The organism is Pseudomonas sp. AN3A02 (assembly GCF_011765255.1).
Lineage (GTDB): Bacteria > Pseudomonadota > Gammaproteobacteria > Pseudomonadales > Pseudomonadaceae > Aquipseudomonas.
Map to the genome: position 1 here is coordinate 1 of NZ_JAARNI010000013.1, position 55,440 is coordinate 55,440.

56 protein-coding genes and 3 pseudogenes (1 of these 59 only partly in view) are annotated in these 55,440 nt (G+C 60.2%); 32 read left to right on the top strand and 27 right to left on the bottom strand.

What is annotated here, in order from left to right; genetic code table 11:
* Positions 1-117: 117 nt before the first annotated feature.
* Positions 118-531: an alternative ribosome rescue aminoacyl-tRNA hydrolase ArfB gene (arfB, locus tag HBJ59_RS28380; protein WP_088426440.1), complete on the top strand. Its 414-nt coding sequence runs from the start codon at positions 118-120 to the stop codon at positions 529-531.
* Here the strand turns inward: arfB and HBJ59_RS28385 are convergent.
* From HBJ59_RS28385 to HBJ59_RS31750, 3 genes are all read right to left on the bottom strand, one after another.
* A complete protein-coding gene (locus tag HBJ59_RS28385; protein ID WP_167665468.1) occupies positions 528-1,727 on the bottom strand; it encodes an MFS transporter in 1,200 nt (399 codons plus the stop codon). The genes arfB and HBJ59_RS28385 overlap by 4 nt on opposite strands.
* A gap of 85 nt (positions 1,728-1,812) precedes the next feature.
* Positions 1,813-1,986, bottom strand: coding sequence for a hypothetical protein (locus HBJ59_RS28390; protein ID WP_010169883.1), 174 nt, complete (start codon positions 1,984-1,986; stop codon positions 1,813-1,815).
* Positions 1,987-2,060: 74 nt separating this feature from the next.
* Positions 2,061-2,189: a hypothetical protein gene (locus HBJ59_RS31750; RefSeq protein ID WP_256670918.1), complete on the bottom strand. Its 129-nt coding sequence runs from the start codon at positions 2,187-2,189 to the stop codon at positions 2,061-2,063.
* 362 nt (positions 2,190-2,551) lie between these two features.
* On the opposite strand from HBJ59_RS31750, the gene HBJ59_RS28395 reads away from it, so the two are divergent.
* Positions 2,552-3,826 (top strand): MFS transporter, encoded by a 1,275-nt coding sequence (locus HBJ59_RS28395; protein ID WP_167665539.1) that lies wholly within the window; start codon positions 2,552-2,554, stop codon positions 3,824-3,826.
* Here HBJ59_RS28395 and HBJ59_RS28400 read toward each other — a convergent pair.
* Together HBJ59_RS28400 and HBJ59_RS28405 are read right to left on the bottom strand one after the other, a co-directional pair.
* Entirely contained in the window at positions 3,823-4,407 is a 585-nt protein-coding gene (locus tag HBJ59_RS28400) for an HD domain-containing protein (protein ID WP_076015872.1), read from the bottom strand. The two genes, HBJ59_RS28395 and HBJ59_RS28400, sit on opposite strands and share 4 nt — an antisense overlap.
* 32 nt (positions 4,408-4,439) lie before the next feature.
* The gene (locus HBJ59_RS28405; protein WP_167665469.1) at positions 4,440-4,751 is read right to left on the bottom strand and encodes a DUF962 domain-containing protein; all 312 of its coding nucleotides are present in this window, start codon (positions 4,749-4,751) and stop codon (positions 4,440-4,442) included.
* A 161-nt stretch (positions 4,752-4,912) separates the two neighbouring features.
* On the opposite strand from HBJ59_RS28405, the gene HBJ59_RS28410 reads away from it, so the two are divergent.
* Positions 4,913-5,968, top strand: coding sequence for an AraC family transcriptional regulator (locus tag HBJ59_RS28410; RefSeq protein WP_167665471.1), 1,056 nt, complete (start codon positions 4,913-4,915; stop codon positions 5,966-5,968).
* Here the strand turns inward: HBJ59_RS28410 and HBJ59_RS28415 are convergent.
* The 7 genes from HBJ59_RS28415 to HBJ59_RS28445 all read right to left on the bottom strand — a co-directional run bounded on the left by HBJ59_RS28415 (position 5,925) and on the right by HBJ59_RS28445 (position 13,543).
* A complete protein-coding gene (locus HBJ59_RS28415; protein ID WP_076015869.1) occupies positions 5,925-7,379 on the bottom strand; it encodes a TrkH family potassium uptake protein in 1,455 nt (484 codons plus the stop codon). The two genes, HBJ59_RS28410 and HBJ59_RS28415, sit on opposite strands and share 44 nt — an antisense overlap.
* 261 nt (positions 7,380-7,640) lie before the next feature.
* On the bottom strand, positions 7,641-8,978 hold the full coding sequence (locus HBJ59_RS28420; RefSeq protein ID WP_167665473.1) for an imelysin family protein: 1,338 nt from the start codon (positions 8,976-8,978) through the stop codon (positions 7,641-7,643).
* A gap of 164 nt (positions 8,979-9,142) precedes the next feature.
* On the bottom strand, positions 9,143-11,200 hold the full coding sequence (locus HBJ59_RS28425) for a bifunctional diguanylate cyclase/phosphodiesterase (protein WP_076015867.1): 2,058 nt from the start codon (positions 11,198-11,200) through the stop codon (positions 9,143-9,145).
* A gap of 219 nt (positions 11,201-11,419) precedes the next feature.
* The gene (locus HBJ59_RS28430) at positions 11,420-11,596 is read right to left on the bottom strand and encodes a hypothetical protein (RefSeq protein WP_167665475.1); all 177 of its coding nucleotides are present in this window, start codon (positions 11,594-11,596) and stop codon (positions 11,420-11,422) included.
* Between the two features lie 153 nt (positions 11,597-11,749).
* Positions 11,750-12,346 carry a superoxide dismutase gene (locus tag HBJ59_RS28435; protein WP_003212997.1) on the bottom strand — a complete coding sequence of 199 codons (597 nt, stop codon included), beginning with the start codon at positions 12,344-12,346 and terminating at the stop codon, positions 11,750-11,752.
* A gap of 187 nt (positions 12,347-12,533) precedes the next feature.
* The gene (locus HBJ59_RS28440; protein ID WP_076015866.1) at positions 12,534-13,136 is read right to left on the bottom strand and encodes a LysE/ArgO family amino acid transporter; all 603 of its coding nucleotides are present in this window, start codon (positions 13,134-13,136) and stop codon (positions 12,534-12,536) included.
* 5 nt (positions 13,137-13,141) lie between these two features.
* On the bottom strand, positions 13,142-13,543 hold the full coding sequence (locus HBJ59_RS28445; RefSeq protein ID WP_167665476.1) for an ACT domain-containing protein: 402 nt from the start codon (positions 13,541-13,543) through the stop codon (positions 13,142-13,144).
* Between the two features lie 99 nt (positions 13,544-13,642).
* On the opposite strand from HBJ59_RS28445, the gene HBJ59_RS28450 reads away from it, so the two are divergent.
* The 10 genes from HBJ59_RS28450 to HBJ59_RS28495 all read left to right on the top strand — a co-directional run bounded on the left by HBJ59_RS28450 (position 13,643) and on the right by HBJ59_RS28495 (position 24,740).
* Complete coding sequence (locus HBJ59_RS28450; protein ID WP_076015864.1) at positions 13,643-14,536, top strand: LysR family transcriptional regulator ArgP; 894 nt, start codon at positions 13,643-13,645, stop codon at positions 14,534-14,536.
* Between the two features lie 52 nt (positions 14,537-14,588).
* Positions 14,589-15,587 carry an NAD(P)-dependent oxidoreductase gene (locus HBJ59_RS28455; RefSeq protein ID WP_076015863.1) on the top strand — a complete coding sequence of 333 codons (999 nt, stop codon included), beginning with the start codon at positions 14,589-14,591 and terminating at the stop codon, positions 15,585-15,587.
* A 118-nt stretch (positions 15,588-15,705) separates the two neighbouring features.
* Positions 15,706-16,533, top strand: coding sequence for an ATPase (locus HBJ59_RS28460; RefSeq protein ID WP_167665477.1), 828 nt, complete (start codon positions 15,706-15,708; stop codon positions 16,531-16,533).
* Positions 16,534-16,689: 156 nt separating this feature from the next.
* A complete protein-coding gene (locus HBJ59_RS28465) occupies positions 16,690-17,949 on the top strand; it encodes an AGE family epimerase/isomerase (protein WP_167665478.1) in 1,260 nt (419 codons plus the stop codon).
* A 105-nt stretch (positions 17,950-18,054) separates the two neighbouring features.
* Positions 18,055-19,341: an ABC transporter substrate-binding protein gene (locus HBJ59_RS28470; protein WP_076015890.1), complete on the top strand. Its 1,287-nt coding sequence runs from the start codon at positions 18,055-18,057 to the stop codon at positions 19,339-19,341.
* Positions 19,342-19,429: 88 nt separating this feature from the next.
* Entirely contained in the window at positions 19,430-20,338 is a 909-nt protein-coding gene (locus tag HBJ59_RS28475) for a carbohydrate ABC transporter permease (protein WP_010169866.1), read from the top strand.
* The gene (locus tag HBJ59_RS28480; RefSeq protein WP_076015860.1) at positions 20,331-21,176 is read left to right on the top strand and encodes a carbohydrate ABC transporter permease; all 846 of its coding nucleotides are present in this window, start codon (positions 20,331-20,333) and stop codon (positions 21,174-21,176) included. The genes HBJ59_RS28475 and HBJ59_RS28480 overlap by 8 nt, the downstream gene beginning before the upstream one ends.
* A gap of 2 nt (positions 21,177-21,178) precedes the next feature.
* Positions 21,179-22,339, top strand: a complete 1,161-nt coding sequence (locus tag HBJ59_RS28485) for an ABC transporter ATP-binding protein (RefSeq protein ID WP_076015859.1) — start codon at positions 21,179-21,181, stop codon at positions 22,337-22,339.
* A 105-nt stretch (positions 22,340-22,444) separates the two neighbouring features.
* Positions 22,445-23,791 (top strand): carbohydrate porin, encoded by a 1,347-nt coding sequence (locus HBJ59_RS28490; protein WP_063027703.1) that lies wholly within the window; start codon positions 22,445-22,447, stop codon positions 23,789-23,791.
* Between the two features lie 103 nt (positions 23,792-23,894).
* Complete coding sequence (locus HBJ59_RS28495; RefSeq protein ID WP_167665479.1) at positions 23,895-24,740, top strand: D-hexose-6-phosphate mutarotase; 846 nt, start codon at positions 23,895-23,897, stop codon at positions 24,738-24,740.
* 142 nt (positions 24,741-24,882) lie between these two features.
* Here the strand turns inward: HBJ59_RS28495 and HBJ59_RS28500 are convergent, their stop codons facing one another.
* Complete coding sequence (locus HBJ59_RS28500; protein ID WP_173406104.1) at positions 24,883-25,743, bottom strand: MurR/RpiR family transcriptional regulator; 861 nt, start codon at positions 25,741-25,743, stop codon at positions 24,883-24,885.
* A gap of 218 nt (positions 25,744-25,961) precedes the next feature.
* On the opposite strand from HBJ59_RS28500, the gene zwf reads away from it, so the two are divergent.
* The 3 genes from zwf to HBJ59_RS28515 are packed head-to-tail and all read left to right on the top strand — an operon-like array spanning position 25,962 to position 28,811.
* Complete coding sequence (gene zwf / locus HBJ59_RS28505; RefSeq protein ID WP_076015857.1) at positions 25,962-27,428, top strand: glucose-6-phosphate dehydrogenase; 1,467 nt, start codon at positions 25,962-25,964, stop codon at positions 27,426-27,428.
* Positions 27,415-28,128, top strand: a complete 714-nt coding sequence (gene pgl / locus HBJ59_RS28510) for a 6-phosphogluconolactonase (protein WP_167665480.1) — start codon at positions 27,415-27,417, stop codon at positions 28,126-28,128. The genes zwf and pgl overlap by 14 nt, the downstream gene beginning before the upstream one ends.
* Positions 28,129-28,145: 17 nt before the next feature.
* Positions 28,146-28,811: a bifunctional 4-hydroxy-2-oxoglutarate aldolase/2-dehydro-3-deoxy-phosphogluconate aldolase gene (locus HBJ59_RS28515; protein WP_076015855.1), complete on the top strand. Its 666-nt coding sequence runs from the start codon at positions 28,146-28,148 to the stop codon at positions 28,809-28,811.
* A 99-nt stretch (positions 28,812-28,910) separates the two neighbouring features.
* Here HBJ59_RS28515 and HBJ59_RS31755 read toward each other — a convergent pair.
* The 3 genes and pseudogenes from HBJ59_RS31755 to HBJ59_RS28525 form a co-directional block, all read right to left on the bottom strand.
* Positions 28,911-29,000: pseudogene (locus HBJ59_RS31755) on the bottom strand (outer membrane lipoprotein carrier protein LolA); the annotation flags it as partial.
* An 8-nt stretch (positions 29,001-29,008) separates the two neighbouring features.
* Positions 29,009-30,190 (bottom strand): aminotransferase class V-fold PLP-dependent enzyme, encoded by a 1,182-nt coding sequence (locus tag HBJ59_RS28520; protein ID WP_167665482.1) that lies wholly within the window; start codon positions 30,188-30,190, stop codon positions 29,009-29,011.
* Between the two features lie 12 nt (positions 30,191-30,202).
* Entirely contained in the window at positions 30,203-30,439 is a 237-nt protein-coding gene (locus HBJ59_RS28525; protein WP_003213031.1) for a DUF3820 family protein, read from the bottom strand.
* Positions 30,440-30,645: 206 nt separating this feature from the next.
* On the opposite strand from HBJ59_RS28525, the gene HBJ59_RS28530 reads away from it, so the two are divergent.
* Positions 30,646-31,113, top strand: a complete 468-nt coding sequence (locus HBJ59_RS28530; RefSeq protein ID WP_076015853.1) for a PA2169 family four-helix-bundle protein — start codon at positions 30,646-30,648, stop codon at positions 31,111-31,113.
* Between the two features lie 56 nt (positions 31,114-31,169).
* Here HBJ59_RS28530 and HBJ59_RS28535 read toward each other — a convergent pair whose 3' ends face one another.
* Both HBJ59_RS28535 and HBJ59_RS28540 read right to left on the bottom strand, forming a co-directional pair.
* Positions 31,170-31,640, bottom strand: a complete 471-nt coding sequence (locus tag HBJ59_RS28535) for a MaoC family dehydratase (RefSeq protein ID WP_003213034.1) — start codon at positions 31,638-31,640, stop codon at positions 31,170-31,172.
* Positions 31,641-31,698: 58 nt separating this feature from the next.
* Positions 31,699-32,643 carry an alpha/beta hydrolase gene (locus HBJ59_RS28540; protein WP_167665484.1) on the bottom strand — a complete coding sequence of 315 codons (945 nt, stop codon included), beginning with the start codon at positions 32,641-32,643 and terminating at the stop codon, positions 31,699-31,701.
* A gap of 207 nt (positions 32,644-32,850) precedes the next feature.
* On the opposite strand from HBJ59_RS28540, the gene fadD2 reads away from it, so the two are divergent.
* Positions 32,851-34,539: a long-chain-fatty-acid--CoA ligase FadD2 gene (gene fadD2 / locus HBJ59_RS28545; protein WP_167665485.1), complete on the top strand. Its 1,689-nt coding sequence runs from the start codon at positions 32,851-32,853 to the stop codon at positions 34,537-34,539.
* Positions 34,540-34,933: 394 nt separating this feature from the next.
* Positions 34,934-36,625 carry a long-chain-fatty-acid--CoA ligase FadD1 gene (gene fadD1, locus HBJ59_RS28550; protein WP_167665486.1) on the top strand — a complete coding sequence of 564 codons (1,692 nt, stop codon included), beginning with the start codon at positions 34,934-34,936 and terminating at the stop codon, positions 36,623-36,625.
* 183 nt (positions 36,626-36,808) lie between these two features.
* Here the strand turns inward: fadD1 and HBJ59_RS28555 are convergent, their stop codons facing one another.
* Positions 36,809-37,186, bottom strand: coding sequence for a hypothetical protein (locus HBJ59_RS28555; protein WP_076015849.1), 378 nt, complete (start codon positions 37,184-37,186; stop codon positions 36,809-36,811).
* A gap of 199 nt (positions 37,187-37,385) precedes the next feature.
* On the opposite strand from HBJ59_RS28555, the gene HBJ59_RS28560 reads away from it, so the two are divergent.
* From HBJ59_RS28560 to def, 3 genes are all read left to right on the top strand, one after another.
* On the top strand, positions 37,386-37,571 hold the full coding sequence (locus tag HBJ59_RS28560) for a CsbD family protein (protein ID WP_076015848.1): 186 nt from the start codon (positions 37,386-37,388) through the stop codon (positions 37,569-37,571).
* Positions 37,572-37,753: 182 nt separating this feature from the next.
* A complete protein-coding gene (locus HBJ59_RS28565) occupies positions 37,754-38,698 on the top strand; it encodes a YihY/virulence factor BrkB family protein (RefSeq protein WP_076015847.1) in 945 nt (314 codons plus the stop codon).
* A 3-nt stretch (positions 38,699-38,701) separates the two neighbouring features.
* Complete coding sequence (gene def, locus HBJ59_RS28570) at positions 38,702-39,241, top strand: peptide deformylase (protein WP_167665487.1); 540 nt, start codon at positions 38,702-38,704, stop codon at positions 39,239-39,241.
* A gap of 134 nt (positions 39,242-39,375) precedes the next feature.
* Here def and HBJ59_RS28575 read toward each other — a convergent pair whose 3' ends face one another.
* Both HBJ59_RS28575 and HBJ59_RS28580 read right to left on the bottom strand, forming a co-directional pair.
* The gene (locus HBJ59_RS28575; protein WP_167665488.1) at positions 39,376-40,194 is read right to left on the bottom strand and encodes a class I SAM-dependent methyltransferase; all 819 of its coding nucleotides are present in this window, start codon (positions 40,192-40,194) and stop codon (positions 39,376-39,378) included.
* Positions 40,195-40,254: 60 nt separating this feature from the next.
* On the bottom strand, positions 40,255-40,692 hold the full coding sequence (locus HBJ59_RS28580) for a GNAT family N-acetyltransferase (RefSeq protein ID WP_167665489.1): 438 nt from the start codon (positions 40,690-40,692) through the stop codon (positions 40,255-40,257).
* A 335-nt stretch (positions 40,693-41,027) separates the two neighbouring features.
* Between HBJ59_RS28580 and HBJ59_RS28585 the strand changes: the two genes are divergently transcribed.
* From HBJ59_RS28585 to HBJ59_RS28605, 5 genes are all read left to right on the top strand, one after another.
* On the top strand, positions 41,028-41,969 hold the full coding sequence (locus HBJ59_RS28585) for a fatty acid desaturase (protein ID WP_167665491.1): 942 nt from the start codon (positions 41,028-41,030) through the stop codon (positions 41,967-41,969).
* Positions 41,970-41,978: 9 nt separating this feature from the next.
* Complete coding sequence (locus HBJ59_RS28590) at positions 41,979-42,758, top strand: phosphate/phosphite/phosphonate ABC transporter substrate-binding protein (RefSeq protein ID WP_167665492.1); 780 nt, start codon at positions 41,979-41,981, stop codon at positions 42,756-42,758.
* Between the two features lie 217 nt (positions 42,759-42,975).
* Positions 42,976-43,542: a sigma-70 family RNA polymerase sigma factor gene (locus HBJ59_RS28595; RefSeq protein WP_256670920.1), complete on the top strand. Its 567-nt coding sequence runs from the start codon at positions 42,976-42,978 to the stop codon at positions 43,540-43,542.
* Between the two features lie 180 nt (positions 43,543-43,722).
* On the top strand, positions 43,723-44,736 hold the full coding sequence (locus HBJ59_RS28600; protein ID WP_167665494.1) for an ABC transporter substrate-binding protein: 1,014 nt from the start codon (positions 43,723-43,725) through the stop codon (positions 44,734-44,736).
* On the top strand, positions 44,736-45,662 hold the full coding sequence (locus HBJ59_RS28605; protein WP_167665495.1) for an aliphatic sulfonate ABC transporter substrate-binding protein: 927 nt from the start codon (positions 44,736-44,738) through the stop codon (positions 45,660-45,662). The genes HBJ59_RS28600 and HBJ59_RS28605 overlap by 1 nt, the downstream gene beginning before the upstream one ends.
* A 393-nt stretch (positions 45,663-46,055) precedes the next feature.
* Here the strand turns inward: HBJ59_RS28605 and gstA are convergent, their stop codons facing one another.
* Entirely contained in the window at positions 46,056-46,658 is a 603-nt protein-coding gene (gstA, locus tag HBJ59_RS28610) for a glutathione transferase GstA (RefSeq protein WP_076015839.1), read from the bottom strand.
* Between the two features lie 98 nt (positions 46,659-46,756).
* Between gstA and HBJ59_RS28615 the strand changes: the two genes are divergently transcribed.
* The 3 genes and pseudogenes from HBJ59_RS28615 to HBJ59_RS32130 all read left to right on the top strand — a co-directional run.
* Entirely contained in the window at positions 46,757-47,626 is an 870-nt protein-coding gene (locus HBJ59_RS28615; RefSeq protein ID WP_076015838.1) for a LysR family transcriptional regulator, read from the top strand.
* A 272-nt stretch (positions 47,627-47,898) separates the two neighbouring features.
* Positions 47,899-48,522: pseudogene (locus tag HBJ59_RS32125) on the top strand (PAS domain-containing protein); the annotation flags it as partial.
* A 165-nt stretch (positions 48,523-48,687) separates the two neighbouring features.
* Positions 48,688-49,113 (top strand): annotated as a pseudogene (locus HBJ59_RS32130) (methyl-accepting chemotaxis protein); the annotation flags it as partial.
* Between the two features lie 158 nt (positions 49,114-49,271).
* On the opposite strand, the gene HBJ59_RS28625 reads toward HBJ59_RS32130, so the two are convergent.
* From HBJ59_RS28625 to HBJ59_RS28645, 5 genes are all read right to left on the bottom strand, one after another.
* Positions 49,272-49,778 carry a hypothetical protein gene (locus tag HBJ59_RS28625; RefSeq protein WP_076015837.1) on the bottom strand — a complete coding sequence of 169 codons (507 nt, stop codon included), beginning with the start codon at positions 49,776-49,778 and terminating at the stop codon, positions 49,272-49,274.
* 135 nt (positions 49,779-49,913) lie between these two features.
* Positions 49,914-51,323: an MFS transporter gene (locus tag HBJ59_RS28630; RefSeq protein ID WP_167665498.1), complete on the bottom strand. Its 1,410-nt coding sequence runs from the start codon at positions 51,321-51,323 to the stop codon at positions 49,914-49,916.
* Between the two features lie 11 nt (positions 51,324-51,334).
* Positions 51,335-52,072, bottom strand: a complete 738-nt coding sequence (locus tag HBJ59_RS28635; protein WP_167665499.1) for an NAD(P)-dependent oxidoreductase — start codon at positions 52,070-52,072, stop codon at positions 51,335-51,337.
* Positions 52,073-52,088: 16 nt separating this feature from the next.
* On the bottom strand, positions 52,089-52,721 hold the full coding sequence (locus HBJ59_RS28640; RefSeq protein WP_167665501.1) for a glutathione S-transferase family protein: 633 nt from the start codon (positions 52,719-52,721) through the stop codon (positions 52,089-52,091).
* A gap of 590 nt (positions 52,722-53,311) precedes the next feature.
* A complete protein-coding gene (locus HBJ59_RS28645) occupies positions 53,312-54,343 on the bottom strand; it encodes a LacI family DNA-binding transcriptional regulator (protein ID WP_167665540.1) in 1,032 nt (343 codons plus the stop codon).
* Positions 54,344-54,555: 212 nt separating this feature from the next.
* Between HBJ59_RS28645 and HBJ59_RS28650 the strand changes: the two genes are divergently transcribed.
* On the top strand, positions 54,556-55,086 hold the full coding sequence (locus HBJ59_RS28650; protein ID WP_076015832.1) for a gluconokinase: 531 nt from the start codon (positions 54,556-54,558) through the stop codon (positions 55,084-55,086).
* An 87-nt stretch (positions 55,087-55,173) separates the two neighbouring features.
* A protein-coding gene (locus tag HBJ59_RS28655; RefSeq protein ID WP_076015831.1) for a GntP family permease crosses the window boundary here: on the top strand, positions 55,174-55,440 show its start. Its footprint extends 1,089 nt past the window's final position; the window shows 267 of its 1,356 coding nt (coding positions 1-267); its start codon is at positions 55,174-55,176; its stop codon lies off the right edge, out of view.

Here is a 55,440-nt window from a genome sequence, read left to right on the forward strand (position 1 = left end):
CCGCTGTAAGAGCGGAACCCATAGTCGCCATTACAAAAATAACGGATATGCCCCCAGGCCCAGCAGCCCACCACATTGGCGTATCCTTACCCACCACCCCCAAGGCCCGATCAAAAAATGCTGGTGATTTCCAACAACGTGCACCTCCCCGACGCCGAGATCGAGCTGACAGCCATCCGCGCCCAAGGCGCCGGCGGTCAAAACGTCAACAAAGTCTCCAGCGCCGTGCACCTGCGTTTCGACATCCCGGCCTCGTCCCTGCCTGACTTCTACAAGGAACGCCTGCTCGCCCTGCGCGACAGCCGCATCACCAGCGAAGGCGTGCTGATCCTCAAGGCCCAGCAATACCGTACCCAGGAACAAAACCGCGCCGACGCCCTCGAGCGCCTGGTCGAGCTGATCCTCAGCGCCACCAAGGTCGAAAAGAAACGCCGCCCCACCAAACCCACTCTGGGCTCAAAAAAGCGCCGCCTCGAATCCAAAACCAAACGCGGCAGTATCAAGGCCGGCCGCGGCAAGGTTGATTTCTAAGCCGCGTCCCGCTCCTCGCGGTACTTAGGCGCCTGCCGATACAAATACAGACTCAACAGCAACCCGCCAAACGCCGCGATCGCCGCAAACAGGAAAATCGAGGCAAACCCGAACCCCGCCGCAATCGCCCCGGCCAACGGCCCGGTGATCCCCAGCGACAAATCGATAAACAGCGAATACGCCCCCACCGCCGCGCCCCGGCTTGAGGCGGGCACCAGGTTGACCGCCTCCACACCCAAGGCCGGAAACACCAGGGAAAATCCAAACCCGCTCAACGCCGCGCCCGCCAGTGCCAAATGGGGATCCGGCGCCAGCCACAGCAGCAGCAGGCCCAGGGTCTCCACCGACAGGCAGGCAATCGCCACGCGAAACCCGCCAATGCGGTTGATCAAATTCCCGAACAACAACCGCGCCCCGATAAAGCTGGCACCGAACAGGCTCAGGCACAGCACCGCGTTATCCCAGTGCTGGGTCGCGTAATACAGGGTGATGAAGGTCGCAATGGTGCCAAAGCCGATCGAGCCCAGCGCCAGCCCGCAACCGTGGGGCAGCACGCGCCCGAGCACATGCATGAACGGCAGACGCTCGCCCACCACGATCGGCGCGGCGACTTTCGGCCAGGCCAGCAGCAGCCCCAACACCGCCAGCAGGATGATGCTGACGCCCATGCTCCACAGCCCGAAATGACTGACCAGCAACACCCCCAGCGGCGCGCCGATGGCCAGGGCGCCGTAGCTGGCGATGCCGTTCCAGGAGATGACCTTGGCGGTATTCGCCGCGCCCACCCGGCCGATGCCCCAGCCAATGGAGCCCGAGCCCACCAGGCTTTCAGCGCTGCCCAGTACCAGGCGGCCGATCAACAGACTGGTGAGGCTCAATGCCGGAAGGTGCGAAAACCACGCCGAGAGCAACATGAACACGCCGCTCAACCCGCAACCTGCCAGGCCGTACATGACGGCGCGCTTGCTGCCGCGGTTATCGATGATGCGTCCGGCATAGGGCCGGCTCAGCAGGGTGGCCAGGTATTGCACGCTGATCACCAGGCCCGCGATCACGGCGCCAAAGCCCAGGTCGCTGTGCACGTAGCCCGGCAACACGGCCAGGGGAATGCCGATATTCAGGTAGCCAATGAAGGTGAACAGAACGATGGAAACGACTTGCAGCGTGACCGCCATGGGGCGCTGGGTATCTGGCATGGGAGAGGTCCACTGTCGCAGCAGGAAAAGATAGGCTGCTTATGATACCGATGCTGGGCGCGCGCGGGGGCGGGAAACCAAACTTTTAGCGATCGGCGGGGTTGAGCAGTTGCGTGGTCACCAAGGCGGCGAGGGCGTTTTCCTGGGTGCCGAAGCGCTTGAGCAGGAGTGCCTGTTTTTCCGGGGTGAGGCGGTTCCATACGTCGACCATCTGCAGGGCAGTGTCGAGCAGGGCGGTATCGGGGGTGGTGTCGGTCATGGCGGGGCTCACGGTGTTCAGGCGGTGTGGAAAGCGCGCAATGTCACGCTTTCCACACGGTCTGGGTACGGCTCTCAGTCTTCGCGCTTGCGGTCGACCGGTTTTGCCTCTTTGGGCTCGGGCTTGGTGGCGCCGGCCTGTTGCGGGGTTGGCTGCTCAGTTTCGTGCAGGCTTGGGAAGGGGAGATTAGGGATTTCGTGCATCGTCGTCGCTCCTCGCAAGATCTGTTTTATCAATCGCAGGTGATTCCGCGCGTTCAAAAAGCTTGTGCAGGATACAGCACTGTAAATGACAGAAAGATTTTATCTCGAAAAATGAACACCTCTTCATCCCGCCGCGCAAGTGACGTGGCGCCACAGGCGGATCGATTGTCATCGTACAACATCACCCTTAACGGATTGACATCGTGTTGCGGACTGAATATAACGCTAACAGTTGTATGACGACATATGACGTTACAGTTTTATAGCGCCCGTAATATGGGCGCGCTCGGTCGCAGAACGTAAGCCTCAAATCTAAAAATAATTAAGGTGAAGCGATGAAAATCAAAGGCATCCGTTGGTGGATGGTCGGGCTGATGACGGTCGGCCTGATTATTAACTACCTGGCCCGCAACACGCTGTCCGTCGCAGCCCCCACGCTGATGACCGACCTGAGCATCTCCACTGAGCAGTACTCCCATATCGTTGTTGCCTGGCAGGTGTGCTATGCCCTGATGCAGCCGATCGCCGGTTATGTGATTGATGCAATTGGCACCAAGATGGGCTTCGCGATCTTCGCCATTTCCTGGTCGGTAGTGTGCGCGCTGGCGGCGTTCGCCACTGGCTGGCAGAGCCTGGCCGTGGCCCGTGGCGCGCTGGGACTGACGGAATCGGCGGGCTTCCCCGGCGGCGTCAAGGCGATTACCGAGTGGTTCCCGGCCAAGGAGCGCTCCGTCGCCATCGGCTGGTTCAACTTTGGTTCGTCGTTTGGCGCGTTGCTGGCGCCGCCATTGGTGGTCTGGGCGATTCTGCACAGCGGCTGGCAGTTGGCGTTCCTGATCGTCGGTGGCATCGGCCTGGTGTGGAGCGGGCTGTGGCTGCTGCTGTACAAGCACCCGCGTGACCAGCGCCTGCTGGCTCAGGCCGAACGTGAGTACATCGAAGCCGGCCAGGAAACCCACCTCAAGGAAGGCGTGCAGAAGAAAGCCAGCTGGAAGCGCATCCTCAAAAGCCGCAACTTTTTCGCCATCGCCTCGGCGCGCATGCTCTCGGAGCCGGCCTGGCAGACCTTCAACGCCTGGATTCCGTTGTACCTGATGACCGAGCGGCACATGAACATCAAGGAAATGGCGCTGTTTGCCTGGCTGCCATTCCTCGCCGCCGACATCGGCTGCGTGCTGGGTGGCTACCTGAGCCCGCTGTTTCACCGCTACTTCAAGGTCTCGCTGTTCACCTCGCGCAAGCTGGTGATGTTGCTCGGCTGCCTGTGCATGATCGGCCCGGCGTGTATCGGCCTGGTGGACAGTGCCTACACCGCGATTGCCCTGCTGTGCGTGGGCGGTTTCGCGCACCAGACCTTGTCGGGCGCGCTGTTTTCCATCGCCTCGGACTCATTCGGCAAGAACGACGTGGCCACCGCGACCGGTGGCGGGCAGATGTGCGGCTTTATTGGTGCCGCGGCGTTTACCGCGGTGTTCGGTGTGCTGGTGACCAAGGTCGGCTACAGCCCGCTGTTTGTGGTGCTGGCGATTTTCGACATCATCGCGGCCATCGTGATCCTGACGGTCGCCCGGGAGATTGTTAAAGACCCGGAGCCGGCCACTCAAACCGGTCACGGCGGCACCTTGTTGCCGGTTTAACCCTGGCGCTCCATCGCCGCCTTGTAGAGCGAGTTCTTCGGCTGGGCAAACACCCGCGCCAGCATCGGTTCGAAGAAGCTCAACGGTAGGGTGTCGTAGGACGGATCGAACGCTGCCGCGTCGTATTGCGCGCAGAACTCGATGGTTTGCCGGTACTGCGGATGGTCGCCAAATTGCTCACGCAGGTGGCGGTCCATCCCCAGGTGATGGAAGAAGTAGTAGCCCTGGAAAATCCCGTGCTTCTCCACCATCCACAGATTTTCGGGGCTCACAAATGGCTTGAGGATCGCGGCGGCGATGTCCGGGTGGTTGTAGGAACCCAGGGTGTCGCCGATGTCGTGGAGCAGGGCGCACACCACGTACTCTTCATCTCGCCCGTCGTGCCAGGCGCGGCTGGCGGTTTGCAGCGAGTGGGTCAGGCGGTCCACCGGGAAGCCGCCGAAGTCGCCCTCCAGCAGTCGCAGATGCGCCACGATCCGGGTTGGTAGTTGCCGGGCATAGGCGCTGAAATCCTTGGCGATGATCGCCCAGTCTTCCTGGGTGCCGTCCTGCATATGGGTAAAGCGGGCCTGCTGGTTCATCAAAGGCGCTCTTATTGTTTTTGAAGGGCAGGCTAGAACGGCACTTTGCCCAGAATCATGTCGCGGTACATCACAAAATCCCCCAACAGGCTGTAAAGCGGATGCTGGAAGGTTGCCGGGCGATTCTTTTCATAGAAGAAGTGGCCGATCCAGGCAAAGCTGTAGCCTGCCACCGGCACCGCCAGCAGCAGCCACCAGGCGCCTTTGCCGATCGCGAACGCAAGAATGAAGATCACGAGACTGGTGCCGATAAAGTGCAGGCGACGGCAGGTGCTGTTGCTGTGTTCGCTCAGGTAATACGGGTAGAAATCGGCGAAGCTGTTGAATTGTCTGACATTTTCCACAGTGTTCGGCCCTCTGGTTATTGTTCTGCCCGACAGATGTTCGGCGGGGAGCATATTTGAGTCTAGAGTCATCAGTGGTAACAGCCAGTGACAATAGATGCCACTTTAGTATCCTTCAGATTCCTGGCTGTCGTTTCAGCCTTCCTTGTTAAGAAAACGCCATGAGCGAACGAACGACTTCTGCAAGCTGGGCGATGGGGATAGTCAAGGCGCTGGAGATGGACGGCCTGGATTGCCGTGCCTTGTTCAAGCAGCTTGGCCTGGATTACGCCGCGCTGAATGACCCGGATGCACGCTTCCCCCAGGACTCCATGACGCGCCTTTGGCAGCGCGCGGTCGAGCTGTCGGGCAACCCGGCGATCGGCTTGAACATGGGCAAGGTGGTGCGTCCGGCGTCGTTTCATGTGGCCGGCTACGCCTTGATGTCCAGTAATACCCTGGCCGAAGGTTTCATGCGGCTGGTGCGTTATCAGCGAATCATCGCTGAAAGTGCCGACCTGAGTTTTCGACTGTTACCCGAAGGTTATGCGCTGATTCTTACCGTGCACGGCGATCACCTGCCGCCCACCCGGCAAAGCGCCGAAGCGTCCTTGGCGAGTGCCCTGGCGTTATGCGGCTGGCTCACCGGACGTACCCTGCAACCGCGCAAAGTGCTGGTGCAGGGCGATCAACCGGCGGACCTGGCGCCCTACAAGCAGGCCTTCCATGCACCGCTGGTGTTCAACGCGCCGTATGACGCGCTGATCTTCGAGCGGGCGGATATGGAGGCGCCGTTGCCCACGGCGAACGAGGCGATGGCGTTGTTGCATGATCGTTTTGCCGGGGAGTATCTGGCGCGGTTTTCCGAGAGCCGGGTGACCCACAAGGCGCGGCAGGTATTGTGCCGATTGCTGCCGCAAGGCGAGCCCAAGCGCGAGGTGGTTGCGCAGACCTTGCACCTGTCCCAGCGCACCTTGCAGCGCCGCTTGCAGGAGGAGGGCACCAGTTTCCAGACCTTGCTCGACGACACCCGCCGCGAACTGGCCGAGCAATACCTGGCACAGCCGAGCATGACCCTGCTGGAAATTGCCTACCTGTTGGGGTTTGCCGACCCGAGCAACTTCTTTCGCGCGTTCCGCCGCTGGTTCGATGCCACGCCCGGCGAGTACCGGGCGCGGTTGCAGGAAACTCCGGTCAGTGACGCCAAAACGCCGGAATGCACAGCACAAACACCGTAATGATCTCCAGCCGGCCCAGCAGCATGCCGAGGGACAGGATCCACTTGGCGGCGTCCGGCAGGGTGGAGAAATTCCCGGCCGGGCCGATGGTTTCCCCCAGGCCCGGGCCCACGCCGGACACCGTGCTGGCGGCGCCGGTCAACGCGGTCATCCAGTCCAGGCCCAGCAGTGACAGGGCCAGGGCGATGGCGCAGATGGTGATGGCGAAGAAAAACGAGAAGGTCAGGATCGAGCGCACGATTTCTTCATCGAGGCGATGGCCGTTGTACTTCTGCTTGATCACCGCCCGTGGGTGAATCAGCTGGTTCAAGTTGGCCTTGAGCAGGATATAGGCGACCTGGAAACGGAAAATCTTGATCCCGCCAGCCGTGGAACCGGAGCAACCGCCCACAAAGCCCAGGTAAAAGAACAGCATCAGCGAGAAATTGCCCCAGATGCTGTAGTCCCCCAGCGCAAAACCGGTGGTGGTCACGACCGACGTGACGTTCACCGCTACGTGGCGCAGCGCCTCCAGCCAATGCAGATTGGTGGTCCACCAATACCAGGTGCCGAGCACCAGCCAGGTCACCACCAGCAAACCGAGCATGCCCTGCACCTGCTGGTCCTTGATCAGCGCCCGGCGGTTGCCGCGCATCGTGGCCACATACAGGGTGAACGGCAGGCTGCCGAGAATCATCACTACTACCGCCACCCAGTGCACGGCTGGTTGTTTCCAGTGAGCCAGGGATTCATCGGAGGTGGAGAAACCGCCGGTGGAAATCGCCGACATCGCATGGTTGATCGCATCGAACAGGCCCATGCCCGCCCACCAGAACGCCAGGCTGCCGAGGATGGTGATGCCCACGTACGCCGCCACGATCAGGCGCGCCACCATGTGCGAGCGGGGCATGACCTTTTCCGAGCGGTCGGAGGACTCGGTCTGGAACAGGCGCATGCCACCGATGCGCAGCAGCGGCAGGATCGCCACCGCCATGCCGATAAAGCCGATGCCGCCGAGCCAGTGCAGCAGCGAGCGCCAGATGAGGATGCCCGGGGACATGGTGTCCAGGCCGCTGAGCACCGTGGAGCCGGTGGCGGTGATGCCGGACATGCTTTCGAAGAACGAGTCGGTGTAGCTGATGTGCTGGGTCAGCAGGAACGGCAGTGCGGCGAAGATGCACACTACTAGCCAGCTGGAGACGGTCAGCAGGTACATGTCCCGCGGGCGCAGGTGCACGTGTTCCGGGCGGCCGGGGATGACCAGCGCCAGGCCGGCAATGAAGGTGATCATGCTGGCCCAGAGGAACGATGGCAGGTCGCTGGTGCGTTCGAAAAACACCAGGGTCGCCATGGGGATGACCATGGCGATCGCCAGGGTGATCAGGAAGATGCCGATAATGAAACCGATTATCCGTAAGGTCGGCAACGCCATGAGGTCCGCTCGGTGTGACAGGAAAGGCGCCATTCTACCTGCGGTGCAGGGCAAGTAAACCGGGGGCTGGAAGGCGACGCCGGGCAAATGTGGGAGCGGGCTTGCTCGCGAAGGCGGTGTTCCAGTCAACGGATGCATTGGCCGACCCACCGCTTTCGCGAGCAAGCCCGCTCCCACAGGGGTTTTTCGGTGGTTAATGGACCTTGAAGGGCAGGCACAAAAAAGGCGACCCGAAGGTCGCCTCATTCAACGCGGCACTGATCAGAAATCGTGATCAGCGTTATCCGGGTTCAAGTCACTGATGCCCAGCTTGCCAGCGGCCTGTTCGATCGAACCGGTCTGCTTGACCAAGGCTGCGATCGCATCACGCACGATCTGGTTGCCTTTATCGTTACCGGCAGCGATCAACTGGTCGTAATGCTCGCCGTTGTTGGCGTGGTCGACCATCACCTGGATCTTCGCTTCGGTCGACGCCAGGTCGGCTTTCAGCGTTGCGTCGGCAGTTGGGTCAGCCTTGGCCACCAAGGACGACAGGCTGGCGCCGGTCATCTTGGTACCGTCGGTGCGGGTGTACTCACCCAGGTAAACGTTACGAATACCCTTGGCGTCATAGAAGTGCGAGTTGTGGGTGTTGTCGCTGAAGCAATCCTGTTCGTCTTCCGGCGAGTTGGCTTCCAGGGAAACCTTCATGCGCTCACCGGCCAGTTCGCCCAGGGACAGGCTACCCATGCCGAACAGCATTTTGCGCAGGCCATCGGTCGGCGCCTCGGCCTCCAGGGTGGCGCGGTAGTTGTCTTCGACGTTGGGTTTCCAGTTGCCGACCATTTCTTCCAGGTCGCTGACCAACAGTTGAGTCACGGCGCGCAGGTAGGTGCGGCGACGCTCGTTGTGGCCGCCAGTAGCACCATCACCGGTCATGTAGTCCGATGCTGGACGGTTGCCGGCGCCCGGGCCGGTGCCGTTCAGGTCCTGGCCCCAGAGCAGGAATTCAATCGCGTGGTAACCGGTGGCCACGTTGGCCTCGGAACCGCCCAGCTCGTTCAGGCTGGCGAGTTTTTCCGGGGTGATGTCTTTCACATCGACCTTGTCTTCGCCGACCTGGATTTCGTTGTTGGCGATGATGTTGGCCGTTGCGCCAGGGTTGCCCAGGGCGTGTTCGTAGGTCTTGTCGACGTAATCGATCAGGCCTTCGTCCAGGGGCCAGGCGTTCACTTGGCCTTCCCAGTCGTCAATGATGATGTTGCCGAAGCGGAACACTTCACTCTGCAGATACGGCACGCGAGCGGCGATCCAGGCGGTACGGGCCGCTTTCAGGGTGTCGTCGTTCGGGTTGGCGAGGAAGGTGTCGATCGCGGTTTGCAGGGTTTTCGCGGTGGACTCGGCATCGCTGTATACGGCGAAGACCATGTCAGCGTAATGCGCGACCACGGCCTTGGCAGCGGCCTCGTCGACCTGGCCTGCCGGTGCAGCCGCGGGGGCTGGAGTGCTGGCGGCGGCCGGGGCTTGAGGCGCGGCGGCCTTGTCTTTGCCTTCACCGCAACCGGCAAGAGAAATGGCAATGGCGAGAAGGCTGGCGGTGGCCAGGGGCATACGAATCATGGCGAACATCCTGCTTCGGTTGAGGGTGGGTCACGCGGGGGGGACGCGCAAAACTGCGACATAATGCGAAAGATTTGCATTTTGTGTAAAGGGATATAAGCAGGAAATATTTTGTATCGGTGTGCCGGCCGCCGGCGCGGGTGTTCGCGGTGGCCAGCATTGTTTCAGAGAATGGCGGCGTTATTGCGTTGGGCTTGTTTCAAGTAGGCCACCAACTCCCGTGCCGGCAGCGGTTTGCTGTAGTAGTAACCCTGACCTTCGTGGCAACCCTCGGAGATGATGTACGCCTCCTGTTCGGCGGTCTCCACACCTTCGGCGATCACCTGCATGCCGAGGCTTTTGCCGAGCTGGATGATCGCCCGCACGATGGTCGCGTCGTCGTCGTCATCCAGCAGGTCCTGGACGAAGCTCTTGTCGATCTTGATCTTGTCCAGCGGCAGGCTTTTCAGATAGCTCAGGGACGAATAGCCCGTGCCGAAGTCATCAATCGCAATCAGCGCCCCGGAGCGGCGCAGGCTCAGCAGGTGCTGGGCGGCGGTGCTGATGTCTTCCATCAGGCCGGTCTCGGTGACTTCCAGCTCCAGGCTGCGGGGCGGCAGGCGGTAGATTTGCAGCAGGTTGTTGACCACCCGTGGCAACTCGGCGTGGTGCAACTGTACGGTCGACAGGTTGACCGCCATGCGCAGTTCGGTGAAGCCCAGGTCGTGCCACTCCCGAAGTTGCCGGCAGGCCTGGTCCAGCACCCATTCGCCGATGGCAATGATGGTGCCGTTCTGTTCCGCCAGGGGGATAAACAGGTCGGGCGGCACCAGACCGTGTTCCGGGTGCTGCCAGCGAATCAAGGCTTCGACACCCACCACGCGATGGTCGAGATAGCTGATCTGTGGCTGGTACACCAAGTGGAACTGCTCGCGGCTCAGGGCGTCGCGCAAATCCTTTTCCAGCTCGCGGCGGCGGCGCATTTCGCTGTCGACGCTGGCGATATAGAACTGGTACCGGTTGCGAGAACGGCTCTTGGCCAGGGTCATGGTCTGTTCGGCTTTTTGCAGCAGCTTCTCGGTACTGTCACCGTCTTCCGGGAACAGGGTGATGCCGATGGTGGCGCGCAGGCGGATCTGCTCGTGCCCATCGTCGAGGGCGAATTCCGCCTCCAGGTCATCAAGAATGCTTTGTGCCAGCTCGGCGGCTTCGTAGGGTTGCTCGATATCGGCCTGCACCAGGGCGAATTGGTCGCCACCCAGGCGGGCGAGGGCGCCGAGGCGGCCGCTGTGGGCCCGCAGACGGTCGGCCAGAGCCAGCAGCAATTGGTCGCCGGCCTGGTAGGTGAACTGCTCGTTGACGCTTTTGAAGTCATCCAGCCCCACGCACAGCACTGCGACGCTACGTTGGCGTCGGCCGGCGTCGATCAGGATCTTGTCCAACTGCTCCTGCAGCTTCTGGCGGTTCGGCAGGCCAGTGAGAAAGTCGTACTGAGCCATGCGCAGCAGGCTGTTTTCCGCCTCATGGCGCAAGTGCGTGTTGCGCTCGATGGATTCGAGCAACTGGTTGGCGGTGTTGATCCAAAGACCCAGTTCGTTTTTCTCGTGGCCCCTGAGCTGCGGGATCTTGTGCTCGCTGGGGCGGTCGGGGTTGATCGAACTCAGGTGCTCGATGATGCGCGACAGCGGCTTGGTCAACAGCCAGTGATAGACCAGGTACAACACCAGGCCCATGGCCAGGGCCCGCAGTACGCCGGAGATGAAAATGATCACCGAGCTGACGAGAAACCCTTTGCCATAGGTGGCGGTGTCGAGGGTGATGCTCAGGTCGCCGTAGTACTCGCTATAAGGCCCGCGCCCCACCAGCGGTGTGGTGAAGGTGCGTTCCTGGCCCAGGATCAGGTCGGTCAGCCAGCGGGTCGGGGATTGTTGCAGGTCGCGGGTTTTTTCCGCGAGCATGGTTTCGTTGGGGTGGCCGATGGAGGCCATGCGCACGGCATCGTCCTGGAACAGACCTTCGATGACCTGCATGCCCATTTCCCGATCCAGGCTGTAGACGGCCTGGGTGGACGGGTCGCGAAACATGTCGAGGATACGCTGGGCATCGCCAGCCACGGCCTGACGCGTCTTGTAGGCGTCAAAGACGATCTGCGCCGCGCTTAGTACCACGCCCACCGCCAATGCCGAAAGCAGCACCACCCGTAGCAACTTCACCGACAAGCTGTTTTTGAGTTCCAGCTTCAAAGGGGTATTCCTTGTTTCATGCGGGTAGCCTCAATATGCCATGAGTATTGGCAATCCGGTGAGGGCAGTCAAAGGAACATTGGGCCCGCAGAGCCTGAATATTAACAAGTGAAGGTCGGGAAGGAGGAGGGCGGACCCAGTCCGCCGTCCTCTGGTACTGCGCGGGGAGCGTAGGCGAATGCCTTTTTTATAGCTCGCGAGAGGTTGCCGAGGGTTTTGTTAGCCGAAAGTAATCTGCGCGGAGGATTTCTGGTGGGCATCTTCGCCGATTTTGCCCGGCTCCTCACCAGCTCCCTGACTTTTTGAATCCATGAGCTTGCTCAGCAGGTCCATGCCTTTTTCTGCCAGTGGCATGGCTGTTGAAGCGGCTGACATTCCCATCGATAAAGGATCCATTGCGGACTCTCCTAACTGAAATGAGAGAGTTATTTCTCTCACTTGTTGGGTGGCCAGTTCATCGCCTTGAGTTCCACGCGTCCTGCATTACGCTTTTGTAACCCCCACAAAAAAGCCCGGCAATCGCCGGGCTCTTTCTACTGCAAGTAGTACTTAAGCAGTGAAGGTTTTGCCTTCGAACTGCTCAGCCACGAACTTCCAGTTGACCAGGTTCCAGAACGCTTCCACATACTTTGGACGTACGTTGCGGTAGTCGATGTAGTAAGCGTGTTCCCAGACGTCGCAGGTCAGCAGCGGGGTGTCGCCGCTGGTCAGCGGGTTGCCGGCGCCGATGGTGCTGGCCAGGGCCAGGGAACCGTCAGCCTTTTTCACCAGCCAGCCCCAACCGGAACCGAAGGTGCCGACGGAAGTCTTGGTGAATTCTTCTTTGAACTTGTCGAACGAACCGAAGGCTGCGTTGATGGCTTCAGCCAGCGCGCCGGTAGGTTGACCGCCGGCGTTTGGCGCCAGGCAGTTCCAGTAGAACGTGTGGTTCCAGACCTGTGCGGCGTTGTTGAAGATGCCGCCCGAAGAAGACTTGACGATTTCTTCCAGGGTCTTGCCTTCGAACTCGGTGCCAGGCACCAGGTTGTTCAGGTTCACGACATAGGTGTTGTGGTGCTTGTCGTGGTGATACTCCAAGGTTTCCTTGGAAATGTGCGGCTGCAGGGCATCGTGTGCGTAGGGCAGCGGCGGCAATTCGAAAGCCATGATGATTCTCCTAATCAGGTCAGTTGCGGTGAGCGCAAGGCCGATCACGGGCGGCCAAACAAGCGCCGGGGAGTTTGTACTCTTTGCGGCGCAGGGGCTGGATCATAGCACCGGGGGTGCGGCAAAACCACGCAACAACTGTGTGGGATAGAGGTTCCAGAGGGTTTTGGCTTCTGTTGAAAAAAGTTTATGCGGCGCTGATTAATTGATAAGCCACGCTGAACATCATGGCGGCCACCAACAGGTCCAGAATTCGCCAGGTGGCAGGGCGCGCCAGCCACGGTGCCAGCCACGCGGCGCCCAGGGCCAGGGTCATGAACCACAGGAATGAAGCGCTTGCGGCACCGGCCACATACGCGCCCGGTTCGGTCTGCTGGGCGCCGAGGGAGCCGATCAACAGAACGGTGTCCAGATACACGTGGGGATTGAGCAAGGTCACCGCGAGGGCGCTGAGCATCACCGCCTTCAGGGAGCGCACCTTGAGGTTCTCGCCCTGGCCCAGGCTTTGCTTCGAGCAGGCCCGGCGCAGGGCAAGGGTGCCGTACCACAACAGGAACGCCGCGCCGCCCCAACGGGCAACCGCCAGCAATATCGGGTTATGCGCCAGCACGGTCGCCAGGCCGAACACGCCGGCGGCCACCAGGATTGCATCGCACACCACGCATAACGCCGCCACGGGCAGGTGATGTTCGCGCCGCAGGCTCTGCGCCAGGACAAAGGCGTTCTGGGTGCCGATGGCCATGATCAAACCAAAGGCCACCAACAGGCCGTTCGTATAGCTCTGCCACATACGATTTACTCCGCGCCCGCCGCCAATTGCTGCAACACGTTCATCGCGCGCTCAGCATCGGCGCGGCCAACGAACAAGTGATCGTGGTAGTAGCCGGCAATCACGTTGCAACTGATCCCGGCTTTGCCCAAGGCGGTGGCGAACGCCGCGGTCAGGCCGACGGCTTCCAGGGCCGAATGCACATTCAGGGTGATCCACGCCGCTACGTATTCGAAGGCCAGTCCGGCGCGTTCGGCCTGCTGGCGCTCGACGATCAGCGTCAGGCCTTCTTGCTCGCGGAAGCTGCCGATCACTTCGCAACCTTCGGGGATGCGGCTGTCGGCCAGGGTGCAGAACACGTAGTCGCCGTCGTTGAGCTGTGGGCTCATGCTGCGCAGCAGGGTTGCCAGGGCGGTTTCGCCAGCCATGTGGAAGGTCCTTGAATAAGAAGAAGCGATGCTGGCTATTCTCCCGTCCAAGGCTGTATAAGAAAAACCAATATTGCTGATCGCTCATTAGGAAAACTGATGTTCGACTATAAATTGCTTTCCGCCCTGGCAGCGGTGGTGGAACAGGCCGGTTTCGAACGGGGCGCCCAGGTGTTGGGAATCTCGCAATCGGCGATTTCCCAACGCATCAAGCTGCTGGAAGCGCGTATCGGCCAGCCCGTACTGGTGCGCGCCACGCCGCCGACGCCCACCGAGATTGGCCGCCGTTTGCTCAACCACGTGCAACAGGTGCGGCTGTTGGAGCGCGACCTGCAAAGCCAGGTGCCTGCGCTGGATGAAGAGGGCATGCCGGAGCGTCTGCGCATCGCCTTGAATGCCGACAGCCTCGCCACTTGGTGGGCCGAGGCCGTGAGTGACTTCTGCGCCGAGCAACACCTGCTGCTGGATTTAGTCGTAGAAGACCAGACCGTCGGCCTCAAACGCATGCGTGCCGGCGAAGTGGCGGCGTGTATCTGCGCCAGCGAACGCCCGGTGGCCGGTGCCCGCAGCCTGTTGCTCGGTGCCATGCGTTATCGGGCGCTGGCCAGCCCGGCGTTTGTCGCGCGGCACTTTCCCGATGGCGTACGCGCCGATCAACTGGCCCGCACCCCGGCGCTGGTGTTCGGCCCGGATGATTTTCTGCAGCATCGCTATCTGGCTTCCCTGGGTGTCGACGGTGGTTTCGAACACCATTTATGCCCGTCGTCCGAAGGTTTTATCCGTCTGACGGAAGCCGGATTGGGCTGGGGCCTGGTGCCCGAATTGCAGGTGCGCGACCAACTGGAAAGGGGCGTGCTGGTGGAGTTATTGCCAGATAAGCCGATCGATGTGCCGCTGTACTGGCATCATTGGCGCAGTGGTGGACAATTGCTGGGGTTGCTGACGGATCATCTGGCACACACAACGGGGCAATGGTTGGTGCCGTTGGCGTGATGGCCAGCGTCAAGGCAACAGCGATGAAAAACGAAAGAATGCGGAGTAAGTCATGAAAATTCTGGTCACCGGCGCAAGCGGCTTCATTGGCGGGCGTTTTGCGCGTTTCGCCCTGGAGCAGGGCCTGGACGTGCGGGTCAACGGGCGGCGGGCCGAAGGTGTGGAACACCTGGTACGGCGCGGCGCCGAGTTTATCCAGGGTGATTTGAATGATCCGGACCTGGTGCGCGAGCTGTGCCGCGACGTCGAGGCCGTGGTGCATTGCGCCGGGGCCGTGGGGCTGTGGGGGCGCTATCAGGACTTCCATCAGGGCAATGTGCTGGTCACCGAAAACGTGGTGGAGGCCTGCCTCAAGCAGCGGGTCGGGCGCCTGGTGCACCTGTCGTCGCCGTCGATCTACTTCGACGGCCGCGATCACTTGGGTTTGACCGAAGAGCAAGTGCCCAAGCGCTTCAAGCATCCCTATGCGGCCACCAAATACCTGGCGGAACAAAAGGTATTTGGCGCCCAGGAATTCGGCCTCGAAGTGCTGGCCCTGCGCCCGCGTTTTGTCACCGGTGCCGGTGACATGAGTATCTTCCCGCGCCTGTTGAAGATGCAGCGCAAGAACCGCCTGGCGATTGTCGGTGACGGCCTGAACAAGGTGGATTTCACCAGCGTGCACAACCTCAATGAAGCCCTGCTCAGCGGTTTGCTGGCGACGGGTTCGGCGTTGGGCAAGGCCTACAACATCAGCAACGGCACGCCGGTTCCGGTGTGGGATGTGGTGAACTACGTGATGCGTCAAATGGACCTGCCCCAGGTCACCCGTTACCGCTCCTACGGCGTGTCCTACAGCGTTGCGGCGCTTAACGAGGCCTTCTGTGCGATGTGGCCGGGGCGGCCGGAACCGTCTTTGTCACGGCTGGGCATGCAGGTCATGAACAAAGATTTCACCCTCGACATCACCCGCGCACGGCATTATCTCGACTACCAGCCCAAGGTCAGCCTGTGGGCGGCCCTCGACGAGTTCTGCAGTTGGTGGAAGGCCCAGGACGCAGCACTTAAATAACCGGCAACACACCGGGAACCGAATTTGCGACCCAGGGTCGATCAGTGCGGCGGGTCGGGGGTTTATACTCCGGCGCTTGGCTATTCATATGCCACCTCAAAGGTTTGAAGGTTGATTCATGCGTAACGATGCTAACGACGACTTTGACAACGTTCCCAGCCTGCGGGCTGACACCTCGGACGACGATGATTTCGAGCCTACGCCGGCCACGTCCGTGCGTTCCCGGCCAACGCCTGTGGTCAAGGTCAAGAGCGCCAGTACCGGGCCGTTGTGGGCACTAGTCGGCGCGCTGCTGTTTGCCTTTGCCGGCCTTGCCTGGTGGAGCTTCCAGCAGATCTCCCTGATGGGCCAGCAATTGGTGGCCACCCAGGAAAGCTTCGCGCGTATCAGCGAGGAAGCGGCCGGGCGCCTTCAGGACATTTCCGGCAAGGTGGTGGCCAGCGAGGCCAGCGTGAACAACGGCAGTGAAGCCCTGAAACTGCAGATCAAGCAGCTGGAAACCCAACTGCTGGAGCAGGGCAAGCAGCAGTTGGGCGTGGCCGGCCAGGCCACTGACCTGGACAAGCGCCTGGAGCAAATGACTGCCAGCACCACCCAGCTGTCCAGTGCCAATGCGCAACTGCAAGGCCAGGTACAGGCCTTGACGGAGGCGGTGGCAACCCTCAAGTCCCGGGACAACGAGTTCAAGGAGCTGTCCGCCGACGTCGCGGCCCTGAAAAAGCAGGGCAACCCCACGGCCGCCATCGCCCGTCTGGAGCAGGACCTTGTGGTCCTCAAGAGCGAACTGGACAGCCGCGCAGCAGCCTCCGACGGCCCGTCCACCAAGGAGTTCGACGTGTTCCGCATCCAGACCACACGCAACGTCACTGCCTTGCAAAGCCAGGTGCAGAACCTGCAGCAACAGATCAACCAGCCGGCACGGATCACCCCTCTCGGGCAGCAATGATCTTGGGGCCCTGTAGGCTTCATACACATAGCTCCTACAGGGCCTAGCACAATCAATGTCACCACTCGGTGACATTTCCTACCTCCTTCGTTACTTGCCCTCGTCTCGCCCTTGTTTAGACTCCCGTCATCCCGCACATAATAAAAAGGGCTAATCATGACCACGCAACCACTGCCTGCCAGTAGTTGGCTGAACGCTCCTGCCCATCACGCCTGGCTTGCCGCTGAAGGCCAGCGCCTGCTGTCATTCGCCAAGGCTTCCAAGCTGCCTGAAGGCTTCGGCAACCTCGACGATCACGGCGTTTTGCCGCCCGATGCCGTCGCTGAAACCATGAACACCGCCCGTATGACCCACAGCTTCGCCATGGCCCATAGCCTGGGCCTGCCAGGTTATGCCGACCTGGTGGAACACGGGGTTGCGGCCCTCAGCGGCCCGTTGCGCGATGCCCGGCACGGCGGCTGGTTTGCCACGCCTGATGCCCGCGATGGCAACACCGGCAAGGCTGCCTACCTGCACGCCTTTGTGGCCCTGGCTGCCAGCTCCGCAGTAGTGGCCGGCGCGCCCGGCGCACAAACCTTGCTCAACGACGCGACCCACATCATCGACCAGTATTTCTGGAGCGAAGAGGAGGGCGCGATGCTCGAGTCCTTTGCCCAGGACTGGAGTGGTGTAGAAGCCTATCGCGGCGCCAACAGCAACATGCACGCTACCGAAGCCTTCCTGGCACTGGCCGATGTCACCGGTGAAACCCGTTGGCTGGACCGCGCGCTGCGCATCGTCGAACGGATTATTCATACCCATGCGGCGGAAAACCGGGACATGGTGATCGAGCATTTCGACAGCCACTGGCAACCTCTGCGCGGTTACAACGAAGACAACCCGGCCGATGGTTTTCGTCCCTACGGCATCACCCCCGGCCACGGTTTCGAATGGGCACGGCTGGTGTTGCACCTTGAGGCTGCGCGCCTGGGCGCCGGGCTCGTTACCCCAGAGTGGCTCGTCACCGATGCCAAGGGCCTGTTCGCCAGCGCCTGCGAATACGCCTGGGCCGTCGACGGCGCCCCCGGCATTGTCTACACCCTCGACTGGAGCCAGCGCCCCGTGGTGCGCGAGCGCCTGCACTGGACTCATTGCGAAGCCAGCGCCGCTGCCCAGGCGCTGCTCAAACGCACGGGTGAGCTGCATTACGAAATCTGGTACCAGCGCTTCTGGGAGTTCTGTGAAAGCCATTTCATTGACCGCACCCATGGCAGCTGGCACCACGAACTGAGCCCGAAAAACCAGCCCGGCAGCAAGATCTGGGGCGGTAAACCGGACCTGTATCACGCCTGGCAGTCTGTCTTGCTGCCGGGTCTACCCTTGGCACCGAGCATGGCCAGTGCCGTGGCCGCCGGGCGTTATGTCACCAAGTGGTGACATTTTGGCGTCCCTTTGTTACCTGCACCTAAAAATCCCTGTTTAAACTCGTTTGCAGCGCAAGCACCGACTTGCATGCATAACAACAAGAAAAAAGGTACTCAGATGAAAGCGATCAGTCGCCTCGCCGTTGCTATTTCCGTTGCCTCGTTGTTTCCCCTCAGTGCTTTTGCCGCCGACTCGAAAGGGACGGTTGAAGTTGTGCATTGGTGGACCTCGGGTGGCGAGAAAGCGGCAGTAGATGTCCTGAAGGCTCAAGTTGAAAAAGACGGTTTCACCTGGAAAGACGGTGCCGTTGCCGGCGGTGGTGGTTCGACTGCCATGACCGTACTGAAAAGCCGCGCCGTTGCTGGCAACCCGCCAGGCATGGCCCAGATCAAAGGCCCCGACATCCAGGAATGGGCGTCCACCGGGCTGCTCGACACCGACGTCCTGAAGGCTCCTGCCAAAGAAGAGAAGTGGGACAGCCTGCTGGACAAGAAAGTCTCCGATACCGTGAAGTACGAAGGTGACTACGTCGCCGTGCCGGTGAACATCCACCGTGTCAACTGGCTGTGGATCAACCCGGAAGTCTTCAAGAAAGCCGGTATCACCAAGAACCCGACCACCCTCGAAGAATTCTACGCAGCGGGCGACAAGCTCAAGGCCGCGGGCTTCATTCCGCTCGCCCACGGTGGCCAGCCTTGGCAGGACAGCACTGTCTTCGAAGCGGTCGTGCTCTCCGTCATGGGGGCTGACGGTTACAAGAAAGCCCTGGTCGACCTGGACGAAAAAGCCCTGACCGGCCCTGAAATGATCAAGTCCCTGACCGAGCTGAAGAAAGTCGCGACCTACATGGACGCCGACGGCAAAGGCCAGGACTGGAACCTGGAAGCGGCCAAAGTCATCAACGGCAAGGCCGGCATGCAGATCATGGGTGACTGGGCCAAGAGTGAGTGGACCGCCGCCAAGAAAGTCGCCGGCAAAGACTACGAGTGCGTAGCCTTCCCGGGCACCGACAAGGCGTTCACCTACAACATCGACTCCCTGGCGGTGTTCAAGCAGAAAGACAAAGGCACTGCTGCCGGCCAGCAGGACATCGCCAAAGTCGTGTTGAGCGAAAACTTCCAGAAAGTCTTCAGCATCAACAAGGGCTCGATCCCGGTTCGTATCGACATGTTGAAAGACATGGGCAAATACGGCTTCGACTCCTGCGCCCAGACCGCTGCCAAGGACTTCCTGGCAGACGCCCAGACTGGCGGCCTGCAACCGAGCATGGCGCACAACATGGCGACCACGCTGGCCGTACAAGGCGCGTTCTTTGACGTCGTCACCAACTACATCAACAACCCGTCCGCTGATCCGGCAACCACCGCGAAGCAACTGTACAGCGCGGTCAAGTCGGCCAAGTAACGGTTAGTACTGAATGGCCTTGTGGGGGGACCCCTAACCCTCACAAGGCATGTTCCTGTAGTCCTTTTTCCCTGTACTGGATTTTCCCATGAGTTCTGTTGCTGTGTTCAGCAAAGCCTCGCCGTTCGATGCACTGCAGCGCTGGCTACCCAAACTGGTGCTGGCGCCGAGCATGTTCATCGTTCTGGTGGGCTTCTATGGCTATATCCTGTGGACGTTCGTTCTGTCGTTCACTAACTCGACATTCCTGCCGACCTACAAGTTCGTAGGCCTGGCTCAATATGCGCGCTTGTTCGACAACGACCGTTGGTGGGTGGCGAGCAAGAACCTTGCGGTGTTCGGTGGCATGTTCATCGGCATCACCTTGGTAATCGGCGTGACCCTGGCGATTTTTCTCGACCAGAAAATCCGTCGTGAAGGCTTCATTCGCACCATTTACCTGTACCCGATGGCGCTCTCTATGATCGTTACCGGTACTGCCTGGAAATGGCTGCTCAACCCGGGCATGGGCCTGGACAAATTGCTGCGAGACTGGGGCTGGGAAGGCTTTCGCCTGGACTGGCTGATCGACCCGGACCGTGTGGTGTACTGCCTGGTGATCGCCGCTGTATGGCAAGCCTCGGGCTTTATCATGGCGATGTTCCTCGCCGGCCTGCGCGGTGTTGATCAATCGATCATCCGTGCCGCACAGATCGACGGCGCGAGCATGCCGCGCATCTACTGGAAAGTGGTGCTGCCAAGCCTGCGTCCGGTGTTCTTCAGTGCGGTGATGATCCTGGCGCACATCGCGATCAAGAGTTTCGACCTGGTGGCGGCAATGACCGCGGGTGGTCCGGGTTATTCCTCCGACCTGCCGGCGATGTTCATGTACTCCTTCACCTTCAGCCGCGGCCAGATGGGCATGGGTTCGGCCAGTGCGATTCTGATGCTCGGTGCGATTCTCGCAATCATCGTGCCTTACCTGTACTCCGAGCTAAGGACCAAGCGTAATGACTAGTCTCGCCGGCAAACCTGCCATCAGCCTGAGCCGCGTCGCGATCTACGCGGTGCTGATCCTCGCTGTCCTGCTGTACCTGGTGCCGTTGGTGGTCATGTTGCTGACCAGCTTCAAGACCCCGGAAGACATCAGCACCGGCAACCTGCTGAGCTGGCCCACCGTGGTCACCGGCATTGGCTGGGTGAAAGCCTGGGCCACGGTTGACGGTTACTTCTGGAACTCGATCAAGATCACCGTTCCGGCGGTACTGATCTCTACCGGCATCGGCGCGTTGAACGGCTACGTGCTGTCGATGTGGCGGTTCCGCGGTTCGCAGTTGTTCTTCGGCCTGTTGCTGTTCGGCTGCTTCCTGCCGTTCCAGACCGTGCTGCTGCCAGCCTCGTTCACCCTCGGCAAGATGGGCCTGGCCAGCACCACCACGGGCCTGGTGTTCGTGCACATCGTCTACGGCCTGGCCTTTACGACACTGTTCTTCCGTAACTACTACGTCAGCATTCCCGATGCACTGGTGAAAGCGGCACGCCTGGATGGCGCGGGGTTCTTCACGATCTTCCGGCTGATCATCCTGCCGATGTCGACACCGATCATCATGGTGTGCCTGATCTGGCAGTTCACGCAGATCTGGAACGACTTCCTGTTCGGCGTGGTGTTCTCCAGCGGTGATTCGCAGCCCATCACGGTGGCGCTGAACAACCTGGTCAACACCAGCACCGGGGTCAAGGAATATAACGTTGATATGGCGGCGGCGATGATCGCCGGGCTGCCGACCCTGCTGGTCTATGTGGTCGCAGGCAAGTATTTCGTGCGCGGCCTGACGGCCGGCGCGGTCAAGGGGTAATCATGGCAACGCTTGAACTTCGTAACGTAAACAAGACCTACGGTACCGGCTTGCCGGACACCCTGAAGAACATCGAACTGTCGATCAAGGAAGGTGAGTTCCTGATCCTGGTCGGGCCTTCGGGTTGCGGTAAATCGACCTTGATGAACTGCATTGCCGGCCTGGAAAACATCACCGGTGGCGCGATCATGATCGGCGACCAGGACGTCAGCGGCATGAGCCCCAAGGATCGTGACATCGCCATGGTGTTCCAGTCCTACGCGCTGTACCCGACCATGAGCGTGCGCGAGAACATCGAGTTCGGCCTGAAGATTCGCAAGATGCCCCAGGCGGCGATCGACGAAGAAGTGGCGCGAGTGGCCAAGCTGCTGCAGATCGAGCACCTGCTCAATCGCAAGCCGGGTCAGCTCTCCGGCGGCCAGCAACAGCGTGTGGCCATGGGCCGTGCATTGGCGCGTCGACCGAAGATCTACCTGTTCGACGAACCACTGTCCAACCTCGACGCCAAGCTGCGGGTCGAGATGCGTACCGAAATGAAGCTGATGCACCAGCGTCTGAAAACCACCACCGTCTACGTCACCCACGATCAGATCGAAGCGATGACCCTGGGCGACAAAGTGGCGGTGATGAAGGACGGCATCATCCAGCAGTTCGGCACGCCGAAAGAAATCTATAACGACCCGGCCAACCTGTTTGTGGCAAGCTTTATCGGTTCACCACCGATGAACTTCATTCCGCTGCGCCTGCAACGCAAGGACGGCCGCCTGGTGGCGCTGCTGGACAGCGGCCAGGCACGCTGTGAATTGCCGTTAAGCATGAGCGATGCCGGCCTTGAAGACCGCGAAGTGATCCTTGGCCTGCGTCCGGAGCAGATCGTGCTGGCCGCCGCCGAAGCCACTGGCGCGCCGACCATTCGCGCCGAGGTGCAAGTTACCGAGCCGACTGGTCCGGACACCCTGGTGTTCGTGCAAATCAATGACACCAAGGTCTGCTGCCGCCTGGCGCCCGATGTGGCACCGCAAGTGGGCGAGACCCTGACCTTGCAGTTCGACCCGGCCAAGGTGTTGCTGTTCGACGCCAAGACCGGCGAGCGCCTGGGCACTGCCACTTCGTTGCCGGCACAGGACCGTGCGGACAACGTTGCTCAATTCAAGGGACGCTGAAGTTTCAAATGATGTGTAGGGGCTTTTGTGAGAGTCCTGCTCTCACAAAGAAGTAAACCGCGTTAGATAAAAACAGTTAATAACAATAAAGACGAGGATGTAGGGATGAAAAAGCACCACAACAACACCCGGCTGATCTGCCAACTGTCAGCAGCAGCCGCCCTGGTACTGTCCGCCAATGCGATGGCGGACGACGCGTTCAGCGCCGATTCCAAGTGGATGACCGGCGATTGGGGCGGCGAGCGTACCAAGCTGATCGAGCAAGGTATCGACATCAAGGCGGATTACGTCGGTGAAGTCGGTGGCAACCTCAGCGGTGGCTACAACAACGACAAAACTGCCCGTTACGCCGACCAGTTCGGTCTGGGCGTGGCACTGGACCTGCAAAAGCTGTGGGGCTGGGATAACACCCAGGCCAAGATCCAGCTGACCAATCGTAATGGCGCAAACATCTCCAACGACCGTATTGGTGACCCGCGTGCTGGCACCTTGAGTTCGTCTCAAGAAGTCGACGGCCGAGGCCACATGGTGCGTCTGACCCAGTTCTGGATTCAGCACCAGATGTTCGACAACAAGCTGGACGTGAAACTCGGTTACTTCGGTGAAGGCGAAGACTTCAACACCTTCCCGTGCGACTTCCAGAACCTGTCGTTCTGTGGCTCGCAGGTCGGTAACTATGTAAACACCTGGTACAACTGGCCCGTCAGCCAGGCGGCTATCCGCGTGAAGTACAACATCACGCCTGAGCTGTATGCGCAAATCGGTGCGTACAACCAGAACCCGTCGCAGCTGGAGCATGGCAACGGCTTCAAACTCAGCGGCAGCGGCACCAAGGGCACCGTATTGCCGGTTGAATTGGTCTGGTCGCCGAAGGTCAATGGCCTGCCGGGCGAATACCGTGTGGGTTACTACAAGAGCACCGCCGACGCTACCGACGTACGTGAAGACGTCAACGGTAACGATGCTGGCACCACGGGCGCAGCCTTCCGCGTTCGCAGCAGCAAAAGCGGTTACTGGGGCGTTCTGCAACAGCAACTCACCACCCACAATGGCGATGCTTCCCGCGGCTTGAACATCGCGGCCAACGTCACCTTCCACGACAAAGACACCAACCTGGTCGACAACTACCAGTCGCTGATGCTTGTGTATAAAGGTCCATTCGACGCACGTACAAAAGATGACGTGGGTATCGGTGTATCCCGTATCCATGCCAACAGTGACGTGAAGAAAAACGCTGAGTTGCTCAACGCAGCGGGCGGTTTCACGGATTACGACCAGTCGGGTTACGCGCCGCTGCGTAACACTGAGTACAACGTCGAACTCAACTACGGCTTCCACGTCACCAACTGGCTGACCGTGCGTCCTAACCTGCAATACATCGCCAACCCAGGTGGTGTTAAGCAAGTCGACAACGCGGTAGTAGCGGGCCTGAAAATTCAGTCTACGTTCTAACGCTGTTGCGATAAGCTCCTTCTCTCTGTGCGCATTTTGCGGATAGCCATGGCTATCCGCTTTTTTTTGGGCAGCATTGTGAAGATATTCAGGACCGTGGCACATGCATGAGCATCCGCTGCAACGCTTTTTCATATCCCTGCGCGAGCGGCCGGTATTCGCCTGGGAGCGCTTCCAGATGCGCGATGTGCTGGTGATCGATCACCCGCTCTGCCAGGCGGTGTTCAGTCGCCAGGGCGCGCAATTGCTGCATTTTCAGCCCACGGGTCAGAAACCCTGGCTGTGGTGCGCGGCCAAGTGGCCGCAGGTCGGCGCCATTCGTGGCGGCGTGCCGGTGTGTTGGCCGTGGTATGGCCGCCATCCCAGCGAAAACGCCTGGCCGTCCCATGGCTGGGCACGGCTGATCGACTGGAAACTGCTGGACAGCAGCACCGACGACGACGGCGTGCGTTTGCACTGGCAATTGCAGCTATGCGATTGGCAAGTGGACCTGCACGCGCACCTGGGGGAAACCCTGGAATTGCGCCTGGCCACCGAGCACCAGGATGAACTGCCGTGCCAACTGAGCCATGCGTTGCACGCCTATTGGCGGATTGGCAACGTGGGTGAGGTAGCGCTGTCTGGGCTTGATGGAGCGCAGGGCTACGACCAGCTCAATCGCCAGGCGTGCCAGCAGGAAGGTGAGTTGCGGGTGGATGGCGGCTGTCAGCGGGTGTTCCAGCACGAGGGCGAATTGCACCTCAAGGACCACGCCTGGCAGCGTGAGTTGTGCATCGACACCGGCGAGAGTGCCGACACGGTGGTGTGGCATCCGGGGACCCGGCCGTTGCTGGGGGTGAGCTTCAATGAGGCGTCGGGGTTTGTGTGTGTGGAGTCGGCGATGGCTGCTGCGAGCCTGGCGCCGGGGGAGCGGGCGCATTTGAGTTTGCAGGCCAGGGCGGGGGCCTGATCCGGATGTTGCGGTGTTGCTGATGCCGCTTTCGCGAGCAAGCCCGCTCCCACATTCGACTGCATTCCAAAAGTGGAACCCGGTCTAATGTGGGAGCGGGCTTGCTCGCGAAGAGGCCGGCACAGCCACAGTAGATTTGGGCCTAGTTGAATTCATCCCCAACCGGATACCGGCTGTCGTTCAAACTCTCTTTGATCTTGCGCAAATGAGGCTGGAAATCCACCCCGCGACGCAAGGTCATGCCTGTCGCCAACACATCCAGCACCGTCAACTGAATGATCCGCGAGGTCATCGGCATGTAGATGTCGGTGTCTTCCGGCAACGGAATGTTCAGGCTCACCGTACTGGCCTTGGCCAGCGGCGAATTCTCGGCGGTCACGCCCAGCACCGAGGCACCGTTCTCCCGGGCAATGCGCGCCACTTCCACCAGCTCGCGAGTACGCCCGGTGTAGGAAATGATCACGAACAATTCCCCGGTGTGAGCCACCGAGGCGATCATCCGTTGCATCAACACATCGGCATGGGCCGTGACCGACAGGTTGAAACGGAAAAACTTGTGCAGGGCATCCATGGCCACCGGCGCCGAAGCACCCAGGCCAAAGAAGTGGATCTGCCGGGCCTGGATCAGCAGGTCGACGGCCTTGCTGATCAGGTTCGGGTCCAGGGCCTGGCAGGCGCTGTCGAGGGACGCGATGGCACTGCCAAAGATCTTCTGGGTGTAGGCCTCGGGGTTATCATCGGCCTCCACCGCACGGCTGACATACGCCGCGCCACTGGCCAGACTTTGCGCCAGCTGCAATTTAAGTTCAGGGTAACCACTCACGCCGAACGAGCGGCAGAAGCGGTTCACTGTAGGTTCGCTGACCGAAGCGGCCTGGGCGAGGGCGGCGATAGAGAAGCGGGTCGCCTGCTGCGGGTTGAGCAGGATGACCTCGGCGACTTTACGTTCAGCCTTGTTCAGTTCTTCGAGGCGTTTCTGGATCTGTTCCAGTAGATTTCGCACGCGGTCCATTCATGTTTCCTTAGGGCGACGATGCAAATAAGGGTCGTCAACCAATCGACGAGCGGCCCTTTGCGGTGGCCTATCCTACTGAGGGTAGTTGAACACCACCACTCGGAATACGTTTTTCGGGAAAATGTTGTGGTTATTACTACATTTTTCCTTGAGTGATGCCTTAAAAAAAGGTATTTGTAGCTTAACTTGATAAAAGAACAAACATCATGCCTTCGATAACCGTAGAACCCTGCACCTTTGCCCTGTTTGGCGCCTTGGGTGATCTGGCGCTGCGCAAGTTATTTCCTGCCCTCTATCAACTTGATGGCGCGGGTCTCCTGCACGAAGACACGCGCATCCTGGCACTGGCCCGCGAGGCCGGTTCCGAGCAACAGCACCTGGCACACATCGAAAAAGAATTGCGCAGCTACGTCGGCAAGGAACTGGACGAAACCGTCGCCCAGCGTTTCCTGGCACGCCTGACGTACCTGCACGTCGATTTCCTCAAGGCTGACGACTACGTCGCCCTGGCCGAAAAAGCCGGCACCGAACAACGCCTGATTGCCTACTTCGCCACTCCGGCGGCGGTGTACGGCGCAATCTGCGAGAACCTGTCCAAGGTTGGCCTGGCGGAAAACACCCGCGTGGTCCTGGAAAAACCCATCGGTTCGGACCTGGATTCGTCGCGCAAGGTCAACGATGCCGTGGCGCAGTTTTTCCCGGAAAACCGCACCTACCGCATCGACCACTACCTGGGCAAAGAAACCGTCCAGAACCTGATCGCCTTGCGTTTTGCCAACAGCCTGTTTGAAACCCAGTGGAACCAGAACTACATCTCCCACGTAGAAATCACCGTGGCCGAGCAGGTAGGCATCGAAGGTCGCTGGGGCTATTTCGACAAGGCCGGGCAACTGCGGGACATGATCCAGAATCACCTGCTGCAGCTGCTGTGCCTGATCGCCATGGACCCGCCGGCCGACCTGTCTGCCGACAGTATTCGTGACGAGAAGGTCAAGGTGCTCAAGGCCCTGGCGCCCATCAGCCCGGACGGCCTGACCACCCAAGTGGTGCGCGGCCAATACATCGCCGGCTACAGCGCCGGCAAGCCGGTACCGGGTTACCTGGAAGAAGAGAATTCCAACACCCAGAGCGACACCGAAACCTTCGTCGCCCTGCGTGCCGATATTCGTAACTGGCGTTGGGCCGGGGTGCCGTTCTACCTGCGTACCGGCAAGCGCATGCCGCAAAAGCTGTCGCAGATCGTCATCCACTTCAAGGAACCGTCCCACTACATCTTCGCCCCCGAGCAGCGCTTGCAGATCAGCAACAAACTGATCATCCGCCTGCAACCGGACGAAGGTATTTCCTTGCGTGTGATGACCAAGGAGCAGGGCCTGGACAAGGGCATGCAACTGCGCAGCGGGCCGCTGCAACTGAATTTTTCCGACACCTATCGCAGCGCACGGATTCCCGATGCCTACGAGCGGTTGTTACTTGAAGTCATGCGTGGCAACCAGAACCTGTTTGTGCGCAAAGATGAAATCGAAGCCGCGTGGAAGTGGTGTGACCAGTTGATCGCCGGGTGGAAAAAATCCGGTGATGCGCCCAAGCCGTATGCGGCGGGGTCCTGGGGGCCGATGAGCTCGATTGCACTGATCACGCGGGACGGGAGGTCTTGGTATGGCGATATCTGATTTGAAACTGCCTCAGGGCGTGACGGCCCATGAGTACCGCAACCCGGTGCTGCTGGCCGACGGTTTGGCCAATGATGTGGCCGAGCAACTGCGCACGGCCATCAGTGCCCGTGGCGAAGCGACCCTGGTAGTGTCCGGTGGCCGCAGCCCGGTGGCGTTCTTCCAGAACCTTGCCAAGCAAGGCCTGGACTGGTCCAAGGTGACCATCACCCTGGCCGACGAGCGTTGGGTGCCGGTAGAGCATGCCGACAGCAATGCTGGCCTGTTGAAGAAGTATTTACTGCAAGGCCCGGCGGCCAAGGCGAAGTTCCTGAGCCTGTACAGCGTTGCCGCCACCCTTGATGACGCTGCCGAGCAGGCCGATCGTCTGCTGGCCGAGTTGCCGGTGATTGACGTGCTGGTACTGGGCATGGGCGACGACGGTCACACCGCGTCGCTGTTCCCCAACAGCCCGAACCTGGCTGAAGCACTGAAGCCCGATGGCAGCCGTCGTTGCTGGCCGATGCTGGCCCCGACCGTACCGCACCAGCGCCTGACCATGAGTCGCGCGTTGCTGGCTACCGCCCACTACACCGTGCTGTCGATTTCCGGCAGTTCGAAATTGACCACCTTGAGCGCCGCGCTGGCCAGTGACGACGTTGCTGCCATGCCGATACGCGCGTTTTTGCAACCTACTTTAGAGATTTACTGGTGCCCATGAGCCAAGGATCAGCCGCGATGAACAGCCCTCAACCTACCGTTTCCATGGCGGACAAAGTTGCCTTGATCGACAGCCTCTGCGCCAAGGCGCGGATCCTGCCGGTGATCACCATTGCCCGTGAACAGGACATTCTGCCTTTGGCCGATGCCCTGGCTGCCGGTGGTTTGACCGCACTGGAAGTGACCCTGCGTTCGCAGTTCGGCCTCAAGGCCATCCAGGTGTTGCGCGAGCAGCGTCCGGAGCTGTGCACCGGTGCCGGTACCGTGCTGGACCGCCAGATGCTCGAAGCCGCCGAAGTGGCCGGTTCGCAATTTATCGTCACCCCCGGGATTACCCGTGACCTGCTGGAAGCCTCGGTACACAGCTCGATTCCGCTGTTGCCAGGCATCAGCAATGCTTCCGGGATCATGGAAGGTTATGGCTTGGGTTATCGCCGCTTCAAACTGTTCCCGGCTGAGGTCAGCGGTGGCGTGGCGGCTATCAAGGCCTTGGGCGGCCCGTTTGGCGAAGTGAAATTCTGCCCGACTGGCGGTGTTGGCCCGGCCAACATCAAGAGCTACATGGCGTTGAAGAATGTGATGTGCGTGGGCGGTAGCTGGATGCTTGATCCTGAATGGGTCAAGAACGGCGACTGGGCACGCATCCAGGAAACCACCGCCGAGGCGCTGGCCCTGCTGGACTGATTGGATTTACCGAATCGTTGTTGCTGTGTTCTACGGCATTTTTGCGGCGCACTTGGTCGGTGTGCCGCTTTTTTTTGCCTGCGGAAAATGGCCCACTCCCACTGTAGGAGCGAGCTTGCTCGCGAAAAACCCGAGAGCACCGCTGGGTGTCAGGTTTCCCGTGTCATCGTTAACGACCTTCGCGAGCAAGCTCGCTCCTACAGTGAGATCGCGCTCAGTTCGGTGATGGCTTTGATCAGCACATGAATGTCTGCCGCTGACGTCAAAAAGCCGGGTGTCACCCGAATACAACTGCCGAACGACGCCCCGCTGCGGGTTGTGGTGAAGAGGTTGTATTCCTTGAGCAGTCGGTCCGCCATCACCTGCTGATCCGGCTTATCAGTGAACTTGAACGAGGTGATCGCGCAGTACAGCCGTGGATCATCCGGCGTCAGCACTTCAATCCCCGGCAACTGCCGCACCTCACTCACCCACAAATCTCGCAGGTAGTTGAGTCGGGCACCCTTGGCCTTTGAGCCGCCCAACAAGCGATGTTCTTCGAACACCAGTGGCAAGGTCATCAGCGCCGGGAAATTCGGCGTGCTGTACGGCGTACGTGCGCGCACGTCGGTGGCCGGGTAATGAAACTCCCCCATGTCCGGATCGATGTCCGCCAAGCGCTGTGGGTCGATGTAGATAAAGCCCAGGGTCAACGGCGCGCCAATCCACTTGTGCAGATTGAAGCCGGCAAACGCGATGCCCAGTTGCGCCAGGTTGAATTCGATCTGCCCCAACGCATGGGCGCCGTCCAGGATCACATCAATCCCGTGTTCCTTGGCCGCGCTGGCAATCGCTTCCACCGGCATCACCAGCCCGGTGCGGTGGGTGACGTAGGTCAGCGCGAGCAATTTCAGGCGCGGGTAGCGCACGAAGGCATCGCGATACGTCTGCACCAGGCTGTCGAAACTGGCCGGGTGCTCGTGGGCAATCTCGATCACCTCCACCCCGCGGTGATGCGCCAGCCAGCGCATGGCGCCCTTGACGGTGTCGTACTCCAGGTCGCTGATCAGCACCTGGTCGCCGGGCTGCAAGCGGTTGTAGTTGCGAATCAGCGACTGCAACGCATCCGAGGCGCAGCGGGTGAGGGCGATGGCTTCAGGATCTGCGTCCATTAATTGCGCCAACTGATTACGAATCTCGACGTTTTCACCCTGCTCGAAACGCTGGCGCACATGGATCGAATTGCTGCGATTGATGAACGCTACGTTGTCCTGATACTGCTCCAGTACCGCGCGGCTCATGCGCCCGAAGTAACCGTTTTCGAGGTTGATCGGGCCGGGTTCCAGGTCGTAGCGCCGGGCGATTTCGTGCCAGTGTTGTTCGTCGCGGGTACTGTCCATGTGCGTGCTCTATTAATGACGAGGGGCGGGCTTGCCGTGTTTGGCGCGTAGGGGTTCCAGCAATTCGGATAAGCCGTTGTGGTCGATTTCCTGCATCAGGGCCAGCAACCCACCCAACTCACCGTGGGGAAAACCTTCACGGGCAAACCAGTTGAGGTAGGGGCCGGGCAGGTCGGCAATGATCCGGCCCTTGTACTTGCCGAAGGGCATTTCGCGGGTGATCAGCAATTCAAGTTTTTCAGGATTCATTGGGGCTTCAGGTATTTGAGTCGATGCCTTGGAAAATACAGGCATTCTGCATGGAGGCCAAATGACAGATCATGCAAATAAAGCGGATACAGATTTTTGGTTAATATTTAAGTTATTGAAAAATAACAATTAATTTGTTTTTCAAAAGCTGGCACGGGCGCTGCAATTACTAATGCACGTTTCTTAACCCGCGAAGGAATTGAAAAATGACTGATATCAATAAAGAATCGATCTCCGTACTCAACGACCTGATCGAGACCAGCAAAGACGGCCAGGAAGGCTTCAAGACCTGCGCAGAAGACATCAAGCACCCAGAGCTCAAAGCCCTGTTTGCCAAACGTTCCGTTGATTGCGCCACCGCCGCTGCCGAACTGCAGACGGCTGTCAAAGCCTTGGGCGGCGATCCGGAAAAATCCGGCAGTGTTGCCGGTGCCTTGCACCGTGGCTGGGTCGACGTGAAGTCGATGGTTACCGGTAAAGATGAAGAAGCAGTGCTGAACGAAGCCGAGCGCGGTGAAGACCACGCACTGAAGGCTTATAAAGAAGCGATCGAGAAGATCAACAAGCACAACCTGCTGGGCATTCGTGACCTGGTGGAGCGTCAGTTCCACGGCGCACAACGCAACCACGACCAGGTGAAAGCCCTGCGTAACCAGGCGCGCGCTCAGTCTTGAGCCCCACCTGAATAAAAAAATCCCCGCAGATGCGGGGATTTTTTATGGGCGATGGTTCAGCCGATGCTGATGGCCGGCAGTTCGGTCAAGGTCACCGTCTGCTGCTTGCGCGGCGCGAGGATCTCGGCTTCACCGTCCACCACCAGCTCGTCGCGCTGGTTGAACACGCGAGTGGCGATGCGCACACGAAACTTCGGCAGCTTCTCCAGGATTTCCAGACGCACGGTCAGGGTGTCGCCGATTTTGACCGGCTTCTGGAAGGTCATTTGCTGGCCGATGTAGATCGTGCCGGGCCCAGGCAGTTCACACGCCACCGCCGCGCTGATCAGGGCGCCGCTGAACATGCCGTGGGCAATGCGCTCCTTGAACATGGTCGCCTTGGCGAATTCGGCGTCCAGGTGCACCGGGTTGTGGTCGCCGGACATCGCCGCGAACAGCTGGATATCGCGCTCCTCGACGGTCTTGCTGTAGCTGGCGGTCTGGCCGACTTCGAGGGCTTCGTAAGGCGTGTTGGTAACCTGGGTCATCAGATGGTGCATCCTGTGGCTAATCGATAATCTTAATGTATTGATTTTAAACGAAAAATCATTCGCAGCGAGTAGGGCGGCGCAGCACTGCAGCCTGGGCCAGCCACGTCAGCACATCGGCTGTGACCGCATCACGGTTGGTTTCGTTGAATAATTCGTGGCGCGCCTGCGGGTAAATGCTCAGCTCCAGGTTCTGGCAGCCGGCTTCGCGCAAAGCGTTGGCCAGACTTTTGAGACGCTTGCCTTCACTGACCGGATCACATTCGCCGCCCATTATCAGGATCGGCAGGCCCGGATCGATCTGAGCGAGATTGGACGCTTTGCTGATTTGCTGCAAGCCACCCAGCAGGTCGATCCATAGCTGGTTGGTGCAACGAAAGCCACAGAGCGGGTCGCTGACGTACTTGTCGACCTCGGCCGGGTCACGGCTGAGCCAGTCGAAAGCGGTCCGATTGGGTTTAAACGCTTTGTTGAACGATCCAAATGACAGGAAATCGATCAGCGCGCTGCGTCCCCGCAAACCCTGGCGCAAGCGTTCGCCATGAGCAATCACCTTGGCCGCGCCGTACAACGCCACCGGCTGGAAATTCGAGCCGCTGAGAATCGCCCCGTTGAGGCTGGCGCTGTGGTGCAGCAGATACGCCTGGGCGATGTAGCTGCCCATGCTGTGGCCCAGCAGGATGATCGGCACGCCCGGAGCCTGCTGGCCGATGTGCTGGTTGAGGCTCGCCAGGTCGCCCACCACTTTATTCCAGCCGTCTTTCTCGGCGAACAACCCCAGCGTGCCCTCGTCGGCGGTACGCCCGTGGCCGCGCTGGTCGGGGGCGTACAGGCCATAACCGGCATCACACAACGCCTGGGCCAGGCGCCCATAGCGGCCACTGTGCTCGGCCATGCCGTGGGCCAGCATGATCAGCGCCTTGGGCGGCCCGTCGGGTAGCCATTGGTTGACGTACACCCGACTGCGGTCATTCGCGGTCAGCCAGAAAGTGGTGTGGTTCATGGCGCTTCCTTTGCTCAGGGTCGTTGCAGTGTATCGCTCATCGGCTTCGGGCCGGTGGATCAGCGCTGGCCTTAGCGGGGAGATTCACACAATCAATGACGCATCTTGTTGTATTTGCCTGATTGACCATAGCTGCTAACGTCCCCAAAGCTCCGCTTTCATCGCAATCAAAAGCGGCCGGACCACTCAGGTAAGAGGACAAGAATAATGCAACCTGATTTCTGGAATGACAAACGCGCGGCCGGGGTTCCCAACGAGATCGACTTGAGCGCCTACAAGTCGGTGATCGAAGTCTTCGAGCGTTCCTGCAAGACCTTTGCCGACCGTCCGGCGTTCAGCAACATGGGAGTCACCCTGACCTACGCCGAGCTGGATCGGCGCAGCGCAGCGTTCGCCGGCTACCTGCAAGTGCACACCGACCTCAAGCCGGGTGACCGAATTGCGGTGCAGATGCCCAACGTCCTGCATTATCCGATTGCCGTGTTCGGCGCCTTGCGCGCCGGGCTGATCGTAGTCAACACCAATCCCCTGTACACCCCGCGGGAAATGCGCCATCAGTTCAAGGACGCCGGGATTCGTGCATTGGTGTACTTGAACCTTTTCGGTTCGCGGGTTGAAGAAGTCAGTAAAGACACCGAGATCGAGTACCTGATCGAAGCGAAGATGGGCGATTTCATGCCTGCGGCCAAGGGCTGGCTGATCAACACCGTGGTCGACAAGGTCAAGAAGATGGTCCCGGCCTACAACCTGCCCCAGGCCATCTCCTTCAAGCGTGCCCTGCACATGGGCGCCGGCCAGGCGCTCATCCGCCACCCGGTGACCCTCGACGACATCGCCGTGCTGCAATACACCGGCGGCACCACCGGCCTGGCCAAGGGCGCCATGCTCACCCACGGCAACCTGGTAGCCAACATGCAGCAAGTGCGGGCGTGCATGTCGCAACTGGGGGACGACGGGCATCCGCTGATCAAGGAAGGGCAGGAGGTGATGGTCGCGCCTTTGCCGCTGTACCATATCTATGCCTTCACCGCGAATTGCATGTGCATGATGGTGTCGGGCAACCACAACGTGCTGATCACCAATCCCCGGGACATCGGCGGCTTTATCAAGGAGCTGAAGAAGTGGCGCTTCACCGGGCTGCTGGGGCTCAACACGCTGTTTGTGGCGTTGATGGATCACCCGGACTTCAAGAGCCTGGATTTTTCCCACCTCAAACTCACCAACTCCGGCGGCACCGCGCTGGTCAAGGCCACGGCGGAGCGCTGGCAGCAACTGACCGGCTGCGCGATTGGCGAAGGGTATGGCCTTACTGAAACCTCGCCGGTGGCCAGCACCAACCCCTATGGCGGCAAATCGAAGCTGGGCACCGTAGGCATTCCGGTACCGGGCACGGCGATGAAGGTCATCGACGATAACGGCGTGGAGTTGCTGCTGGGCGAGCGGGGCGAGTTGTGCATCAAGGGCCCGCAAGTGATGAAGGGCTATTGGCAGCAACCGGTGGCGACCGCCGAGACGCTGGACGCTGAGGGCTGGCTCAAGACCGGCGATATCGCGGTGATCGACCCGGACGGCTTTGTGCGCATCGTTGATCGCAAGAAGGATTTGATCATCGTCTCGGGCTTCAACGTGTACCCCAACGAGATCGAAGACGTGGTGATGGCACACCCGGCAGTGGCTAGCTGCGCGGTGATCGGTGTCCCGGACGAGCGTACCGGCGAGGCGGTGAAGCTGTTTGTGGTGGCCCGTGCCCAGGGCGTGAGCCTTGAAGAACTGAAGACTTACTGCAAGGCCAACTTCACCGGCTACAAGGTGCCCAAGCACATTGTGTTGCGTGATTCGTTGCCGATGACGCCGGTGGGCAAGATCTTGCGGCGTGAGCTTCGCGACATCGCCTGATTTGAAATAAGGTCAAAAAATGTGGGAGCGGGCTTGCTCGCGAAAGCGCAGTGTCAGTCACACGATATGTCGACTGATACACCGCCTTCGCGAGCAAGCCCGCTCCCACATTTGGTTTTCATTCATTCAGTGGAATCGTGTGAACGCCCATTCCAGAGCCTTTTCCAGGCTTATAGAATCTTTGCTCTAAAAATGACCATTAGATATTCTTGAGTCATGTTTATGACCGTAGGGGCCTCTTTTGGCTCTAGGCGGCCTTTGGCAAAGCTGCTACTCTCGGCGCGCTTTGTGACCTCTTGGCCTGCTTTTAACCGCCAGACTCACCCAAAAACAAACAAATAATAATCGCATCAAATGCGATGAATGAATTCGCGTCGCTGAGGAGTGGGCTTCCATGATCGAAGACTTTTGGAAGGATAAGTACCCCGCCGGGATTGCTGCAGAAATCAATCCAGACGAGTATCCGAATATTCAGGCGGTACTGAAACAGTCCTGCCAACGCTTCGCCAACAAACCGGCTTTCAGCAACCTGGGCAAGACAATCACCTACGGTGAACTGTACGAACTGTCCGGCGCCTTTGCCGCCTACCTGCAACAGCATACCGACTTGCAGCCCGGTGATCGAATCGCCGTTCAACTGCCCAACGTCCTGCAATACCCCGTCGCCGTATTCGGTGCCATCCGTGCCGGCTTGATCGTGGTCAACACCAACCCGCTGTACACCGCGCGGGAAATGGAACACCAATTCAACGACTCGGGTGCCAAGGCCCTGGTCTGCCTGGCCAACATGGCGCACCTGGCTGAAAAAGTCGTGCCCAAGACTTCCGTCAAGCACGTGATCGTTACCGAAGTCGCCGACCTGTTGCCGCCGCTCAAGCGCCTGCTGATCAACAGCGTCATCAAATACGTGAAGAAGATGGTCCCGGCGTACCACTTGCCCAAGGCGATCAAGTTCAACGACGTATTGGCCAAGGGTCACGGCCAGCCGGTCAACGAAGTCAGCCCTGCCAGCGACGAAGTCGCGGTATTGCAGTACACCGGCGGCACCACCGGCGTGGCCAAAGGCGCGATGCTGACCCACCGCAACCTCGTCGCCAACATGCTGCAGTGCAAGGCGCTGATGGGCTCCAACCTCAATGAAGGCTGCGAGATCCTGATCACCCCGCTGCCGCTGTACCACATCTATGCCTTCACCTTTCATTGCATGGCGATGATGCTGATCGGCAACCACAACATCCTGATCAGCAACCCGCGCGACCTGTCGGCGATGGTCAAGGAACTGTCGAAGTGGAAGTTCAGCGGCTTTGTCGGCCTGAACACACTGTTTGTTGCGCTGTGCAACAACGACGCCTTCCGCAAGCTGGATTTCTCGGCGCTGAAAGTCACCCTGTCGGGCGGCATGGCCCTGCAATTGGCGGCAGCCGAGCGCTGGAAAGCGGTCACCGGCTGCTCCATCTGCGAAGGTTACGGCATGACCGAAACCAGCCCGGTGGCCACCGTGAACCCGATCCAGCACATCCAGATCGGTACCATCGGCATTCCGGTGCCGTCGACCCTGTGCAAAGTCATCACCGATGACGGCGTCGAACTGGCACTGGGTGAAGTGGGCGAGTTGTGCGTCAAGGGCCCGCAAGTGATGAAGGGCTACTGGCAGCGCGAAGACGCCACAGCCGAGATCCTCGACAGCGAAGGCTGGCTGAAGACCGGTGACATCGCGATCATCCAGCCGGATGGCTACATGCGCATTGTCGACCGCAAGAAGGACATGATCCTGGTCTCCGGTTTCAACGTGTACCCCAACGAGCTGGAAGACGTACTGGCGACCCTGCCGGGCGTGCTGCAATGTGCGGCCATTGGTGTGCCGGACGAGAAGTCCGGGGAACACATCAAGATCTTCATCGTGGTCAAGCCGGGTGCCACCCTGACCAAAGACCAGGTGATGGAGCACATGCGTGCCAACGTCACGGGCTACAAGGTGCCCAAGGCCGTGGAATTCCGCGATGCGCTGCCGACCACCAACGTCGGTAAGATCCTGCGCCGTGAATTGCGGGATGAAGAGCTGAAGAAGGCCGGGTTGAAGAAGTAACCGGCCTTAAAACAAAAAGCCCTGCAGATGCAGGGCTTTTTATTGAACGCGAATTTTCCCGCATTGAAATGCAATCCAAATGTGGGAGCGGGCTTGCTCGCGAAAGCGGTGTGCCAGTGATATACCGGTTACTGACACACCGCATTCGCGAGCAAGCCCGCTCCCACAGTTTTTACTGCATTCCTACAGTGCGAACTGCGCGAAGCTCACACCGGCGCCAGCCGGGCGTACGTCCTTGAGGAACGAGTCCTTGTCGGCACTCAGCTCCAGGGTGATCTCCGGCTTGCGCTTGCCGGCATTGCGCACCACCAGGCCTTCAAGCTTCTCGCGCAAAAACACTGTCGGCACCTTCAAGTGCAGCAACTGGTCGTTGTCCGCGTTGTGCATCAACAAGTGAATCCACTCGTACTGGCCCACGGCAATCCGGCCCACTGGCAGGTCGAACCACCAGATGTTGCGTTTGCGGTCCAGGTCGGTGAAATGGCAGTTGTTGACGCCGAGTACGGCACCGCCCAGTTCCTGGTTTCTGCGGGCGATGGCCTGTGCTTTATTGAGTTTCATAACCTTCCTACGGGATCTGTTATCCAGCGCTTGCGCCTGGATGTGCCCGGCATTCTCGTGGGTTGGCCGCAAAACATAAAGCCAAACCTGTATGCCGCGATGAAATGCAGGTCAAAAAATAATTGAAACTCTCTGGAAAGGCCAAGGGTCAACGATTACGTAGTGACCAAAATCCTTGATTGTTCCCAGGAGAAATACCATGAGTAGCACATCGGATAAGGCAAAAGGTTTAGCGAACGAGGCCGTGGGCAACGTGAAGCAAGGGGTCGGTAAAGTCACCGGCAACGACAAGCTACGGGCTGAAGGCGTGGTTCAGGAAAAGAAAGGCGAAGTGCAAAAAGCAGTCGGCGACACCAAGGACGCGGTCAAGAAAGCGACCAAATAGTCCCGACCTGGCTGACTGCATTCCAGCCGCCCGACGGCCATCCACGGATGGCCGTTTTTGTGTCACCCGCAGTGATTAAAGATTGGAAATTGTTTCAGGGTCGCCAAATGGGCTACCTTGATGTAGAAAACGGCCCCTGAGTCGCCCACGAACTCAAATTTTTTGCGGCGAAAGGAGACGCTATGATTTTTCCGGTATTACAAGGCTTGCCCCTGCACAAGGTGCTGGTGCGCACCGTCAAAGAGTTCGTCGATGACGAGATGCCTACGTACGCCTCGGCACTGGCCTACCAGATGCTGTTCTCGCTGTTTCCCTTCTTGCTGTTCCTGATTGCCCTGATCGGTTTCCTGCACCTGCCAGACTTCTTCACCTGGCTGCGCATGCAGTCGGAACTGGTGTTGCCGCCCCAGGCCCTGGAACAGGTCAACCCGGTGATCGACCAGTTGCAGCAATCCAAGGGTGGCCTGCTGTCGGTGGGTATCGTGATCGCGCTGTACACCGCCTCGGCGGGCGTGCGCCTGATGATGAGCGCGATGAACGCCGCCTACGACGTGGTGGAAGGCCGGCCGATCTGGAAGCGTTTCCCGCTGTCGGTGTTCTACACCATCGGCATCGCCGGCATGCTGTTGGCTGCCGCCGCGTTGATGGTGCTCGGGCCGCAGGTGATGGAATGGCTGGCGGGGCAGATCGGCATGCAGGAATTCGTGGTCACGTTGTGGACCATCCTGCGTTGGCCGCTGATCGTGATCCTGTTGATGTTCTCCGTGGCCTTGATGTACTACGTGATGCCTGACGTGAAGCAGAAATTTCGCTTTATCACCCCGGGATCGGTGCTGGCGGTGGTGGTCTGGATCATCGCTTCCCTGGGGTTTGGCTACTACGTCAAAACCTTTGCCGACTACAACGCCATGTATGGCAGTATCGGCGCGATCATCGTGTTGCTGCTGTACTTCTACATTTCGGCCGCTGTGCTGTTGCTGGGGGCGGAGATGAACGCGGTGATCGAACATATGTCGGCTGAAGGCAAGGATCCTGGTGAAAAGGACTTTGGCGAGCACGACGAAAAAAAGCATGTTTCCGGCCTCGGCCGAGACCCCTCACTCAAGCCCACTACCGACGAAGTCTGATCGATGATCCGTGAAATCCTGAAAATGGGCGATGAGCGCCTGCTGCGTGTTGCCCCGCCGGTTCCGCCGGAAATGTTCGACAGCCCTGAGCTGTGGCAGTTGATTGATGACATGTTCCAGACCATGGAGCACGTGGGCGGCGTTGGCCTGGCCGCGCCGCAGGTGGGTGTGGACCTGCAACTGGTGATCTTCGGTTTCGAGAGCAGCGAACGCTACCCGGACGCGCCCGCCGTGCCCCAGACCATCCTGATCAACCCGCTGATCACGCCACTCAGTCCTGTATTGGAAGAGGGTTATGAAGGCTGTCTGTCGGTGCCTGGTTTGCGTGGAGCAGTGGACCGCTACCAGCAGATTCGCTACGAAGGGTTTGACCCCAAGGGCGAGCCGATTGTACGGATTGCCGAAGGTTTCCACGCACGAGTGGTCCAGCACGAGTGCGATCACCTGATCGGCCGGCTGTACCCCTCGCGGATTACCGACTTCAGCAAGTTCGGGTTTATCGAAGTAATGTTCCCGGATATGGATCCGACGGCAGACGATTGACCGGCGATCCCTTTAGCGAGGCAGCTTGCTGTGGCGAGGGAGCTTGCTCCCGCTGGAGTGCGAAGCGCTCCCAAGATTTTGGGGCCGCTGCGCAGCCCAGCGGGAGCAAGCTCCCTCGCCACAGAATGTGTGGTTTATTTAGCGGGTTTAACAAACCGCAACGTCATCCGGTCCGACTCACCAATCGCTACATACTTCGCCTTATCCTTCTCCCCCAACGTCAACGCAGGCGGCAAGGTCCAGACCCCATCCGGGTAATCCTTGGTGTCTTTCGGGTTAGCATTGACCTCGCTCTGCCCCTCAAGCTTGAACCCCGCATCAGTCGCCAGTTTCACCACATACGCCGTGGTCAGGTAACCGCTGTGCTTGATGTCTTCCAGCGACGCCCCGTCCTTGGCTCGGTGATCCACCACACCCAGCACGCCACCCGGTTTCAACACCTTGAAGAATGCATCGAACATCGCCGGTGCCGTATCCGCCATCACCCAGTTGTGCACGTTGCGAAAGGTCAGCACCGTGTCGGCCGAGCCAGGCTGGCCTAGCACCGGTGCCTTGGGATCGAACTCGACGAAGCCGGCCTTGGCGTAATGCGCCGGATCTGCCGCAAATTTCTTCTTCAGGTTTTCCTCTGACGTACGCGCGTAAGCACTATTCCCGGGCGCCTGCACGGCGGCGATGTAATGGCCGCTGTCCTTGAGCAATGGCGCCAGCACTTCGCTGTACCAGCCGCCACCCGGGGTGATTTCGATCAGGGTCTGGTTGGCCCGCAGGCCAAAGAATTCCAGGGTCTGTTGCGGGTGACGATAGACATCGCGCGCGCTGTTCGCAGGCACGCGCCAACTGCCGGCGAGCACGCTTGCGTACTGCTCGGCGGAAACCGGGGCTTCGGCTGCCTGGCTCAAGGCCGGGGCGAGGAGGGCGGCAAGGGACAAAGCTGCAAGGGTCGCTTTCATGATCTTCCAGGGAGTGGGCCTATGTGTCGCCGAGGCTAGCATGGGGGCCACAAACGCTGTTTACACATTATCGATGGTCGACCTCACCAACGGTTCTAAGCCCATCGCAATCATTGGCTTGTTACGTTTGTAACGCACCAGCCGCTCGGACAAGGACTGCGGCAGCAGCGTGTCGTGGGTAAAGCCGAGGCGCTGGTAAAAGCCTTCAAGTTCCGGGTGGCACAGCAGCCACACCGTTCCTTCAACGCTGGCGACCGAGGCTCGAATCAGCCGCGCTGCCAGCCCTTGGCCACGCATGGCCGGGTCGACAAACAGCCCGGTCAGCCATTGCCCGCCCACCACTGGCGTCAGGCACAGGCCCGCGACAATCTCGCTGCCTTTGGCCACCCACAACTGGCCGCCCTTGAGGGCCTTCATCGGTGAGTTATGGCGGCGGTAGAACTTGTTCAGCAGCGGCCACAAAGGCTCTGCCAGTCGGTCGATGTGCAACTCGGGCATGGTTTTCAAACACGCGAATTCAGGGGGCGAAGATTATAAGTCGGGCAAAGCGCCTTCTGTTGGGCAATCGGTGTTATACCCAGTGTTACATCCCCTGTAAGTGGAGCACGCATCATGGCCAAAGGTCTGAATTCCAAGAAAGCTGACAAGAAGAAACCGGCAAAGACCGCCGATGAAAAACGCGCCGAGAAAAAGGCCAAGAAAACCGACAGCAATCTGTTCGGTCACTAAAGTTCTAAGCTAAGCACCAAACGATCTGCAAGATTTTCCCGCCTTATTGCACAGAGCAGGATGAAGCCGACTTTTTCGTCGGTCACGCCTGCCCTGAGCTGCCGATGTCCAACTACCTTGATGAAACCCACAGCTTCGAAATCGAGGCCCTGGCAAATACCTTTACCGCCCGCACCGAGTGGCCGACCTGGCTGCTGTTGATCGGTGTGTATGCCGGCTGGTTTACGGTGATGTTTGGCAGCCACTGGCTCGGCCGGTGGCTGAGTACCGCGCTGTTGATTCCGCTCGTGGCACTGTGGATGTCCCTGCAACACGAACTCCTGCACGGCCATCCCACCCGTTTCAATGCCCTGAACAAACTCCTCGGCTACGCGCCGTTTGCCGTCTGGTACCCCTACACCCTGTACCGCAACTGCCACCTGGTGCATCACAACGACGAAGACCTGACGGTGCCCGGTGTCGATCCGGAAAGCCGCTACTTGAATCAATTGCAGTGGTCAGCGAGTTCACCCTTTGAGCGCACCCTGCATTGGCTGACCAAGACCGTCCTCGGGCGCTTCCTGCTGGGCTCGCCGCTGGCGCTGTGGAAACTGGCCCGCAACGAATTCAGGCGCCTGTGCCAAGGCCAGCGCCAGGCCTGGTTGATGTGGCTGAGCCATGGCACCGTGACCGCACTGATGCTGACCTTTATCGCCCACTACAGCGTGCTGCCGGTGTGGCACTACGTGGCGCTGGTCAGCGTGCCGGCCTTGTCGGTGGCGGCGATCCGTTCCTACTATGAACACCGCCCGCACCCGCAACCGGAGCAACGCACGGTTCTCAATGAGGCCGCCTGGCCGTGGACCTGGCTGTTCCTCAACAACAACCTGCACCTGGTGCACCACGACTTGCCGAAGCTGCCGTGGTACTTGCTGCCCACCGTGTACCGCGCGCGCCGCGAACAATGGGTGGCGCGCAGCGGCGGGTTCCTGGTGCAGGGTTACGGCCAGTTGATCGGCCGTCACGGGCTCAAGGCTATCGACAGCCCACGGCACCCCTTTGCTTGAGAGACGACCATGAGTGACCGCTACGCCGAACTGCTGATGTACGTGGCGCCGCAAGAGGTGCAACAGGCCAACGAGCGCTGGCTTTCGCGCATCCTGGAGCACCTGGGCGTGACCCGCCGCAATGCCGAGCATCTCGACCTGCGAAGCCTGTGGCGCGCGCCCGAATTGCTGCTGACGCAAACCTGCGGCTACCCGCTGATGACCGAGCTGCGCGGGCAGGTCCATGTGATCGGCCGCCCGCGCTACGAGCTGCCCCACAGCAGCGGTGGCGCCCATTGCAGCCTGCTGCTGACCCGCGACGACAATCCACGTAGCGCCTTGGCCGACTTTTACAACAGCCGCGGCGTGATCAATGGCCACGACTCCAACAGCGGCATGAACCTGCTGCGTGAGCGCCTGGCGCCGCTGCAGCAGGGCGGTCGGTTCTTTGCCGACGTCGGCATCAGCGGCGCCCATCGTGAAAGCCTGCGCTGGCTGCGGGAAGACCGTGCTGACCTGGCCGCCATCGACAGCGTGACCTTCGACTACCTCGCGCGTTTTGCGCCGCAGGAAGTGGCCGGGCTGCGGATCGTCACCCGCAGTGCGCCCAGCCCGACGTTGCCGTACATCACCGCGCCGGGTTCAAGTGAACACCTGCGGGAAGCCATGAACCTGGCCTTGCAGGACCTGCCCGACGTGGTGCAAACCCTCGGCGTACACGAAGTGCTGCCCGCCAGCGAAGCGGATTACCAGGTGCTGCTGGATTACCGGCAGCAGGCCGAAGCCCTGGGTTATCCCGACCTCCAATGATCGTTCCCACGCTCCGCGTGGGAACGCACCTTGTGACGCTCTGCGTCACGATTTCAAGCAGACGCGGAGCGTCCAAGGCGGCATTCCCACGCAGAGTGTGGGAACGATCGGTTATATAAAAATACCTTTTAAATATTATTAAAGAATAAGCAGCCTTGCTAGGATCGCTCCACCGGAACACCGGACATAACGCGCAACCTACTCAGATGGAGCCACTATGTCCGGCGCCGACACTTCTCACAGCGATTACGTGGGCGGATTATTCCGCAGTCATTACGACTGGCTGTGCGGCCGTTTGCACCGCCATCTCGATTCCCGTGCCCACGCCGAAGACATCGCTGCCGACACCTTCGTCCAACTGTTGAGTGCCCCGGGCGTGGCGCCGATCCGCCAACCCCGCGCCTTGCTCACCACCATTGCTCAACGCCTGATGTATCAACTGTGGCGCCGTCGAGACCTGGAGCGCGCTTACCTCGACGCCCTCGATCAGGACGAAACGTCGCTCGCACCCTCTCCCGAACACCTGGCGCAAATGCTCGAAGCCCTGCAGGCCATCGACCAGTTGCTCGACGGCTTGCCGGCCAAGGTCAAGGCGACCTTCCTGTTGTCGCAGCTCAATGGCCTGACCTACCCGGAAATCGCGGCCGAGCTGGGCATTTCCCCGCGTTCGGTCAGCAACTACATGAGCCGTTTGCGCCAGACCCCGGGCCAGCAATACAGGCACCTGCCGCCGACGGCGCCGGGAGGGGCGTTTTACTACACGCGGCTCAGTTATGACTTTTAAACCCTGATCTTGAAGGGTGTGGAGATCAAATGTGGGAGCGGGCTTGCTCGCGAAAGCGGTGTATCAGTTAGCACATGTATCGACTGACACGACGCCTTCGCGAGCAAGCCCGCTCCCACACTGACTGTGCTTACTTCGGATTGTTTGTAGATTGAAAATTGAATCTCCAAGAGGCTACTCATGAGAACACTCAAAAACCTGCTCGGTGGCTCGCTCCTGGCACTCACCGTCCTGGCACAGTCCGCCACAGCCGCCGAACCAGCCAAACCGATTCACTTCGGTGACATCACCTGGGAAAGCGGCAGCCTCATCACCGAAGTGCTGCGCCTGATCGTCGAGAAAGGCTACGGCCTGCCCACCGACACCTTGCCCGGCAGCACCGTGAGCCTGGAGGCCGCCTTGGCCAAGGACGATATCCAGGTGATCGGCGAAGAATGGGCCGGGCGCAGTCCGGCGTGGGTCAAGGCTGAAAGCGAAGGCAAAGTATTCGGCCTGGGCGACACCGTCAAAGGCGCCACCGAAGGTTGGTGGGTACCCGAGTATGTGATCAAGGGCGACGCCGAGCGCGGTATCAAGCCCTTGGCACCGGAGCTTAAATCCGTCGCCGACCTGGCCCGTTACAAAGACGTGTTCCGCGACCCCGAAGACCCCACCCGCGGTCGCTTCCTCAACAGCCCCACCGGCTGGACCTCGGAGATCGTCAACAGCCAGAAACTCAAGGCTTACGGGCTGACCGACACCTTCGTCAACTTCCGCACCGGCTCCGGCGCGGCGCTGGATGCCGAGGTCGCTTCGTCGATCCGTCGCGGCAAGCCGGTGCTGTTCTACTACTGGTCGCCGACGCCACTGTTGGGGCGCTTCAAGTTGATCAAACTGGAAGAGCCGCCGTTCAACGCCGAAGCCTGGAAGACCCTGGCCGACGCCAACAACCCGCACCCCATCGGTACCCGCTCGATGCAGGCGCGGTTGGCGATTGGCGTGTCGGCGCCGTTCAAGACGCAGTACCCGCAACTGGTGACGTTCTTTGAAAAGGTCGACCTGCCGATTGACCTGCTCAACGGCATCCTCGCGCAAATGGCCGAGAAACGTACCGCGCCGCGCCAAGTGGCTGAAGCGTTCCTGAAAGAACAACCGCAGGTCTGGCAGCAATGGGTGCCGGCGGACGTCGCGGCCAAGGTCAAGGAGAGTCTCTGATGCGCAAGCTCATCGCAGCCACACTGTTGGCGCTGTGCGCCGGGCCGCTGCTGGCGGCAGAACCGGCCACCCTGCGGGTCGGCTACCAGAAAAGCTCGGTGAGCATGGTGCTCGCCCGTGAGCATCACCTGTTCGAAGAAGGGCTGCCGGGCACCAAGGTCGAGTGGATCGAATTTCTTGGCGGCCCGCCGCTGATCGAAGCATTGAACGGCGGCAGCATCGACATCGGCAATATCGGTGACATCCCGCCGATCTTCGCCCAGGCCGCCGGGATCGACATTCGCTATATAGCCGTCGAACCCAACGACGGCCGCACCGAAGCCATCCTGCTGCCCAAAGACAGCACCGTGCAAAGCGTGGCCGAACTCAAGGGCAAACGCGTGGCGCTGCTCAAGGGCTCCAGCGCCCACAACCTGTTCCTCAAAAGCCTGCTGCGTGCGGGCTTGCAGTGGAAGGATGTGAACGTGGTGTACCTGTCGCCCTCCGACGGCCGTGCCGCGTTTGAACAAGGCAAGGTCGACGCCTGGGTCGTGTGGGACCCTTACTACTCGGCGGCGGTGGTGGACGGTTCGGCGAAGGTGCTGGGGGATGGCCAGGGGCTGAACCCGGCGGGCAGTTTCTTCATCGCCAGCGGCGCGTTTGCCAAGCAGCACCCCCAGGCGATTGCCACGATTCTCAAGGTGTTTGCCCAGGCGCAGCGATTGTCCCTGGACCATCACGACGAAAGCGTCGCGCTGATGGCCAAGACCCTGGGCTTGCAGCCGGCGGTAGTGGAAAGCTACTTCAAGCACCGCTCGCCGACGCCGAGCCGGCCACTGAACGCGACGGACATCGCCACCCAACAAGGCACGGCCGACGCGTTTTTTGCCAACGGCCTGATCCCGAAAAAGGTCGATGTGCAGCAAGTCGTGTTCAAGGCCCCATAACTTTATCCCTGTGGTGAGGGGGTTGCTGTGGGGGGGCTTGCTGTGGCGAGGGAGCTTGCTCCCGCTGGGCTGCGTAGCGGCCCCAAAAAAGCGGGAGCGCTTCGCACTCCAGCGGGAGCAAGCTCCCTCGCCACATAAAAGCCTCTTCAGCGTCGACTTTCGTAACCCATCAGTGAGCAGGCCATGCAACCGATCTGCATCGACTTCCTCAACGCCATCGAATCCAGCGTTGCCATCCGGGTCGGTGGATGGGTTGGGCCTACCTGTAAAGCAATGGAAATCAAATGTGGGAGCGGGCTTGCTCGCGAAAGCGGTGGATCAGTCAATGCATCTGGTGACTGTCACACCGCATTCGCGAGCAAGCCCGCTCCCACATTTTGACCATATTTCAGGTCATGGATTTTCAGCGGCCAACGCAGCAATCACCGCCGGCCGTTCACCAACCCGCTGCTGAAACTTCGCCAGCGCCGGCCACTGCTGCAAGTCGATATCAAAGAACCCCGCCCAACGCAGCACCACAAACAGATACGCATCTGCCACGGAGAATTGCGCGCCCAACAGGTAGTCCTGACGCTCCAGGGTCTGTACCAGAATCGCAAACCGCTTGAACAGCGTGGCCTTGAACAGCGCCTTCACCTCATCCGGAATCGCGTCCTTGAACAACACCCCCAGCCCGCCGTGAATCTCGCTGGAGACAAAGTTCAGCCATTCCTGCAAACGCACCCGCTCCCAACTGCCATTGACCGGCGCCAGGCCAGCTTCGGGGACCAAGTCGGCCAGGTATTGCAGGATGGCGGCACCTTCGGTCAGCACCTCGCCGTTGTCCAGTTGCAACGCCGCCACGTAACCCTTGGGGTTGATCTGCAAGAAGTCATCACCGTCAGCCGTGAGCTTTTTCTGGTTGTCGACGCGAATCAATTCAAACGGCAGGGCCAATTCCCGCAGCACGATATGGGAGGCGAGGGAACAGGCATTCGGGGAAAAATACAGCTTCATCGGGGCAACTCCGCAGGACAGTTGCCTTCAGTCTCGTGGGCATGGCACCTTGCGTAAAATTAATCTTTCAGAACCCTGCCATAAGGACAGCTACTGCCATGATGAACCTGATGCACTGGCGCCTGCTGGTGGCCGTGGCGGACAACGGCAGTATCACCGCAGCCTCCGAGCGGGTGGGCATGACCCAATCCGCCGCCAGCCAGGCCATGGCGGCCATGGAGGCCAACCTCGGTGCGCAGTTGTTTGTACGTGAAGCGCGCCAGACCTTGCCCACTGCCTTGGGCCTGCAAGTGATCGAGCAGGCGCGGGTGATGCTGGGGGCCTTGCAGGCGATTCGTACCACGGTGGACGAAGCGCGGCCCATGCTGCGTGGGACGATCCGCATCGCGAGTTTCCCCATGGTGCTCGCGGTGTTTCTGCCGCCGCTGTTGCGGCGGTTCAACCAGCTTTACCCAGGCATTGAGGTCACGGGGCTGGAAGTCACGGACGATGAAGTGAACACCTTGCTTGACGCGAATCTGATCGACTTGGGGGTGGTACTCAACCCGCCATCCGAGCGCAATGCTGCGGTGCTGGGGCGCGATAACTGGGTTGCCGTGTTGCCGATGGCGCACGCGTTTTCCCGGCGCCCGGCGCAGGCAACGGTGACGCTGGAAGAGTTGGTGGAGCAGCCGTTTGTGCTTGCCACCGGCGGCTGCACCGTCAACGCCCGCAGCCTGGCGCAGGAAGCCGGTTTGATATTGCGCGAGGTACGGGTGGAAGTGCGGGAGTGGAACAGCGCCTTTAGCCTGGTGCGCGAAGGTGTCGGCGTCACCCTGGTACCCGAGATGACCCTGCCGGCCCAGCGCCACGGCTTGCGCATCATGCCGCTGGCGGAGCCGGTGCACCGCGAGTTCGCCTTGGTGACTTCACGCCACCAACCGCCTTCTGCAGCGGTTAATGCCTTGTTGCAAATGCTGGCTGACTAGTGGCCTTGCATAGCGCCAACGCCTGTCTATGCTCACCCAGAACCGTTGATGACGCATGGCATATAAAGCGTTTCGGATGGTTTTCCCCATAAAAGGCTGTGATCAAGATTCAAACCGTGAATGGAATGCGCCCGCGTGGGCGTCGGGAAAATAAAGGGTGATCCGCCATGTTCAACCGTCAACACAAATCCGACCAGCTGGAAATCGAACGTTTCTCCTGTGCCCTCACCGAAGCCAAAGCCAAATTGGCCGCCATCAGCCGTTCCATGGCAATGATCGAGTTTGACCGCAACGGCATCGTGCTGGATGCCAATGAAAACTTCTGCAAGACCATGGGCTACAGCGCCGACGAAATTCGCGGCAAGCATCACCGGATTTTCTGCGAAGAGGCCTACACCCACACCGATGCCTACGCCAAACTCTGGCGCGACCTGGCGCGGGGTGAACCTCTCAGTGGCACGTTCATGCGGCTGAATAAACATGGCCAGGAGGTGTGGCTGGAAGCCAGTTACATGCCGGTGCTCGGTGCCGATAACCAGGTACAGAGCGTGATCAAGGTCGCCTCGGATATCTCGGCGCGAATCCACCACGAGCATGAAAACCAGAGCCTGATCGATGCCATCGGCCGCTCCATGGCGGTGATTGAATTCACTCCGCAAGGCCAGATTCTGAATGCCAACGACAACTTCCTGAAGACAGTGAAGTATTCCCTCGGTGAAATCGTTGGCCAGCACCACAGTATGTTCTGCCATCGCGGTGAGACCGAGTCGCCGGCCTACAAAGCCTTCTGGGCCTCGCTCAATCGCGGCGAATATCACTCCCATCGGTTTGAGCGCAAAGACAAATTCGGACAAACGCTGTTCCTGGAAGCCTCCTACAACCCGATCTTCGATGCCAGCGGGCGCCTGTACAAAGTGGTGAAATTCGCCAGTGACATCACCGACCAGGTCACCACCTTGCGCACCGCTGCCGACTCGGCCCACGCCACCTCGGTGCAGAACGACGCCTGCGCCCGCAAGGGTTCGGAAGTGGTGCAGCAGACCGTGCAGATCATCGAAGAAATCTCTCGCGACCTTAACGAAGCCGCCGTGAGTATCGACGCGGTGAGCAAACAGTCGGACATCATCGGCAGCATCGTCCAGACCATCCGCGGCATCGCCGACCAGACCAACCTGCTGGCGCTCAACGCCGCGATCGAAGCGGCCCGGGCGGGTGAACACGGGCGCGGGTTTGCGGTGGTGGCGGATGAAGTTCGCAGCCTTGCAGCACGTACCAGCCAGGCGACGATCGAGATTGTGGATGTGGTGCGCAAGAACCACGACCTGTCGATCAGCGCGGTGTCGAGCATGCAGTCGAGCTTGAGCCGCACGGGGCTTGGGGTGGAGTTGGCGAACGAGGCGGGGCAGGTGATCCTGGAGATTCAGGAAGGGTCACGGCATGTGGTGGATGCGATCAGTCAGTTCAACTCGACACTGCAACTGCAGTAACACAACGTTATGGCTGACAAATAACCTGTGGCGAGGGAGCTTGCTCCCGCTGGGCTGCGTAGCGGCCCCAAAATCTTGGGAGCGCTGCGCACTCCAGCGGGAGCAAGCTCCCTCGCCACAGCAAGCCCCCCTGACCACAGGGTTTGTATTGTCAGGGCTTAGATCGCAGCCAGGGTTTCTTTCACGGTCTGCGCCTGCGGGTCAGCGGTTTTCGCCGCTACTTGCTGCGCCTGCTGGTCCTTCAGGCGTGCGGCAACTTCCTTGGAAATCGCGTCCTGCTTTTCCTGCGGCATGTTCTTCACATCTTCTTCGGTCAAACCCTGTTCCTTGAGCAGTTGCTCGCGGATGCGCTCGGCCGGGCTTTTCTTCATGTAGTCGGTGAAGTCACTGCGGGCCGATGAGGTGGAGTCGGTCTTGGGCACATCGGTGGTCGACGTGGTCGCGGTGGTGGCCTGCAACTGCACGCGGGTCTTGGCGAAGGCCGCATCGATGTTGTCAGCCGTGGCGTCGGCGGCGGCCTGGGTGGTGGACACGCCGGCGACGCCCTGCGCGTTTTGCGCGGCACCGCTGTACAGCGCGCTGGCAGCGGCGTTGGCCGGGTCCATGTCTGCGCGCTTGATGCGTTGGATCGTCGACTGAGCCTGGGGATTGTTGTTGATCAGCATGATCAGGACACCTGTGGATGTGGGCGGTGCCACAGGAGGAGCAATTAGCGTGCCCAGTGGCAAGGCCCCGTGTTTACCAGGCTTTGGGCCGCCACCGTCGGCAAGCGTTGGCGTGCCGACGGCCAGTGTTTGCCGCTAGTGGGCAATGTTCTCCAGCGCCAGGTTGCGGGTGCGCGGGCCGAACCAGCTGATGGTGATCATCACGATCAACATGCTGCTGGCGATAAACGCCAACACGCCCGGCGTGCCGAGGTGTTCGAGAATCACGCCGATCAACAAGCTGCTGAACACCGTCGACAACCGGCTGAACGAATAGCAGAAACCCACCGCCCGGGCGCGGATATTGGTGGGGAACAGTTCGCTCTGGTAGGAGTGATAGCTGAAACTCAGCCAGGCGTTGCAGAAGGTGATCATCACTCCGCAGATCACCAGCCCCACGGCGGTGGTTTGCAGCGCGAACAAACTGCCGAAGATCACCGCACCCAGGGCCGAGCCGACAATCTGCCATTTGTTCTCAAAACGGTTCGCCACCTTCACAAACAGCAGCGGCCCCAGCGGGTAGGCGAGGGTGATGATGAAGGCATAACCCAAGCTGTGAGTGACGCTCACGCCCTGGCCCGAGAGCAGCGCTGGCAGCCAGTTGCCGAAGCCGAAAAAACCGATGGCCTGGAACACATGAAACACAATCAGCATCAACGCCCGGCGCCGGTACGGCGGTTGCCAGATATCGGAAAAGCGTCCTTGGCCCTGCACGCTCACGGCTTCAGGTTCCGGTTCATCCAGTGGCCTGCCGTGGTCCTTCTGACAGCGTGCTTCGAGGCTGTCCATGATCTGCCCGGCCTCGTCGAAGCGGCCTTTTTGCGCGAGCCAGCGCGGTGACTCCGGCAGGCGCTTGCGCAGTTGCCAGATAAACAGCGCAAACACCGCACTGCTCAGCACCACCCAGCGCCAGCCGGAAATCCCGAACGGCGCCTGGGGCACCAGCCACCACGACATCAAGGCCACCGCCGGCACCGACAGGAACTGGATGAAAAACGCGAAGGCAAACGCCGAACTGCGCATGCGCTTGGGCACCAGTTCCGAGAGGTAGGCATCGATGGTAACCAGCTCGATCCCCAGGCCGATGCCCACCAGAAAACGCATGCAGATGATCCCCAGGGCTGAGGTCTGGATGCCCATCAGCACGGTGGCGACGGTGTACCAGATCAACGCAAAGGTGAAGATCGCCCGGCGCCCGTAGCGGTCGGCAATCGGGCTGAGCAGGCTGGCGCCGAGGAACAGACCGAGGAAGGTCGCCGAGGCAAAGGCCGCTTGATCGGAGAAGCCGAATACGCCCTGGCTGCCGGTGTGGAAAATCCCGTCGCTGATCAACCCGGGGCTGATGTAGGCGGTCTGGAACAGGTCGTATAGCTCGAAAAAACCGCCAATCGACAGCAACGCCACCAGGCGCCAGACGGTAGCGACGGCGGGCAGGCGATCAATGCGCGCGCTGATATGCGCGGCGCGGATCGGGTCGATGCCGTCTGCGGTAGAAAGGAAAGACATGGGCAGAAGACTCAGTAAGTGATCGGGATCTCGAATTCCTGGAACGCATCATCCACCGGTTGATAACCCAGTACACGGGTTGTTTCGCTGAGGTCCAGGCGTTTGAAGCGGTTGTTGGAGATGCCGTGGGCGATCAGGTGTTTCACACCTTCGGTTTCTACCGAGCGTTGCAGCAACTGCACGGCGTCTCGCGGGCTGAGCCAGGCGCTGAGGTCGCGGGCGTTGTTCAGGTCGTGGGTTTCGGGGAATTCGAACGCACCAATACGCAGGGCGATGGTGGAGAGCGGGGTTTTTGCGGCGTAAAAGCCGCAGAGGGCTTCGCCGTAGCATTTGCTCACGCCGTACAGGTTGGCGGGCAATACAGGCATGCCCGGCGTGATCTGCCGGTCTACCGGGTAGCCTTCGATGGTCTGGGCACTGCTGGCGAACACCAGGCGCTTCACACCTGCGGCCACGGCGGCTTCGAACAGGTAAGTGGTGGCCAGGATGTTGTTGGGCAGCAGCTCCTCGAAGGTGGCGCTGGCGTGGGGGATGCCCGACAGGTGCACGATCACGTCAATCCCGTCGAGCAGGGCGGCGAGGGCGGTTTTATCGCTCAGGTCGGCGTGTATGAAACGGTGTTCGCCGAGGGCGAAATCCGGCTCGATGCGATCGGTGAGGGTGAAGCGGTAGCGGTCTTTCGACGCTTCGAAAAACGTCTTGCCAATGCGGCCGCAGGCGCCGGTGAGTAGTACGTTGAGTCCGTTCATTGTGGAGTCCTTGTTTTTAGTTGTGACCGGCGAGGGCGAAGATCTGGAAGCCAGGGCGTTGGCTGAGTGTTTCGTAGTAAGCGCTGACAGCTGGGTAGGACGGACGCTGCATGGGCGTAATCCACCAGCGGTGCACCGACAGGCCGATGAGGATGTCGGCGAGTGTGAACTCATTACCGGCTACGTAGGCGTTGGTTTTTGCCAACTGTTGTTCCAGCAGGCCCATCTTGTCGTTCCATGCCTTTACCGCGACGGCGATGGCTTGTGCGTCCAGGTTATCGGGGTTGTTGCGTACCAGCGCGGTGAAAGCATCACCCCAGGAACGGTTGAGTTCGATGGCTTGCCAGTCTATCCATTGCTCGACTCTGGCACGGGCTGCCGGCTCGACGGGCAGCAGGTCGTGACGTTGGTGCAGGCCCACGAGGTAGCGGCAGATGGTGTTGGATTCCCAGAGCACGCCGTTGTCGTCGATGAGTACCGGGACTTGGGCGTTGGGGTTCAGGGCCAGGAATTCGGGGGACTGGGTGGAGGCGAAGCCGATGCCCCAGTCTTCGCGGTCGTAGGGGATGCCGAGTTCCTGGCAGGTCCACAGGACTTTTCGCACGTTGATGGAAGAGGTGCGACCCAGGATTTTCAGCGAATGGCCCATGGTGCTTTCCTTGCGAGGGTGAGAAGGCAGGGGAGCAATTTAGCAGGGGCGTCAGCCGACGACGAGTCAGTTAAGCGAGCACGGTTAAAAATGTGGGAGCGGGCTTGCTCGCGAATGCGGTGTATCAGTGATGGACAGGTCGGCTGACACACCGCATTCGCGAGCAAGCCCGCTCCCACAGTTCGACCGCGTGTGTTCTGTTAGATAAGCGGTGATTCTTGATCTAGCAGCTTGCCCATCAGCAATACCCCCAACTCACTCCTAACTGGGCCACCACCGAATCGCTACTAAACGAAAGGGTGGCGGCTGCACGCAGGTTAGTAGACCGGTAACCCCACACAAAACCCGGCGCGCCACAAGGGCGCCCTGCGCGCAGCCACCATCAAGCACAGACAGGTAAGTCCGACAGATGAAGCTTATGCCCATTGTGTAGGGAAGCTCGGGCTACTAAACCCGATTACTGAGAAATTCAGCGACCGGGCAACCTTAGAAAGCCCTACCCAGGCGCCCAAGCCGGCGGATTCTGACGTACCTGTAGGCAACGGAGCAAGGCGCTGCCATCAACACCAGCCACTTCCTACAGCTACCGCCTAGGTACTCTCGCGCACCTTCAACTCAAACCCCATGTCCACCACCGGCCGAGCGATCTTGTTGCCCGCCATCACCGTCAACAAATGCTCCGCCGCGCGCCGGCCAATGGCCTCGCGGGGCGTACTGATACTGCTCAAACGCGGCACCATGAACGAGGAAGACGGCAGGTCGTTAAAGCCCAGCACCGAGATCTGCTCCGGTACCTTGATGCCATGGCGCAATGCTTCCAACAACGCGCCCTGAGCCAGGTCGTCGTTGCCAAAGAAGATCGCGTCCACGTCCGGATGGCTGGCCAGCAGCTGCAGGAACAACTCACCGCCCAGGCCCAGCGACGATGGCCGTGGCGTCAGCACTTCCAGCGCCGGGTCATACAACCCCGCTTGCTGCAACGCCCGGCGAAATCCTTCGCCCCGCAACAACGTGCGCTGGTCCAGTTGCGCGCCAATGTAGGCCAACCGCTTGCGACCTCGTGAGATCAAATGCGCCGCCGCCGTTTCCCCGGCGTTCAACTGTGAGAATCCTACGCAGTTCAGGCCGGCGCCCGGGTCCAGGTCCATCATGTACACACACGGCACGTTGCTCGATTCCACCATGCGCCGGGCACTTTCCGTACGGTCAAACCCGGTCAGCAGCAAACCCCGTGGCTGGTAGGCCATGTAGTTGCGCAGCAGGTCTTCTTCTTCATCGCGGGAATAGTGGGTGTTGCCGATCAGTACTTCAAAGCCCTTGGGCCGCAGCACCTGGTGGATGGCTTCGAGGGTTTCGATAAACAGCAGGTTGGACAGCGACGGCACCAACACCACCACCGACTGGCTCTGGGCCGAAGCCAGGGCGCGGGCGGCCGGGTTGACCACGTAGCTCAGTTCGGCAGCGGCTTTTTGCACTTTTTCCACCAGTTCGGTGGCCACGGTGCTGATGCCGCGCAAGGCCCGGGAGGCGGTAATCGGGCTGACGCCAGCCAGGCGGGCTACTTCATTCAGGGTAGGGCGGCCCGTGGTGCGGGTATTTTTATCGTTCTTGGGAGTCATCAGGCGGCTTGCCAAACAAAAATCGAGGCACTAAGGTAGCGCTGTCTCCAAGACCCTGCAAATCCTTGAACGTTGGGATGCCTGTTCCGACTCAAGCCTTTGGAGAGGATGCACGCGTCACTCCATAAAAATGACAAGACGGCGCGGGAAAAGCCTGTTTTTGCACTAGCCTTACAGCGTGCAAAGGTAGCGCTATCTGCGTCCTGAGGTGTTTCATGAGTCAACCTGTTACTGCCCTCGTGATCATGGGTGTTTCCGGCTGTGGCAAGTCCAGCGTCAGCGAGGCCCTGTGCCTGCTGAACGGCGCCACCGCCATCGAAGGCGACAGCTTTCACCCCGCCGCGAACATCGAAAAGATGAGCGCCGGCCATCCCCTTAACGACGACGACCGCGCCGGCTGGCTCGACATCCTGTGCGATGAACTGCGCCGCTCCCTCAAAGCCGGCGAGCATCCCGTGCTCACCTGTTCGGCCCTGAAGAAGAAATACCGCGACCACCTGCGCGAAGCCGCGCCGGGCCTGGGGTTTGTGTTTCTGGAGTTGACCCGCGAAGTCGCCGCCGACCGTGTGTCTCACCGCCCCGGCCATTTCATGCCGGCCAGCCTGATCGATAGCCAGTTCGCCACCCTTGAATCCCCGGTGGGCGAGCCGTTGACCCTGGCCCTCAACGCCAGTGAAGACAGCGTTGAAGACCTGGCCGAGCAAACCAACGCCTGGTGGCTGAAACACGGCTTTGAACCAACCTAATAATTTTTTGCCGGACAAGATAGCGCTGTCCGCCTGCACTGAATTTTTTACCGGCTTTAATAACAACAACAAACAGGAGAGACCCCCATGTTTGGCTTGTCCCACGATACCTACCTGCTGCTAGATGCAGTGGTGACCATCATCGGCCTGATCGTGTTGATCACCCGGTTCAAAGTCCACCCGTTCATTGCGCTGATCATCGCGGCAGGCTTTCTCGGCCTGACCTCGGGCATGCCCGTGGACAAGATCATCAAGGCCTTCCAGGACGGCTTCGGCGGGGTGCTCGGCTTTGTCGGGATTATCCTTGCGCTGGGTACGATGCTCGGCAAGATGATGGCCGACTCCGGCGGTGCC

Coding starts and splice junctions, on each gene's coding strand:
- arfB (WP_088426440.1), top strand. CDS start 118: ATGCTGGTGATTTCCAACAACGTGCACCTCCCCGACGCCGAGATCGAG.
- HBJ59_RS28385 (WP_167665468.1), bottom strand. CDS start 1,727: ATGCCAGATACCCAGCGCCCCATGGCGGTCACGCTGCAAGTCGTTTCC.
- HBJ59_RS28390 (WP_010169883.1), bottom strand. CDS start 1,986: ATGACCGACACCACCCCCGATACCGCCCTGCTCGACACTGCCCTGCAG.
- HBJ59_RS31750 (WP_256670918.1), bottom strand. CDS start 2,189: ATGCACGAAATCCCTAATCTCCCCTTCCCAAGCCTGCACGAAACTGAG.
- HBJ59_RS28395 (WP_167665539.1), top strand. CDS start 2,552: ATGGTCGGGCTGATGACGGTCGGCCTGATTATTAACTACCTGGCCCGC.
- HBJ59_RS28400 (WP_076015872.1), bottom strand. CDS start 4,407: ATGAACCAGCAGGCCCGCTTTACCCATATGCAGGACGGCACCCAGGAA.
- HBJ59_RS28410 (WP_167665471.1), top strand. CDS start 4,913: ATGAGCGAACGAACGACTTCTGCAAGCTGGGCGATGGGGATAGTCAAG.
- HBJ59_RS28415 (WP_076015869.1), bottom strand. CDS start 7,379: ATGGCGTTGCCGACCTTACGGATAATCGGTTTCATTATCGGCATCTTC.
- HBJ59_RS28420 (WP_167665473.1), bottom strand. CDS start 8,978: ATGATTCGTATGCCCCTGGCCACCGCCAGCCTTCTCGCCATTGCCATT.
- HBJ59_RS28430 (WP_167665475.1), bottom strand. CDS start 11,596: ATGGATCCTTTATCGATGGGAATGTCAGCCGCTTCAACAGCCATGCCA.
- HBJ59_RS28435 (WP_003212997.1), bottom strand. CDS start 12,346: ATGGCTTTCGAATTGCCGCCGCTGCCCTACGCACACGATGCCCTGCAG.
- HBJ59_RS28440 (WP_076015866.1), bottom strand. CDS start 13,136: ATGTGGCAGAGCTATACGAACGGCCTGTTGGTGGCCTTTGGTTTGATC.
- HBJ59_RS28445 (WP_167665476.1), bottom strand. CDS start 13,543: ATGGCTGGCGAAACCGCCCTGGCAACCCTGCTGCGCAGCATGAGCCCA.
- HBJ59_RS28450 (WP_076015864.1), top strand. CDS start 13,643: ATGTTCGACTATAAATTGCTTTCCGCCCTGGCAGCGGTGGTGGAACAG.
- HBJ59_RS28455 (WP_076015863.1), top strand. CDS start 14,589: ATGAAAATTCTGGTCACCGGCGCAAGCGGCTTCATTGGCGGGCGTTTT.
- HBJ59_RS28460 (WP_167665477.1), top strand. CDS start 15,706: ATGCGTAACGATGCTAACGACGACTTTGACAACGTTCCCAGCCTGCGG.
- HBJ59_RS28465 (WP_167665478.1), top strand. CDS start 16,690: ATGACCACGCAACCACTGCCTGCCAGTAGTTGGCTGAACGCTCCTGCC.
- HBJ59_RS28470 (WP_076015890.1), top strand. CDS start 18,055: ATGAAAGCGATCAGTCGCCTCGCCGTTGCTATTTCCGTTGCCTCGTTG.
- HBJ59_RS28475 (WP_010169866.1), top strand. CDS start 19,430: ATGAGTTCTGTTGCTGTGTTCAGCAAAGCCTCGCCGTTCGATGCACTG.
- HBJ59_RS28480 (WP_076015860.1), top strand. CDS start 20,331: ATGACTAGTCTCGCCGGCAAACCTGCCATCAGCCTGAGCCGCGTCGCG.
- HBJ59_RS28485 (WP_076015859.1), top strand. CDS start 21,179: ATGGCAACGCTTGAACTTCGTAACGTAAACAAGACCTACGGTACCGGC.
- HBJ59_RS28490 (WP_063027703.1), top strand. CDS start 22,445: ATGAAAAAGCACCACAACAACACCCGGCTGATCTGCCAACTGTCAGCA.
- HBJ59_RS28495 (WP_167665479.1), top strand. CDS start 23,895: ATGCATGAGCATCCGCTGCAACGCTTTTTCATATCCCTGCGCGAGCGG.
- zwf (WP_076015857.1), top strand. CDS start 25,962: ATGCCTTCGATAACCGTAGAACCCTGCACCTTTGCCCTGTTTGGCGCC.
- pgl (WP_167665480.1), top strand. CDS start 27,415: ATGGCGATATCTGATTTGAAACTGCCTCAGGGCGTGACGGCCCATGAG.
- HBJ59_RS28515 (WP_076015855.1), top strand. CDS start 28,146: ATGAACAGCCCTCAACCTACCGTTTCCATGGCGGACAAAGTTGCCTTG.
- HBJ59_RS28520 (WP_167665482.1), bottom strand. CDS start 30,190: ATGGACAGTACCCGCGACGAACAACACTGGCACGAAATCGCCCGGCGC.
- HBJ59_RS28525 (WP_003213031.1), bottom strand. CDS start 30,439: ATGAATCCTGAAAAACTTGAATTGCTGATCACCCGCGAAATGCCCTTC.
- HBJ59_RS28530 (WP_076015853.1), top strand. CDS start 30,646: ATGACTGATATCAATAAAGAATCGATCTCCGTACTCAACGACCTGATC.
- HBJ59_RS28535 (WP_003213034.1), bottom strand. CDS start 31,640: ATGACCCAGGTTACCAACACGCCTTACGAAGCCCTCGAAGTCGGCCAG.
- HBJ59_RS28540 (WP_167665484.1), bottom strand. CDS start 32,643: ATGAACCACACCACTTTCTGGCTGACCGCGAATGACCGCAGTCGGGTG.
- fadD2 (WP_167665485.1), top strand. CDS start 32,851: ATGCAACCTGATTTCTGGAATGACAAACGCGCGGCCGGGGTTCCCAAC.
- fadD1 (WP_167665486.1), top strand. CDS start 34,934: ATGATCGAAGACTTTTGGAAGGATAAGTACCCCGCCGGGATTGCTGCA.
- HBJ59_RS28555 (WP_076015849.1), bottom strand. CDS start 37,186: ATGAAACTCAATAAAGCACAGGCCATCGCCCGCAGAAACCAGGAACTG.
- HBJ59_RS28560 (WP_076015848.1), top strand. CDS start 37,386: ATGAGTAGCACATCGGATAAGGCAAAAGGTTTAGCGAACGAGGCCGTG.
- HBJ59_RS28565 (WP_076015847.1), top strand. CDS start 37,754: ATGATTTTTCCGGTATTACAAGGCTTGCCCCTGCACAAGGTGCTGGTG.
- def (WP_167665487.1), top strand. CDS start 38,702: ATGATCCGTGAAATCCTGAAAATGGGCGATGAGCGCCTGCTGCGTGTT.
- HBJ59_RS28575 (WP_167665488.1), bottom strand. CDS start 40,194: ATGAAAGCGACCCTTGCAGCTTTGTCCCTTGCCGCCCTCCTCGCCCCG.
- HBJ59_RS28580 (WP_167665489.1), bottom strand. CDS start 40,692: ATGCCCGAGTTGCACATCGACCGACTGGCAGAGCCTTTGTGGCCGCTG.
- HBJ59_RS28585 (WP_167665491.1), top strand. CDS start 41,028: ATGTCCAACTACCTTGATGAAACCCACAGCTTCGAAATCGAGGCCCTG.
- HBJ59_RS28590 (WP_167665492.1), top strand. CDS start 41,979: ATGAGTGACCGCTACGCCGAACTGCTGATGTACGTGGCGCCGCAAGAG.
- HBJ59_RS28595 (WP_256670920.1), top strand. CDS start 42,976: ATGTCCGGCGCCGACACTTCTCACAGCGATTACGTGGGCGGATTATTC.
- HBJ59_RS28600 (WP_167665494.1), top strand. CDS start 43,723: ATGAGAACACTCAAAAACCTGCTCGGTGGCTCGCTCCTGGCACTCACC.
- HBJ59_RS28605 (WP_167665495.1), top strand. CDS start 44,736: ATGCGCAAGCTCATCGCAGCCACACTGTTGGCGCTGTGCGCCGGGCCG.
- gstA (WP_076015839.1), bottom strand. CDS start 46,658: ATGAAGCTGTATTTTTCCCCGAATGCCTGTTCCCTCGCCTCCCATATC.
- HBJ59_RS28615 (WP_076015838.1), top strand. CDS start 46,757: ATGATGAACCTGATGCACTGGCGCCTGCTGGTGGCCGTGGCGGACAAC.
- HBJ59_RS28625 (WP_076015837.1), bottom strand. CDS start 49,778: ATGCTGATCAACAACAATCCCCAGGCTCAGTCGACGATCCAACGCATC.
- HBJ59_RS28630 (WP_167665498.1), bottom strand. CDS start 51,323: ATGTCTTTCCTTTCTACCGCAGACGGCATCGACCCGATCCGCGCCGCG.
- HBJ59_RS28635 (WP_167665499.1), bottom strand. CDS start 52,072: ATGAACGGACTCAACGTACTACTCACCGGCGCCTGCGGCCGCATTGGC.
- HBJ59_RS28640 (WP_167665501.1), bottom strand. CDS start 52,721: ATGGGCCATTCGCTGAAAATCCTGGGTCGCACCTCTTCCATCAACGTG.
- HBJ59_RS28650 (WP_076015832.1), top strand. CDS start 54,556: ATGAGTCAACCTGTTACTGCCCTCGTGATCATGGGTGTTTCCGGCTGT.